Genomic DNA, 41,335 nt, shown 5'->3' with positions numbered 1-41,335 from the left:
CCGGCCCGGCACGGCGGCCCGGCACGGCGGCCCGGCACGGCGGCCCGGCACGGCGGCCCGGCACGGCGGCCCGGCACGGCGGCCCGGCACGGCGGCCCGGCACGGCGGCACCCTCGGCTCCGCCGGGGCACCGCCTCCCCCGGGATCCGGTCCAAGGCCGGCCGGGGCAGGGAAGGAAGGAGGAAGGAAGGGAGGAGAGGAAAGCAGAGGGCAGAGAAGCAGGAATGCAAGTGAGCGGGCAGCAGGAGATGAGACGTACGGGAAGTGAACCGGGCCGGGGGGTGGGGCCGCCGGCAGATCGGGACACATACCTGTACCGATATGCAGGCTGGCCCGGTCCGCGCTGGCAGACCGGGCCGTGACCTGGGGCGATACGGGTGCGGGGGTGCTCCTATCCAAGCAGGACCCCGGAACGGGCCCCCGTGACAGGACGCCAGGCAGGACGGGGGGGTGGGACAAGACATTTTTGGATCTTCGCCAGACCCCATCACTTTCACCTGCGGAGTGGCCAGCAGCCGTTTCACCTGCACCGGAGCACTCAGCGGCGGCCAGTTCCTCCCCGTGAAGGAGCAGGTTTCGCGGGCGCTGGGGTCTGGAGCAGGGCGAGAGTGACGGGGTCGGGGCTGGCGTCGATGTCGGCGAGGCGGGTGGTGAGGAGGCGCAGGGTGCGGTGAGCTGCGTCGTCGCGGCCGAGGGTGAGCTGGAGCTGGATGATGCGCTGGTAGAGGTGTTCGTTGGTGGGGTCGAGGTCGGCGGCCCGGTTGAGGAGGGCGAGGGCGGGTTCGGGGTCGGCGGAGTGCTGGGCGGTGTGGTCGGCGAGGAGAGCCAGGGCGTCGACGGCACGGCGGTGCAGGGCTTCGCGCAGGTCGATGGCCCAGAGATAGTCGGCGCCGTCGCACAGCGGCCCGGTGTAGACGTCGGCCGCGCGCTGGAGGGCCTCGGCGCGCCCGTAGGGGGAGTCGGCGGCGACCGCCTGCTGGAGGGCCTCGGTGAACAGGGCGACGTCGGTCGTAAGGTGCTGCGGGTCGAGGCGGTGGCGCTGCCCGTGGGGGACCACGAAGGCGACTTCCTGCTGGCCGGTGGCGTCCCGAAGAATCCGGCGGGCATTGCGACGCAGGTTGGCCACCCGCCGGTGTACCTCCGTGGCACTGCCGGAGATCTGCATCTTTTCGGCGATTTCCTCGCCGCGCAGCCCGGCCGGGTGCGCGGCAAGGAGGGCGAGGAATTCCCGGGTTTCTTCTTTCCGGGTTTCGGTGAGCGCGCATTCTTCTTCCCGTACAGAAAGGGAGAATCCCGCGAAGAGCCGAAGGTGAACTGTGCGCGCGGAAGCATTTCCTCCCCGCTCTTGCGGGGGCTCGGAAACCGATGTCGTCACCGATGCCACCGCCGGTGAGGGTGCCAATGCGGGCTGCCGCCCAGTGCCGGTGCTGTGCCCAGGTGCTTGAGCCGCGTCCGGGGTCTCGTCACCGGGGTCCGTCTGCGCCGCGGTGCGGGGGGTGTGGTGGCCGCGTGCCCGGGTGAGGGTGGCCAGCAGGTCGGACGCAGGTTCGGCGGCGAGGAGGAACAGGGTCGCCTTGTTCAGCGGGTTAAGGTCGCCGCTGGCCGTGCCGTCCGCAGCGACAGCGAGGCGGTGGCACGAGGCCCCTGGGCTGGTGTTGCTGCAGGCGACGACGGCCAGTTGGCCGGGTGCGGCACGAGCGGCAAGGACGCCCAGGCGGCGAATGTCCGCGTCATCCGCACCGTCGAGCAGCAGCACGTGGAGCGCGGGCCCGGCGTCTTCCGTCGGCGCATCGTGGCGTTGTTGGTGGCGGGCGTGTTCCAGCAGGGAGTGCTCGGCAGCGTCGAGCGCGGCACCGACCGACGGGGCGACCTCCCACGCCGGGCCCACCTCACCTGTCCCGGGGAGTAGTTGAGCAAGCGCAGGCGCCGGAACGATCAGGCGTACGCGGGGACCTGCGGGCCGTACGCGTTCGGCCGCTGCCGCGATGGCGATCACCAAATGCCGCAGAGCGTCCCGAGCACCGTCCCCGCAGAGGTGCACTCCCCCGGGGATCGCGAGGACGTCCACAAGGACTTCTTGCCCTCCGAGCTCGGCGAGAGTGACGGTGCCGGGCGGCTGGGGTTCGGCGGGGGCAGTGCGGCGGGGCAGGCCGTCGGGGGTGTAGTGGCGGGCGGCCCGGGAGGCGAGGTAGGCCCGGTTGCTCACCTTCACCGACTCGGCCAGCAGCGGCCCTTCGTCCATCACCGGCTCGGCGAGGGCGGTGAGGCTGGGGGTGCGGCGGCGTGCGGTATGCCGCCGCGCGTACCCGAGTGCGGCGGCAATGCCCGCTGCAGTGGTGATGCCGATCAGGGAGGCGGCGCCGAGTCCAATGGTCACCGGTCGGCGCGTCTCCTCCCCTGCAGTGGCGGGCGGCGCCGCCTTGTGCGCACCGCCCTGCCCCGCAGGCGAAGGGGATGGTGCGGGTGGAGGCGCCGCCGGAGCAGGTGCGGGGTTCGGGTCGCCTGTCCGGGGCGGCTGACCGGAGGGGGCCGGTGGGCGGCTGGGTGCCGGGAGGGGTGGTGCGGTCTGGATGGGCAGGTGGAGTTGCCAGCCGGGCAGGATCAGGTCGGGGTCGGAGAGGAGCTGCCCGCCGGGTTGGCGGATGGTGCAGCTGAGTTGATAGATCCTCGGCCATTTCAGGGGGTCGCCGAGGTGGCGTGCGGCGAGGTCCCAGAGGGTGTCGCCGGGCAGCACGGTGTACGAGGTGTACGCAGGCTGCGCGGCCCGCACGGCGGGGGCGGCCGAAACCTCCTGGGGCGCAGTGACCGCCACGGGCTGAGCCAGGGAGGCCACGACGTACGGTTCGACAGGCGCGGCCGACAGACGTCCGATGCCGCACAGTCCGAGCAGGACCGAGCCGACCAGCAGCGCGGCGGCGGCTCGGTGGGCGGGAAGGGTCGCGGTGTGCCGGCGCAGCAGGGTGGCGTCGCGCAGCAGGGCGGGCAACTTCACGACCACCCAGCACAGTTCGCGCACCAGGGTGACCAGGAAGTAGGCCCAGCAGGCCCATCCGACCAGGGCAAGCGTCTTCATGACGAACGGGTCGCTGGCCGGCTGTCCGAGCCGGGTGAGCAGGTCCTCTATCGAGGCGATCTGCTCGGGCCACGGCACACCGACCGCGACCACCAGGACATAGGGGATGCCCCCGACCGCCGCCACGAGGGCTCCGGCCGCTCCCAGGAACCGTACGAAACCCCGCACCCGCCGAAGGACCGTCACGGGCCGCCCTCCCCCGCTTCGCCCCACGGAGTGCTGGTGCCCCGCTGGATATGTGCGGTGGCCGAGGCGGTGGTGGTGAGCGAGCCGAGGCCGACCAGGGACAGCACCTGGGTGGGCTGGACATGAGTGACCGTCACCTCGGCTTCCGCATCCCGTACCGCCACCCGCGCACTGTCCCCGGCCGCAGCGACCCGGGCATGCGCGGCGGCACTCGCGGGGCCGGGTTCAAGGCGCATGCGGCGGGCGGCCCGTAGGTACTCCAGGTCGACCTTCTGGCAGGCGGCGCGGGCGGCTTCCTGCGCGGTGTCGGCGGCTCGTACTTTCCCGGCGAGGGCGAGGCCTCCGTCGATGACGAGTCCGGCGAAGAGGAACAGCCCGGCCACCGACACCACGACTACGGCGGTCACCTGTCCCGAGTCCTCGTGCCGCCGTACCCGCTCTCGCCGCGAGCGCAGCGGGGCGGTGCGTGTCATGTCTCCACTCCTGTCGGAAAAGTCGCAGGTTCGTGTGAGGCCGTTGCGGCAGGCCGTACCTAACTCCTGGTCAGGGGGTTCACTCAATGGAGTGAGGAACATGACGAACCTCCATGAATCATGAAGCGATTCCGATAATCCTGAAACATGGACTCAACTGGTGAACTGGAGCGGTCATGACCTTGGCGGTCGTGCGGAACCTCGCCTCGCCACGGGTCCTGCAATCGGCCGTCGACTTCGAGGATTTCGAGCAGGAGATCGTCGACCAGTACGCGCTGGCTCTCGCGGCGACGGGAGCGGGAGATCGCACGGTTGAGTTCAACTGCCGTGCGGTTGTGGACTTCGTACGGTTTGGTGATCGTCGGCTGTGGGCTCTCGGGGTGGAGGACGCCGACCGCTATCTGGTGTTCCTGCGTCGTGAACGGCACTTGAGGCCCGCCACCGTCCAGTGCTACGCCGGGGCGATGGTCCGGTTCTACGACTTCGCGATCAGCCGCTACCAGGGCGATGTTCACGCGCTGACGGGCTGCGTGATGACGCAGCCGATTGACGAGTTCAACCGTCCGGCGCGGGCCAACCTTTCCCGTGTCCGCGTCCCGCCCAGCAGCACGGACGTGGAGACGCTGTTCACGCAGTGGGCTGGCGCTCTTCCGCAGGCACGGAAGTACCTTCCGGCGGCGCGCGACTACATGGCGGCTTCGCTGTGGCGCCGCGGCGGACTGGGGATTCGTGAGACGGCGATGCTTGACATCCGTAACTGGCGTCCGGACCTCGGGAACTGGGGCAAGCTGCACATCCGTTTCGCTAAGGGAAGTCGCGGGCGCGGGCCGAAGACCCGTCTCATCCCTGCCATCGACGGCATTGACGCGCTGATGAGTTGGTGGCTCTCCGATGTGCGCCACCAGTTCGACGACGACTGGACGAACCCGGACGCTCCGCTGTTTCCCAGCGAGCGGCGCGACGATCTCACCGGAGCGTGCTCCCGGATCGGCACCGATGCCCTGCGCTCGGGTCTGGCTGGCGCGGTGCGTCAGTGGCTGCCCGACTGGAACGGCCTGCTGACCCCGCACGGCCTGCGGCACTACTGCGCCTCGGCGCTGTACGAGCGCGGCGTTGATCTCAAGGCCATCCAGGACCTGCTCGGGCACAACTGGCTGTCGACGACGTCGCACTACATCCATGTGCCGGTTCAGCACATCGAGAACCAGTGGGCACAGGCCAATGACCGGACCGCGCAGCGGTTGCAGGTGTGACCGGGAGGAGTACGCGGTGCAGTGGAATTTGCGGATGACGGCTGCGGAGGCAGGCATCTGGCAGGCGAGCCAGATGCGCCGCCGACTGGCCGAGGCCGGAATGGAGATCAGTGCGGGCAAGATGTCGATGCTCTGGTCCAGGACTCCCACTACCATCCGGCTGGATGATCTTGAGGTGCTATGTGCGGTCTTGGACTGCACGCCGAGCGACCTGCTGGTGCGGACCGGAATCGTGGCCGCTCGTGACGAAGAGCCGTCCGTGCGTGCCGCAGGTGATGGCCCGGACCGTTCGGCAAACGTGGTGCCGGCCCCGGGCAGGCCCCGCTCCAGGCCCCCGCTGTGAGCCGGTCCTTCACCCGTCTGTGCATGGTCTGCCGTGCGGTTCCGGAGTCCATCCTCAACACCGGCTACTGTTTCGGCTGCTGGCCTGGCGGACCGGTCACCCCGCCGCCCTGCCTGGTCTGCGGGTCGCTGGACTACTTCAATACGGGCAAGTGCCGACGCTGCCATCTCTACGGAGATCCGACGGTGGAATCCTGCCCGCACTGCCTGGCCTGGGGCACCACCCGTAAGTGGCAGTGGCTCTGCCAAGCCTGTCACGCCTGGCGCGAGGCGAACCCGGAACGGGCAGCCTGCCAGACCTGCGGCACCGTCGCTCACCTCCACCGGCAACACCGCATCTGCCGACTGTGTTTCGCCCACGCCCGCAGTATGAGTTCCGTACTCGGGCGCTTTGATCCCGTAGAAGCCAACCGCTACGGCCAGCAGCTGTTTCTCGCCGGAATCACCTGGCAGAAGGGTTCCTCGCGCACGGCCCGACAGGCCGAGCAGCGCACCCGCGCCGCGCCCCCGCTGGTCCCCCCGCGCATGACGAAGCAGCACAAGGCGCTGCTCGATCAGCCGCTGCTGTTCCCCCAAACCCTCGACGACTACACCATCTCCTCCCGCTACGAACGGCCGACCCTGTTCCACGCTGAACGGGACTACACCAAGCTGCGGCAGAAGGACTTTCCCTGGCCCGCAGACAGCGCACTGCTGCTGCGGCTGTGGAATCTCGCCGATCAGCGAACCGCACGACTGGGCTGGAGCCCAGCGGTCAGGATGCGCTGCCGCGCAGGCCTCCGCATCGTGCTGGGCATGCAGGACTCTCCAGGCACTCCCATCCCGCTGACCAGCCTGGAGTTCCTCGCTGACATCAATCTGACATCGAAGCACGTCGCTGCCGTCCTGGACGAGGCGGGTTTGCTCATCGACGACCGCGAAAACACACTGGAACGCTGGTTTCAGACACGTCTGTCCGGACTCCCCGAGCAGATGACAAACGAAGTCCGCATCTGGTACGACGTCATGGCCAACGGCCGCAGCAAACCCCCCAGAAGGCGACCTCGCAGCACAGTCACCATCCGACTGCACTTCTCCTGGGCCCTGCCGACCCTCAAGACCTGGGCAGCCGATGGGCACATCACCTTGCGGACCGTCACCCGAGACCTCGTCGCCGCTGCCCTGGCTGCCAGCGACCATCCCTCCCGCACCGGGCAGGGGCTCCGCTCGATGTTCCAACTGCTCAAGCAGGACCACGTACTGTTCGCCGACCCCACCTATCGGATGCACCTGCCATACCACCCCGCGCGCGAGCCTCTCCCGTTGGAGACCGCCGCCATCAGAGCCCTGCTCGATCTGTCCAACCCCGCCCGCGCCGCGGTCACCGCCCTCGTCGCCTTCCACGGACTGCACACAGGCCAGGTGCGCGACCTCAAACTCATCGGCGTCAGCGCCGGGTGGCTCCACATCGACGGCCGCAACATCCCACTGGCCGACCCGGTCCGTGAGCGCATCACGGCTTACCTGGACTACCGCAACACCAGCTGGCCGACCACTGCCAACCCGCATTTGTTCGTCAACCGGCGCAGCGCCATGGAACTGCGCAGCGTCGGGATCCGCTGGATCAAGCTGCTCCTCGGGCCTGGCGTTAGCTGCCGTTCCATCCGCGAAGACCGAATCCTCGCCGAGGCATTGGCAAGCCGCGGCGACGCGCGGCGCCTGCACGACATGTTCGGCCTGTCCATCAGCGCCAGCCTCCGCTACACCAACGTCGTCGACCACCCCGGATTCACCGACCCCACCCCGCCCCCATGACCAAGACCCCTCCCGCCGAACACCAGGCCAGCCCCGTCCCTTAGCCTCACGGCCATGCCCACCGACCACACCGCCTGCCACTGCGTCGTCTGCCAGAACATTGGCGCACTGGACTCCCGCACCCAGGCCACCATCGGCACCGTCGCGCAGTCCGGCTGGCAGATCGTGATGATCCCCGCGGACGAGCAGGGGCCGGGCTGGGCCTTCACCATCGGCCTGTGGCACCGCCACCGGATACCCGAACTGGCGATGTTCGGCCTGGACATCCATCTCATGCAGACGCTCCTCAACGGCCTCGCCCAGAAGGCCGTCGAAGGACAGCCCCTGGAAACCGACCAGGAACGACACGACATCGCCAGCGTCCCGATCGTGCTCAAAACAGTCGACTACCGCTGGTACAGAGCGTTCTTTGGCACCGCGATCGACTTCTACCGCAAGCCCCCGTTCCCGTTCCTCCAGGTCCTGTGGCCCAACCGCGACGGAGCCTTCCCCTGGCAGGACGGCGGAGACGACCTGGCCACCCGCCAGCCCCAGCTGTCCCTTCACCCCGACGAACACCCCGCAGGAGCCTGGACCCAGGACCTGTGAGCCCGTGACCACCTCTACGTCGCGGACAATGACGCCATGACACGCTGGTTCCGCAGATACTGGGCCGAGGAAGACGTCTGGTTCTACTTCGAGGCCAGCGCCGACGGCTGGGTCACCCGTCAGGTCGAATTCCAAGGGCCGTCCGCGAAGGCGATCACCGCAGCCTCGCTGGCCGAGTGGGAAGTTGCCCAGCGGGCCGGAACCAGCGGCGACTACGAGGCAACCTTCGGCACCACCGCAGAGGTCCCCGTCCACGAGTGGGACGACCACGAGCCGCAGGAACTCACCGCCGACGAGTTCGAGACCGTCTGGAACACAGCCCGGGCCGCCCGCCAAGGACGCGACGGAACGTGAACCCAAGCACCCCCACACGCTCATTGCTCACCTCCCGCACTTCGGTTCGCGCTCCAGGGCACTTCAGAATTCGCGAACCCAAGAGCTCTTGCCTGTAGGGCCGTGGGTTCGTTCCTGGCCTCGCGGGATAGCTGGCAAGGGTTCCCAGCTCCTTTGGGGGTCCTGATGGCGGGCACGAGTTTTGAAGTTCCATCATCCACAGTGAAGTTCAGTCGGTAGTATCGACAGGACGTCGCTCTTGGTGAAGGGAGTGGTCGATGAGTCTGGCCGTGGTCCGCAACCTCTCCTCCGCGCGTGCGCTGCGGACGCCGCGTGATGTCGAGGACTTCGAGCAGGAGATCGTCGACCAGTACGCCATCGCCATGGCCGCCGCGAATCTCTCGGACAGCCACATCGGCAATGCACGGGCCGTGATCTTCGAATTCGCGCGGTTCCTCAACGGGCCCATATGGACTGCGTCTTGCGACGATGCGGATCGGTTCCTCGCTCAGCAGCGCCTCGCCGGGTATGCGCACAGCACCCGCGCCGGCAAGGCTGGGCTGCTGGCCTGCTTCTACGACTTCTTGATCAGGCGCTACCAGGGCGATGTCCACGCATTGACGGGCTGCGTCGTCGAGCAACCGATCGACGAGTACAACCGGCCGCGGAGCCCGCTGTACGCGGATGTGCGAGTGCCGCCCTCCGAGACGGAGATGGATCTGCTCTTCGGCCATTGGCGTACGTCGATCACGGAGGCTCGCAAGTATCTGCCCGCGGCCCGTGACTACTTCGCGGCATCCCTGTGGCGACGGCTCGGCCTGAGGATCAACGAGTCGGTCATGCTCGACATCCGGGACTGGCGTCCGGATCTGGGTGCCTTCGGGAAACTGCATGTGCGACACGGCAAGGGCAGCCGCGGCCGCGGCCCCAAACCTCGCCTGATCCCTGCGATCAATGGCGCGGACCACCTGATCGACTGGTGGCTCGGCGATGTACGGCACCAGTTCGGCAGCGACTGGTCCAACCCGGACGCACCCCTGCTGCCCAGTGAGCGACGTGACCCGGACTTCGGCGGTTGCCTGCGTGTCACCGCCGACCCGCTGCGCAAGAGCCTGGCCGCGGTGACGAACACGTGGCTGCCCGGCTGGGCCGGCCGTCTGACTCCGCACGTGCTGCGGCACTACTGCGCCTCGTCGCTGTACGCCGAGGGAATGGACCTCAAGGCCCTGCAGGAGCTGCTCGGTCACGAATGGCTCTCGACTACGACCCGCTACATCCACGTCCACAGCGAGCACATTGAACGGGCGTGGACCGAGGCCAACCAGCGGCTGGAAACCCGCTTCGAGGAGATGTGACAACGTGCGGTGGAACCTGCGCATGAAGGCTGCCGAGCGCGGCATCTGGAAGTCGACCGAGATGCGGCGCCTGCTCGCGGAGGCCGGCGTCGAGATCAGCGCGGGCAAGATGTCCCAACTCTGGACAGGCACCCCCAACATCGTCCGCCTGGACGAACTGGACGTGATCTGCGCCATCTTGGACTGCGAGCCGTCAGAGCTGCTGATCCGCGAACCGAACAAAGTGGCCGAGCGTCGGCCGGACCGGCAGCAAGCCGCCTCCGCCTCCTCCGCGCCACCGGTCGTCGCGCCGCGCTTTGGCAACAGGCGATCGGAGCCACCGCTATGAGCGTCACACCGCCGCCACCCAAGTGCCCGTCCTGCAAGGTCCATCGAGCCGCCTGGACGAATCCGCGCGTCGACTTCTGCTACGCATGCCTTCCCGGCGGGCCTTTCACCCCGCCGCCCTGCCGAACCTGCGGAGCTCGCGAGTCCTACTTCAGCCAGGGCCGATGCGAGCGCTGCCACCCCGGAGCCCCGCTCTACCTGGGTGCCTGCCACGGCTGCCTGGCCTGGGGTGTCTACCGTCGCCACAGTTGGCTTTGCTGGACCTGCCGCTGGTGGCGCGGTCACTACCCGGTGGGCGCCTGTGCCTTCTGCGCACGCGTCACCTACGTCAACGGCTCCGGAGCCTGCCGCCTGTGCTGGGAAAACGCCCGACGCCTCCAGGAGCCTGACCGCGCCATCAACCTCCCCGTGACCAACCAGCATGGGCAGCAACTGTTCTTCGCCAACCTGCAGTACGACACCACCGGTGCTCACCGGCGACGCATCGCCCGCGAGCGCCACCGCCGCAGACTGCCGCCGTCCTCCGAACCTCTGACCCTTGTCAGTCACCGCCAGCTGCTGCTGTTCCGCATGCCGCCAGGCAAAGGAGCGATCAAGAAGCGGGCCCTGGCTCAGGATTCGCCGCTGCTGCGGCACTGTGATGAGATGCTGCGCGATCACGCTCGGCAGCACGGCTGGAGCAAGCGGCTGGTCAACGGCGTCGCCCACACCCTCAAGCTCCTCGACGCCCTCCACGACACCCCGAGCACCAAGATTCGTAGCAGCGACGTCCTGGCCGCCATCCGCTACGGCGCCACCGTACTCTCGACCCTGGAGGTCCTGGACGTTGTCGGCCTGCTTGAGGACGACCGCACCCTGGCGGTCGAGCGCTACTTCGCCCAGCACACCGAAGATCTGCCCGACGCCATGACCGACCAGCTTCAACTGTGGTTCGACACCATGCTTCGAGGCAGCAGCACGGCCCCCAGGCGCCGGGCCCGGAACGTGGAAACCATCCACATCCACATCGCTGGCATGTCGCCGATCTGGCGAGCCTGGGCCGAGCAAGGCCACGAATCGTTCGCCGAGATCACTGCCGAAGACGTCATCAGAGCCCTGCCGGCCAGGGGCTCGAACCGGATCTTCGCCGAACTGGGCCTGCGCTCGCTGTTCACCGTGCTCAAGGCACACCGGCGGGTCTTCACGAACCCGCTGCGCGGGATGAAGGCCACCCGGCCCAACGTAACCGTCCCGCTGCCGCTCGACACCCAGAAGATCCGTGACGCGCTCAACTCCCCGGACCCTGCGTGCGCTCTCGCGGTCGCCCTGGTGGCCTTCCACGCTCTGAACGGGCGGGAGCTGCAGGAGCTGGCACTGACCGACATTGTCGACGGCCGTCTTCGGCTCGGACCGCGCGTCATTCCGCTTGCCGCCCCGGTCAAGACCCGGCTGGCCGCATACCTCGACCACCGCGCGCGCAAGTGGCCACAGACGAACAACCCGCATCTGTTCGTGAGCAACAAGACCCAAGCCCGGACCAAGCCGGTCAGCAAGCAGTTCCCCTGGCGCATGCTGAACATCACCGCGCAGTCCCTGCGCGACGACCGCATTCTCCAGGAGATCTACGCCACTGGTGGCGACGTACGGCGTCTCTGCGACTTCTTCGGCATCGGCATCGATTCCGCACTGCGATACCGCAGCATCCTCGATCAAACCAAACCGGACGACGGGCTGGTCGGCGGAACTCAAGATGCCGAAGAAGGCGGAGTCTGAGGGCATCGTCTCCGAGACCGGCATCGCAACATCGATTTCGGGCAGACCTTCCTCGTGGCGAGCGACTCGGGACGGGATGCGCCGAATGAGCGGGTGAACGATACGTCCGAGTACGTCTGTGAGCTGTTGCGGACAGCTCGTGAATTGATCGCGGAGAGCCAACGGCTCCTTGACGAGAACAGGCGGCTCAGGAACCAACTTGTCAGCACCCGCAAGGCACACGGAACTGGCCCAGGGCGGGGAACCCGCGACTCCACGTAGAGTCATCGCTGCACCTCCCTGCGTTGCATCGGGATTGAGAAAGCGTCAGTTGGGCTGAACTCACTGGGTTTCCCTCGGTACAGGTCCACCACGGAGGTGGATGTCGAAGTGACGTCCATGCTCCGCATGCCGGGTACGTCGAGGTCGGCCCGGCAGGTCACCGTGACCCGCACCGTTCCGCCGGGTTCCAGGCCGCCCAGCGCGGAGGCGATCCGCAGGCCGGTGCAGGAGGCTCCGGCGCCGGCCAGGCTGGCCCGGGCGGCACGCAGCGCATCGCCGCGCGCCTGGTCGGCGGTGCGGGCCAGAGAGGCGGCGCGGGCCGCCTGGTGGGCGGCTTCGTCGGCATCAAGGCGGGCTCCGGCGAGGCGGCCGAAGGCGACGGCCACCAGCGCCAGCAGGATCAACAACGGTGCCATCACGACGAGTTCCGTGGTGGCCGACCCTCGTTCCCGCCATTTCCCGCGCTCACGTGCAAAACGGTTCATGGGGCCACGCTCCACTTCTCAACCGGCCCTGCGGCATGTCCCGTGACCCGCAGATGAAGCCCCGGGACCACCACAGTCACGTCGCCCTCCACCGCCGCCGTCACGCTCTCCGCACTGCGGGTGACCTTGACCGACGGGGCGCGAAGCACCCGGCCGCCGAGCAGGCGCAGCGCCGCCGCCGCGTCGGCGTTTCCGGCGGCCGAGGAGGCTCCCTGGGCACGGGCTGCGGCCAGCGCCCGGGAGGCGGCCGTCTGGGCGATGTGCTGGGCATGCAGCGCGAGGGCGAACTGCACGACCAAGAGCAGCAGCACCATCAGCACGGGCACGGTGAGCACGGCTTCCGTGCTGACGTTTCCCCTGTCACGCATGCGCCGCTTCGTGCGCGTGCGGCGGGTGTCAGCCAAGATCGATGCCGTTCGCCTTGGCCATCACCTTGGCGACGATGACGCCGATCACGGCGATACCGAGGAACGCCAGCAGCGCGGTGACGATGACCGCCTCGGTGGAGTACCCGGCGTCATCGGCCATCCGCGCGCGGGCCTTGCGTGCCCAGATACGGGTGCGGGCAGCAAGAGTGCGGTAAGTCATGTCCAACTCCAGTTTCGTGAGATGGGGGTTCAGAGTCCGGTGAGCACGTTCTGCATCGCCGGGTAGCCGATGAAGACGAGGAAGCCGCCGAAGAGGACGACCACGGGAAGCGACATCCGCTCGGTCGCGGACTGGGCGGCCCCGTCGGCCTCGGTGAGGGCACGGGTGCGCATGGCAGAGGCCTTGGCCTCCAGCGAGATACGGACCTTGGCGCCCTCGCTGCCGGCGAGGGAGATCGTCGCGGCCAGCTCGACGAGTTCGCGCACCCCGGTGCGGGAGCCGAGTTCGCCCAGTTCCTGCCACACGTTCGTGCGGCCGACTTCCGAGGCGGTCAGTGCCCGGCGCAATTGGGCGGCGGCCCAGCCCTGGGGGTTGGCTCCAGCGTCGGCGAGGGCCTGGTGGACTCCGGCACCGCCTGCCAGGGCGATCACGACGAGGTTGAGGAAGACCGACAGGGTATGCCGTAGCTCCTTGCGCCGCCGCGTGGCAGTGGCCCGTACCGAAAAGTCCGGGACGAGGAAGAGCACCGCCCCCAAGACCAGCGAACCAACCCCCGACAGCTGCCAGTCCAACCCGCTCCCCGCCAGCGCCCACACCACCAGCGAGAACACGCTCGGCACGAGGAAGCCGACCACCCCGGCCGCAGCCTTCTCCGCCAGGAACTGCTCGACCGGCACCTCGGCGACGAGCAGGTCCCTGCGCAGTTTCGCGGTCGGCAGCCCACACGCCCGCAGCGCGGGCACGCCCCTACGCCCCCAGCGGCGCGCCCACCCCTCCCCGCCCAAAGCAGCCGAAGGCGGCGGTACGACCGACGGTCGGCCGAGCCGGGCAAGTGATTCGGCGAGGGAGGGACGTGGCGGGTTGAGTCCGTACGCCACCAGCACGAGGAAGCCGCCGAGTCCGAGGCCGAGCAGCAGGGCTGTCATCGGGCCACCACCTCCGTGCCGGCAGCGGACCGAACACCCTTGAGGATGCGGGGATCTTCCTCCAGGGTGGCGATCTTCATCAGCCACCAGAACGCCACCGCGAACAATCCGCCCACCCCGGCCAGTACGATCTGCCCCGTCACCGTGGAGTACGGGTCGAGATAGGCGCGGTTGAGAACGGCCAGGCCGCCCGCCATGCCCAGCGTGGTCACTGTGATCACGCGTACCGAGGTCCGCACCCGAGACCGTCCGGCTTCGGTTCGCAGCCGCATCGTCACCTGCTCTCGCGTCGCCGCCGCCAACTGCCCTAGCAGTGGGGCCAGCTGACGGGCCTGGCGCTCGGCGGCCATCACCAGGGCAGCGGTCACCATGTCGCAGGTCGCGTCGTCGACCTCTGCGGCAAAGGTACGGAGCGCCTCACCGAGCGGCTGCCCGTCCTCGATCCGGGCGGCCAGCCGAGCAGTCTCTTCCTGCACCGCCTGCGGGGCGACAGGGGCGGTGGCCAGGATGGCCTGCTCCAGGCCAGCCGCAGCCGACAGGGTGTCGCGGAGCATCTCCGCCCACAGTGCGAGGGCTTCCAGTTTCTCGGTTTGGGCCGCCGCCTGCCGGTCCCCGACCAGCAGGTTCGGCAGCGTCAGCACGCCGACGAAGGTAAGGATGCCAGCCACCGGCCACCCGGTGGCCGCCCCGACCAGCAGACCCACCACCGCAGCCACAGCCCACTGCCGCCCGCTCGCCCGGAAGGGCAACTGCCGCCTCCGTGCGACCCGTTCCCCACTCGCTCGTGGCTGTACGCCGAGGACGACAAGTCCCACGGAGAGCGCGAGTCCCGCTCCGAGCAGCAGCCCGCTCAGCATGTTCTGGGTCATGAGGTACTCCCCCAGCGTTCGCCGCGCAACAGTGCGACATCAAGCCCGGCGTCCACCAGGTCGTCGAAGGTTTCCGTGCGCAGCGGCGCTGCGGGCACGGCGCGTCCGTCGGGGCCTGGCCGGTAGACCTCGTTGGAGATGATCTGCGTGCCGTCCGCGTCCACGACCTCCCGTACGGAGTCGATGGCACGTCGACCCTCGGCATCCCAGCCGAGGTGGACGACGAAGTGCACGGCAGAGGCGACGAGCAGATTCGTGGCCTCCAGGGACAGCCGCTCCGGGGACTGGGCGGCGTACGCGGCAAGCTTGGTGAACACCCCGCGTGAGGTCGAGGCATGGATCGTGGAGAGCGAGCCGTCGTTGCCCTGGCTCATGGCGTTGCACATCGGCACCACCTCCGGACCCCGGATCTCCCCGACGATCACCCGGTCCGGCGACATCCGCAGCCCCCACCGCACCAACTCCGCCTGATCGACAGCCCCTTCACCCTCCAGATTCGCTTCCCGCGCCTGGAGCGCCATGACGTTCGGATGGGCGACGGTGTCCTCGTGCAGCCCGAGCTCGAAGGTGTCCTCGATGGTCACCAAACGCTCCTGCGCGGGGATGACGGAGGCGAGGCCGCGAGCAAGAGTCGTCTTGCCGACGTTCGTACCGCCACCGACGATGATGTTCCTCCGCGCCAGCACCAAAGCAGTCAAGAACGTCCCCAGCCGCTCGTCGCAGATCTGAAGCCGGTTGACAAGGTCGTCCATGGTGACCCGCTTGAAGCGGTGGCGGCGGATCGTCAGCCCCACCCGGTGCGAAAGCGCCATCACCGCGAACAACCGTGAGCCGTCCGGCAGGCAGATGTTCAGGCTCGGCGACCCGCGGTCGAAGCGCCGCTCCTCCAGCCCCGACCGCGCCGCGATCTGCCGTACGAGATCAATCAGCTCGCCGTCGGAGGCGGCCACCGGGGCCCGCTGCTCCTCCGTGCCGTCCGCGTACCGGACGAAGACCTGGTCGGCCCCGTTGATCTGGATGTTCTCGATCCGGTCGTCCTCCAGCAGCTCCTGCAAGGACCCCAGCCCGAACAGGCCCTCCATCACCTGCCGTTCCAGATCCGCCCGCTCCTCGCCGGTGAGGGTGAGCTGGCCGGCCCGCAGCCGCTGCTGGTTGTACGAGGACAGCTCGTCGGCCAGCAGTTTCCGCGCCAGCGACCTACGCTCACCGGCGTTCTGCACCGGCTGCCCGGCCTCACTGCGGGTGTGGGCGAACCCTGTCAGCGTGGCGGCGATGTTCTCCCGGAAGGCTTCTACGGTGTGTGCGATACCAAGGGCGATCTCGACCGTCACTGTGCCCCTCCCGTGCTGCTCAGTTCCTGCAGCGCACCCGCTCCTGAACCCGTCCTCTCGGGCAGCACCTTGGCCCGGAGCTGAGCCAGCTCTCCGCCCAGTCCCCGCGAGAACGACCTGCTCCCCGTGCCGTCGAGGTGGTGGGCCAAGGCCGAGGCCGCCTGCGTCAGCGACGAACGCACCCACCGTCGCCGCCCAAGCTGCCCGTCTCCACCGAGCGCGGCGGCAGCCCGTACGTCCCACGGCACCTTGTGCACCTGCTCCGGCGACACCTCCAGCGCAGCCGCGATGTCCGCCTCGCTGAACCGGCACGGCCCGACCAGCACCAGCTCGTACGAGGCACCCTCCAGCCACTCACCCCGCGCCGCCACGTGCGCCAGCGCCTCCACGCTGCCCCGACTCACCAGCACCAGCCGGTCCGCACCGCGCGCCAACCCGCGCGACGGACGACCTCCCAGCCGCCCCAGATCCAGCAGCACGGTGCCCTCGTCGTCGACCCCGCCCCGCAGTACGGACGGACGCGCAACCACCTCACCGACGCTGGCCAGCGCCTGGTCCCCGCCGGTCGGCGCGACCACGACCCGCAGCCCGCCGGCCACCTCCTGCACACAACCCCCGAGCTCGTCCTCCTGACCGCCCTGGTGGGCACCCGCGGCCAGGGCGAGCAACCCCTCCATGTCGGAGAGCCCAAACTGGGCCGCGAGATCGCCACCCGCCACGTCTGCCTCAACCACCACCGGCCGCACCTCGCTCTCGGAGGGCCAAGACGCCGCCAGTGCCATGGCGAGCGTGGTCACCCCCGGGGCTCCCTTGAACGCCCCCAACGCCACGACCTTCCGCATCACGACACCTCCTTCACACCGCCACCGAGCACCGCGACTCGCGGCTCGGCCATCTGGGCCGCCCGCCGCACGGCCCCGGCATCCACCAGCACGGTCACCGCGCCCTTCCCCGAGCTCGTCTCGGGCCGGCTCACCGCGTGCACCACTCCCAGCACCGGATCGGGCACCTTCGCCGCCTCCTCCGACGTGGCCTCGCCCGCCCCCGGTGCCGCCCCGGGCACCACCGCAACCCGCTGCCCGGCCGCCAGCCCCGCAGGCAACATCCCCGGCTCGGCCCCGATCACCACCAACGCCTGCCCTGCCCCCGGAAACTCGGCCGCATCCCCGACCTGCCCGGACGCCAGCAACTGCCCAGCCACCAACGGCACCACCGCCCGCCGCCCCACCACCGCACCGCGCTCACCGGCCCGGACCACCTGCGTCGCGTCATCCACCCCGAGCCGTACGACACCCACATCGGTGGCTTCGATCACCGCCCCCGCCGCTACCGGCCGCACCACCGTCAAAACGGGCTGCCGCTCCCCGGCACTGCTCACGACCCACGCCACTCCACCCGCGCAAGCAATCGCCCCGGCCAGTCCGAGCGCGATCAGTCCCGGCCGCCACCTCCGCCGCTCCCCCACCGGCCCACCGGCCGTGCCCGAAAGGCCGCCGCCCGCCGCTCGTGGCGGCCCCAGCACAGCTCTCGCGCCGCCCGCGCTCCCGTTCATGGAAGCCGACTTCGCCCTGGAAGAAGGCATAGAGATACCCACGCTCCACCTCGCTTGTTTAATAGGAATCAGACGGACGCCACCCCACAGGGGCGTCCCACACCCGCCCCTACCAGGGCGGTCAGAAAGCTAGGAAGTGACGAGCGCCTGCGCCTCGGCCACCCGCAACGGCATCTGAGCCTGCGTCTGCATCCCAGGCACCACACCCTGCTCGCCCCCGCCCTGCCACTCCACGTCCCACCCCACGGTCACCGAGACGACGTACGCCTCACCCCGCTTCCCCGCCGATGAGCGCCGATACGTATGCCCGCAATCCGGGGACTTCGCATCCGCCGCGAACTTCGCCGAGTACGGCGTCCCAGCCCCCTTGCACACCACGGTCGTGCCGTCCCCCATCACCCACGTCGCGGAACGCGGCGTCGCCTTCGCCGTAACCGACACCCCCGGTACCGCCACCGTCTCCGAAACCGGCTTCCATGCCCCCCGATCGAGCCACATCCACGTCGGCACCCGCACCAACTGCGCAAACTTCTCATCGGGGTTCATCCGAATCACCGGCTTCGGCAACACCAACTCCTGGACCGCCTGCTGCGCCACCACCGCAGGGTTCGGCGGAGCCGGCGCATCCTCCGCTTCGCGACCCGCCTCCCCAGCAGCGACCTCATCCGGTACCTGGCCCACAAGAGGCACGCCCCGAGGCCCGTACAACTGGCCCGGCTGACGACCCAAGTCCATCGCGCTGCCGGAAGCAGAAGCAGACCCCTTGCCCCCTTGCGTGTAGTCACGCCGGGCCGAAGAACTCGTCAGCGCCTTCACCGCAGGCGAGCGCCTTTTACTGCTCGCGCTCAATCCGCACTTGGCCCGCTGACACTTCATGCTGGCCCGGTACTCCATGAAAGACCCGCCAGAGCTGTCGGCCCAACTGGGCACAGCGGTAGTCAGCACCAGCAGGGCGCCGACTACTGCCACCACTCCGCCGCTCGACCCAGCGCACCGCCTCACTCCGTGCACGTCCCGGCCTCCCCCCAGTAGAGCTTGGAGACCTTCCATGGGCCGGAGCCCCGAGCAACAGTGGCCTCCGTACGGTAGTGAGCTCCCGCCAGGGCATCGGCGACTCCGTCCGCCTTGACCTGTTCCCACTTGGTGCCGTCCACACAGTCCAGCAACTGAACCTCGGCAGGCTGCGACTTCACGACCGACGGCGCGACAAGGACACCGCCGCGGCTCGTGGCCCCGTCCGCCTTGGCCTCATCCATCATGTTCCGCAGCATGTCCAACGCGTCGCCCTGCGCATGATCATCAAGCTGGGGATGCTTGGCATCCGATGTGCGAGACGCCTCCGCGGCATCGGCCCACATCGCTCGGTACGCCGCGATGGCAGCCTGCTCGGTCCCACTGGGCGGGGCCGACGGTTTGCCCGTCGCACTCTTCTCTTCCTTTGAGGAGCTCACGCCCTCCACGCGGGGCGCGCTTTCGCTACACGCGCCCACCCCGAGCCCCAACACCACAGCGGCTGACACAGCAGCCGCTGCCTGGCGCACTCCAGTCCTGCTCATGAAACCCCCGCCTCACCAGCCACTCATCACCGAGAGTGGCTAAACCGTCACTGGTGAACCCGTCATGCCCCAGGCTCGCAGCGACGCAAACGAAATCTGGAACGATCACCTCCTTTTCACTCTTAAGGTGTGAATATCGCCAAGAACAACCGAGAGCTGTCACTCCAAATCACCCGTACGGGCGTGGAGTTCGCGGTTCAGCGAACCCACGCCCCGGGTATCGAAGCCCCCTCACGCCGCTCTCACACACCGTCGTCGCGACGCACCCCTCCCCGCGCACCGCCAGGCCGGACGGGCCCACAAGCCGCACCGCCCGGCGGCAACGGGAGCGCCACCCAGGCCGCCTTCGTACGACGGGCCTTGGTGAACCCCCAGGCCCCCTTGGTGAGTTCCTGCACGATGTGCAGCCCCCGCCCGCGCTCGGACAGCAAGGCGCACAGCGCATCCAATCCGCCCCCGCGGTCTTCTTCCACCGGCCCGAACGGAGCGGCGACCGGGAACCCCGGAAGCTCCGGAATGCGAGGATCCCCGTCCTCAACTTCGCAGATGACTTCGGCCGCCGTACGCCGCAGCCGCATCTCGTACGGGCCCACCGAATGCTCCGTCGCGTTCGCGACCAGCTCGGACACGGCCAACACCGCATCACTGATCGCCTCGCCGTCATAGCCGAGTTGATCCAGAGCGCACCGCAGCGCGGCCCGCGCCTGCGCGGGGGCGCCGGAGCTACAACTCCCCCAGCGGAGAAGTACCCTCGGGGCTACACCCGAAGACCGCCGAACGCTCATCGCTGGCCTCCCCGGGCCGGAGCCGCATGCCGCCCCCGCACGACAAGCCGGTGACGCCCCCGCCCGGGACGCACGCACTCGCGCGCCTCACACAGCGCGAACGGACCGGCGGCCGTCACGAACGGCAGCAACAGCACAGCGGTAGAAAGAATCGGTGCCACAGCAAGGACCTCCCGATGATCGCGGTGGGAATCGCGACCACCACACCTCAGCTCCGCGAAGAGCGGAACCCCACTCTCACCAGCACTTATAAAGACTTTCCGGGCTCGCTTTCGGGCATGCCGAAGCAGCTCCGCTCTGCATGAAGAGGGAGATTCGGAGTAGTCAGGTCACGACTCCTCGGTGCCTTCGAGAGCACCCCGCTCCCTGCGAGCCCGGCCAATCGCCCGGCGCAGCGTCGCGGGGTGCGTCAGTAAGCGCGGCCCTGCGGGGAGAACGAGCCAATGAAGCCCAGGGGGCTCGACGGCCGCCACCGGCGGGACGACAAGGTGGCTCCTCATTCCAAGAGGTACGGTGCCGGGCACCTGCCAGGCGGAGGCCGTGCCGACCGGCATCAGGAAGTACATGCGCAGAGACGTGCCCTCGTCGCCAAGGACGACCGGACCGACGGCCTCTCCGTCCGTCCGGAGGAGCGCGATCGCACGATGACCGATGCCCTCGGCCACTCGCACCACGTCCCACCACTCTCCGATGCGACAGACTTCCGGGTCGTCGCCGATCGGTATCCAGCGCGGGGGAATCGCGGGCGAGCGGGGGCTGTCCTCGGACATGGAAGTGTCTCCTCACCATCGTCGGTAAGGAGACACTTCCACGTGGTCACCACCACGTACGGACAGACTGTCCGGGGTGCTTTTCGCCGAACTCCCTTACGTCCGCTTTAGGTTGTGGTAACGCCAGCCCATCGCCCGAAGGACGCCAGCTCGTTGGACGGGTGGGTATCCATGCGCAGGAGCGCGGCCGACGTCTCACGTACGGACGGGTGGAAGCGGGTGTGATTCGGGGCGGCCTTGCGTGCCCTGCGCAGGTCGGTGAAGGCGCCGGCGCGATCGCCGACAGCGAGCTTCGCCGAGGCCACGTCGATGAAGTGGTGGCTGGAGCGCTCGCCGACCGTGGAGGCCGGGGGCGCCCATTCCTGCCCTGGCGCCGTGGACCACTGCGCGAGTCGCGCCAGGGCCTGACCGGCGTCGCCCACGTCGATCAGCGTGTGTACTTCGTGGATGCGGATGTTGGTCGGCCCGAAGGACATCTCGTAGGCAAGGGAGTCGCGGTTCCCGGCAAGCCGGGCAACGCTCTCGGCCTCCCGCAGGTACTCGTCGACGCCGTCCGGGTTGTTCTCCCGGGATTCAAGAACTGCCAGCTTGAGCAGCAGCGCGCCGTCCACAGCGAGCGCGTCGTCCGTGTAGGACCGCTCGGGCTGAAGTCGCTCCAACTCGGCGCGCAGGGCGAGGAGTTTGCGGCGTGCCGATATGTACGCGCCTTGCCGGAGCATCGCGCCGACGACGAGGTAGCCGGCGGTGAACTGCATCAACGGGTCCCCGGAGCGGTCCGCCGCCCAGCGGACGCGTTCGAGTGCGGTGCCTGACAGGTCGTGGTGCCCCATCTTGTGGGCGAGGGAGTTCACGGCCCGGTACGCGCGGGCGAGATGACCGAATGCCTGCTCCCGCTCGCCGTTCCGGCCGCTCAGCGCGATGTGCGACAGCTCGGTGATGACAGCCGGGAGGAGCGGCCCCATGGGGGCGTAGCGGCCGTCCCTGCGCAGGGTGGCCACCTGATCGACCTCGGAGGCGAGGACAGGCAGGGGCCGCGGTGCGATGTCCAGGTCGTCCGGGGTGTCGTAGCAGAGCAGGATTCGGCGCAGTTCGGGGATGACGGCATGCACCCCGTCCTCGGCCTCGGGCTCGCCGTAGTACGGCTGTCCGGTCAGGACTTCGGGGCCGAAGTGGAGCGCCTTCGCCAGCGCCAGTACGAGCGAGGGCGGCGCTTTGCGTGCGCCGGACTCGAGCTTCTGGACGTAGCTGGGGGAGATCGCGGCTTTCTGTGCCAGTTGGGCGGCAGACAGATTCCGTGTCTTACGAGCGATACGGAGACGGTCTCCCAGCGTCAGGTTTTCACTCATCGGTGGAACAGTCCCTTCGCGACGGAGCACTTCGGTCAGCGTACTTTCGCTGTCCAGCACAGGGCGGAACCTCGACCAGAGCCGCCTTCCCGGACGGCACGAAAAGGAACTCCGTCGACCGGTCCGAATGATGCTTCGAACCGACTGAAATCCCTCATACCACCGCACGACAGCCCGCCACATGCGCCTGCGCGCATTACGTGCTGATCGGTTCACCTGTCAAGAGTTCCACGGAAAAGCACTCCGGACAGTTTGTCCGCTGTCGATCCCCTCGCCGGTGGAATCGTCTGTATACAGCGCGCACCGATCGCATCCCGCTCCTCAACAGGAACCCGGTCCTCCAGCGCGCTCGTTTCCGCCGCACGAGTCCACTCCACAGGTGAGGGAGTCTCGAAATGCGCCACCTGCACGCCCCCATTTCGCACGGAACGGCACCGCCCCGCCTCTGGCCGAACGCTTCCGGCAGTCCCCTCGCCACACAGCTTCTCCGGCGGGGGCCGGGGACACTGCCGAAGGCTGTGGTACTTGATCTTTTCGGGACGCTCGTCCCGGCCCCTCTACCTGCGGAACGCGCCTCAGCTGCGGTCGAGTTGGCTGTCGTCATGGGCGTCGCAACCAAGGCCGCTGAGGCTTCCCTGATCAGCAGTTGGCGGTCCCGGCACGACGGCACGCTCCGCTCCACCAAAGCCGTCGCCGCGCACCTCGTCGAACGGTGCGATGCACCCTCCGACCGTACGGATGCCGTGGAGACGGCATTGCACCGCCTCGCTTCCTCACGGCTACGGATTGATGCCTCGGTCCTTCAAGCGTTGGTGGAACTCCGAGGCAGCGGAGTGAAGTTGGCGCTGCTGAGTGACGCCTCGCCCGATGTCGCCGAGCAGTGGGATGTGACGGCTGCCGTCTCGTCCCACTTTGAGGCGGCGGTGTTCAGCTGCCGAGAGGGCGCATTGAAGCCTCATCCTAAGCTCTACTCCCGCGCGTTGAGCCTTCTCGGCGTCGAATCGCGCGAGGTCGTGTACTGCGGCGACGGGGGCGGAAACGAGCTCGCCGGTGCGCAGCGCTTTGGGATGCGGCCCGTGAAGGTTGCGCGACGGGGCGGGACCCAGAGTCTCGTATTCGGCGAGAAGCCGTGGACCGGGATGTTGCTCACGTCCGTGGAAGACTTGCCTTCTGCCCTGGCCGACGGGTGGGGCCAATGAGCACAGCGCGCGCCTGGACGGTGCGCGAAGGACTTCCTCGGCTCACCTCAGCCCCAACCGCGCCCGTGGAGAACGCCCTTGATGGCGATACCCGTCTGATCCACGTTCGGTACGCCGGCCTGTGCGGCAGCGACCTCCCCAAGCTTCACCCGACGTGGAACGCCCCGGTTCCCGACCCCTGGTTCCCCGGACACGAGATCGTCGGACTCGACGCCCTGACCGGTGACTGGGTCACCGTCGATCCGCTGGTCTCCTGTCGTACGTGTCCCGACTGCGAGCACGGGCGTACGCACCTCTGCCGCCGCCTCCAGCGCATCGGCTGGGACCTCCCCGGCGGTCTCGCCGAAGCGGTCCGCGTGCCCAGCTCCAACGTGGTGAGACTCCCGGCCCTGCGTGACCACGCGCACGGGGTACTCGCCGATCCCATGGCGGTGGCCGTGCACGGGGTGCGCTGCGGGCTCCGGGCCCGTTCCGGCCGCCTGGGGGTCATCGGCTCCGGGGCCCTGGGCGTATGCACCGCCGTGCGGGCGGCACACGCGGGCTGGGACGTCCACCTGGCCGCCCGCTCCCCTGCTCGCATCAGTCAACTCCGAGACGCGCTGGCCAGCTTGAACATCGACGTTCATCACCGCACGCTCCCGAACTGCGACGCAGTCGTCGACGCCGCCTCCGGACACGACGACTCCCCGCTACGCCAGGCCGTGGCCGCAGTCCGCGACGGCGGCGTCGTCCTCGTCCAGAACGCCTACGCCCCTCGCGTCACTCTCTCCCTCCCACTCCGCAAGCTCTTCTCCCGCTCCATCACGGTGCGCGGTTCCTTCTCGTACTGCCGCGCCGACGGCCACGACGACTTCCGCGACGCGCTCGTTCTTCTCGCCCGCGGCGGAGCCTGGGCCGACCTGCTCACCCACGACCGCTACCCGCTTCTCGAACTCCCCAGCGCCCTGGCAGCGATGCGCCGCGACTCCCCGAACCGCCCGGCCAAAGTCCTGCTCACCTCCAACATCTGACCCCAGGAGCACCCCGTGACCTCCCAAGTCCCCCTGCTTATACACCGCATAAATTCCCCCTCCGACATCGCTCCCGAGGACGTGCATGACGGCATCCTTCGCATCCTCGGCCTCCCCGCCGGCCACACCCGCGACGTCATGCTGGGAAGTGTCCTGACCGGCCTGTTGTTACGCGGGCCGAGGATCGCGGAAGTCGAGGCCGCCATACTCGCCGCCACGCACCTGGACCGGAACGGCTGGGACTTCCACCAGCCGCCCACGGGAGTTCGGCTCGTCGGCTACACCGGCAGTGGCAAGAAGACCTTCAAAACGATCAACCTCAGCTCTGCCAGCGCGCTCGTCGCGGCCACCGGCGGAGCGCACATCGCCAAGCTCGGCTCCCGCAGCGCTTCCTCGAAGACCGGCTCCCGGGACTTCATCGATCTGGTCGGCGGGAAGGGCGAGGCCGTGCCGCACCACGACATGGTCGCCATAGCGGCCGAGTGCGGGTTCGGGTTCTTCTCCATCGAGCACCGGGTGCCGGAGTTCGACCGGTGCTACGGCGGAAGGTTCCAGGCAGTGCACGCCCTCAGCCTGGCCTTCCCCGCCCTGCTGAGCCCCGTCGTCTGCTCCGCCTTCGTCTACGGGCTGTCGCATCCCGCAACCCGTATATCCGCCCAGATACTCTCCCGGCTCGGGCTCCCGGACGTCACCGTCGTCAACTCCTCCACCAACGCCTCGCTCCAAGTGGACGAACTCCTCCCCGGTACCACTGTCCGCGCCTGCCGCATCAACAACGGCGACGAGGACCCGGCTCTGGCCGACGACGTCACCCGCTCCGCAGCCGCCCTGCCCCGCAATCTGCGCGCGATCGCGCAGCACACCGACCCGCGCGAGAACGTCGCCGCCGTAGTCCGCCTCCTGGCCGGCCACGAAGCCTCCCCCGCCCGGGACGCGGTCGCCCTCAACGCGGCCATGCTCCTGCTGGCCGCCCGCACGGTCCCGACCTTCCAGACCGGACTCGACACCGCGCTTGCCATCCTCCGTACCGGCGCGGCCCTGGACACCCTCATCCGCTTCGTCCGCCTCACCGGCGGAACTCCCCACATGGTCGGCGCACTCCTGCGTCCGCCACTCGCCGCTCCCGTACCGCACAGGGAGAAGGCGCCGTGCTGAACCGCGACGAGCTGGGCATCGTTCACCTGGTCCTCAACACCGACTGCAACGCCTGGGATTTGGCCCCGACCACCGCCTCCCCGGGCGTCTGCCGCTTCTGTTACCGCGAACGCAACCGCGTCGCCACCGACGCCGCCACCGTCGAGAAGGTCATCGACCGCATCCGGCACGAGTCACAGGCGTACCGCATCGTCTTCACCGGCGGCGATCCCGTCATGCCGTACGACAACCACCTGGAGCCCGCGCTCCAGCATGCGCGCGCCGCCGGGTTCGAGACGAACCTGCACACCAACGGCCTTCTCCTGCAGGACCGTTACCCGGGCCTGCGCGACCACGTCAGCACCTACTCCCTGGCCGTCGACGGCCCGGACGCCGAGACGGCGGACTGGTTCCGCGGCCAGGGCTACTTCGAACGCTTCCAGGCCAACACCGCCATGCTCGCCGCCGACCAACGCCACCTGGCCTTCAACACCTTCACCACCCAACACTCCATCGAGTCGCTCCCCCGCCTCGCCCAGCTCATCGCCGATCTGGCCGCCACAACGCCCGCCGAGTACTGGCTGATCTCCCAGTACCGACCCATCGGCCGCGCCAGCACCCGCAAAGCCGAGATCTACGGCTTCGGCCGCGAGGACTTCCTCCAGGCCGTGGACTCGGTACGCGCTCTGCTCCCAGGCCTCCCGGTCTACGCCCAGCCGACCCGCGCCCCCGACGACGCCTACCCGTTCCGCGTCTGGGTTCTGGCCGACGGAACGGTCACCGCCGATCTCGGCAGCGTCGCCGCACCGCGCAACGCCGTACTCGGCAACCTCCTGGCCGACGGCTTCGAACCCCTGGTCCGCGAAGCCTTCGCCCTTCGCGCCGACACCCCCACCACCACTGCTCAGGAGGTGACCCGATGAAGTTCGACACCGCGTACTACGAGAACGTCGTCGTCCAGCACTGCTACGAGCGCCTCGGCCTCGGCGCCATCGACTTCGGTCTCGCCGGAATGAGCCCGGACGACCTGCGTACGAAGTGGATGTGCCACACCGGAGCCCGCGGGTTCGCCGAGGCAGTCGCCGCCGGCCAGGCCGCCACAATCACCACCGGCGTCGGCCTCGGCGGCCCGCCCCACGCCGGGACCCTGTTCCAGCTTCTGCGCGCGATCAAGCTCCAGCAGCAGGGGCTGGACGTCCAGATCGTCCTGGGCGACCTGGACTCCTACAACGCCCGCCGCACCCCGCTGGAAAAGGTGCGCCGCACCGCCGAGCAGTACGAGGAGTTCATCCGCCTCCTCGGCTTCGACGAGTGCCTCGGAGTGCTGCGCCGCCAGGAAGGCCGCACCGACGTTCTCGCCACCGCGTTCCTCCTCTCCCGACACCTGGAGGACGAGGACTTCCAGTGGGCGGAGGAGGACCTCTCCGGGCTCTACCGCAACCACGGCGTCTTCGACCACCTCAACTACGGCATGAAGCAGGCCACCCTCCTCATGGCTGCCGACTTCGTCCACCTGCTGTCCGAAGGCCGGCACGTCCTGGTCTCGCTCGGCGTCGACGAGCACAAGTACGTGGCCCTGGCCCGCCGCGGTGCCGAACGCTGGGGCCTGCCCGCCGACCGCCTCTCCGGCATCTACACCAAGATGATCCCCGGTCTGAGCGGCCTGCCGAAGATGAGCAAGAGCATCCCCGGCTCCGGTATCGACGCCTCGATGCCCGCCGACGACATCCGCGCTCTGCTCACCACGGACACCGACTCCGCCCACGAGGACGACGGCTCGGCCCTCCTCCAGATGTACGCCTGTCTGCCCGATGTCGACGGCCTGGCCTACGACCGGGCCGCCACCGCCCGTCGCTCCGGCGACCCCGAGTGGAACGAACTGCGCGAGTCGCTCGTCGACCGCGTGATCGCCATGTTCTCGCTCTGGCCGAAGTAGCCAAGGTCATCGCCCCATCCCTCCTCCACCGCAGGAGCCCGCCCATGCACATAACCCCCGCCCCCTCCAGCACCCCCATCGGCGACCCCACCACGCACTTCATCCGGTACGGCTACCGCAGCCGCGACACCGTCGAGTACTTCGCCGACGCCACGGACGACACCACCGTCTGGCAGCCCGACGTCTACCCGTACACGGCCGCCCGCATGGAGGAGTACGGCCGTGACGTCCTGATCGACATCGGCTGCGGCCGTGCAGGCAAGCTCGCTTCGCTGGCCGCCGTCCACCCCAACTGGTCTTACCTCGGCGTCGACTTCGGCGCCAACCTCAACTGGTGCCGCGACCACCACACCTTCGGTCAGTGGATCGAAGCCGACCTGGAATCCGCTCGCAGCCTCCCGCTCGACCCCGCCCTGATCAGCCGCTCCGTGGTCGTCTGCTCCGACGTCCTGGAACACCTCCTTGACCCGCGCCCGGCCCTCGCCCTCCTCCACCGCCTCCTTGAACAGGGCTGCGCCGCCGCGGTCCTGTCCACTCCCGCCCGCGAGTTCCGCAGCGGGTACGACGCCCCCGGCCCACCCCGTAACCCCAGCCACGTCCGCGAATGGGCCAGCGACGAGTTCCAGGCACTGCTGCGCGCCTCGGGCTTCGCCATCCTGTCCGCCGAACGCACCCGCAGCGACGACGTCTCCCACGGCATGTCCACCCAGCTGGTACTCGTCGGCCTGGCCCAGGAGGCGAAGACTCCATGACCACCGATCCCACGCACCCTCAAGGCTTACGGGTGGTCCACGTCCCGGCCCGCACCCCGTACGCCCGCAAGCTGCACGGCCCGGACTTCCACATCCTCAACGACACCCCGCTCCCCACCGGCGAAACGATCCCTGCCGCCGTCAACGCCACCTGGCTCCTCGACCACACCCCACTCACCTGGCTCGACGTCCTGCACCTGCACCACATAGACGCCGAAGACCCCGCCACCCTGGAACGCCTACTCGACGCCTGCACCACCGCCGACGTCCGCGTGGTCTTCACCGCCCACGACACCACCCCTATGTACGGGACCCCCGCAGACTTCACCGCCCGTCTGCGCCTGCTCCTCGCGGCCGGCGTGCACTGGGTCTGCCTCACCGGCACATCCCGCTCCGCACTGACCGACCTCCTCGGCACTCCGCCGCCTGCGGCAGTCATCCCGCACGGCTACGTCGCGCCCCCGGAAGAGCTCCTGCGCCGCGAGCGGGAACGGGGCTCGGGCTCCGCCCGCTTCCTGATGTACGGAGCCGCTCGCCACAGCCGTGACCAGATATCCCCCGTCATCAACTGGAGCCTCGGCACCCCGGACCCCGGTGCCACCCTCCAGCTCCTGCTCCGCGCCTTCAGCCCCGCCGACTTCACCACCGAAAGCCGCACGCCGCTCCTGCTGGAGACAGCCCGCCAAGACCCACGCATCCGCCTGACAATGCGCCCGTACCCCACCGACGACGACGTCATCAACGCGGGCCTGGCCTCCGACGTTCTCCTGCTCCCCTACCTCTGGGGCAGCCACTCCGGCCAACTGGAGCTCGCCTTCGACCTGAACCTCCTCCCCGTCTGCTCCCGCACCGGCCATCTCCCCGAACAACACCGCCAGCACCAGGGCTTGATCCCCGAGCCCGAATGGTTCGACTGGTCCACGGGCCACCCCAACCTCTACGGCGAACGCTTCCTCACCGCCGTAGAGAACGCCACCGCCCGCCTGGCCGACACCCCACGCCACCTCGACCCGGCCTTCCTCGACTACCGCATCCAGGAACACAAGACGATCCTCACCGCGTACGCCCAGGTCTACGGAGGAGACCGATGACCGACACCGCCCCGCCCCGCATCTCCTGCGTGATCCTCTGCCACAACTACGGCCGCTACCTCGACCGCGCCATCACCAGCTGCCTGCAACAGGAACCCGGCAACTACGTCCTGCACGAGATCCTGGTCATCGACGACGGCTCCACCGACGAGACCCCGGACATCTGCGACCGCCACCGGGGCCACATCCGCGTGATCCGTCGCGACCAGCAGGGCTTCGGCCCCACCCTCACCGACGCCTTCCACCTCGCCACCGGCGACTGGGTCGCCCCGCTCGACGCCGACGACTTCTTCCACCCTGCCAAGCTCCGTACCTGCGCCGAGGCCATGACGGACGACCGCCTCTACCTCGAACACTGGGAGTACGTCGTCGACGCGAACGGCCACCCGTTCCTCCCCGACCCCCACCCCGGCGGCAACACCAGCACGCTCCTCGTCCAACGCGAAGCGGCCCTCACCCTGCTCCCCGCCACCAACGAGATCTTCTTCCACGCCCTCAAAGAGGCAGGCCGCGGCTACATCCTCCCCACCCCGCTCACGTACTACCGCCTCCACCCGCTGAGCATGACCGACCGCCGCAACCACGGGATCTCCCAGCAGTACCGGGCCAAGACATGCACCGCCCTCGCTGACCGCCTCCACGCCATGCGCCAACTCCCACCACCCTGGGCCGGCCCCCGAACCGTCCTCCGCATCGAGAATCACTTCCGCGCCCTCGCCACCAGCCATCGCGTCGAGGCCTACCTCCAGCTCGGCACCCGCCCGCGCAGCCTCCTCCCCCTCGCATCGATGCTGATCCACACCCTCCGCGCCAGAGATCCACTCTCCGGCTGGCTCCGCGCGCTCCGCAGCGCCCTGACCAACCACCCCCTGGCACCGCTCCCACACCCGCCACACACCGAGACGGAAAGTGATCAAGCAAATACGGCGGCATAACGCGCGATGCTAAAATCACGGCTTCCCATTCTTGCTGGTCAGCCCAGCACCCCACTTCAGGAGCGATTAGGCACCATGAGCCGCCTCAGCGAGTCCGTAACCCGCGCCATGCAGATCCTCGACGGATCGGACCTGGCCGCGGACTATACGGTCGCCCGGCTCCTGGAAGAGACATATAGCCGCCGCTCCCTGGACCTGACCGACCTCTCCCCGGAGGAGCAGGCCGCACTGGTCGAGGGCCGCGCGATCAATGTGATTCCCTCGGCCTCGAAGCTCACCGAGAAGATCACCGCCGCGCAGGCCGAGGGCCGGAAACTCGTCGTGAAGTACGGCATCGACCCCACCTCGCCGGACGTTCACCTCGGCCACTCGGTCCCGATCATCATCGCGAACCGCTTCCAGCGGATGGGGCACCACGTCGTCTTCATCATCGGTGACGTCACGGCCAAGATCGGCGACCCCTCCGGCCGCACCTCGGACCGTCCGCCGCTCACCGACGCCGACATCGCGGCCAACCTCTCCGGCTACCAGAAGCAGGTCACCCCGTTCATCGACTTCGAACGCGCCGACCTCCGCTTCAACGGCGAGTGGCTCAACAAGGTCAGCCTCCCCGAGCTGGTGGAGATCCTGGCCCGCGTCCCGGTCTCGATGACCCTCCAGCGCGAGGACTTCCGCAACCGCCTGGCCGCCGGTGACGGTCTCTCGGTCGCCGAGTTCGTCTACTCCGTCGTCATGGCCCTCGACTCGGTCGCCATCACCGCCGACGTCGAACTCGGCGGCGTCGACCAGCTCCTCAACCTCCAGATGTGCCGCAAGGTCATGGAGATCCGCGAGCAGACCCCCGAGGTCGTCATCACCACCCCTCTCATCGAGGGCACCGACGGCAACGGCTCCAAGATGAGCAAGTCCAAGGGCAACTACGTCGGCCTCTCCTCCACCCCGGACGAGATCTACGGCCGCCTGATGTCCATCCCCGACCACCTCATCGAGCCCTACCTCAAGCAGCTCACCGAGTGGACCGACGAAGAAATCTCCAAGGTCACGGCCCGCATCGCCGACGGCACCGCGCACCCCATGGCCATCAAGCGCATCCTCGCCGGCGAGGTCACCGCCACCCTCCACGGCCTCAAGGCCGCCGAGGAGGCCCGCGCCGAGTTCACCGCCCGCTTCTCCAAGCGATCCTTCGCCGACACCCAGAACCTCCCGACGATCTCCCTCCAGGAGCACGCCGAGACCCCCCTGGCCACCCTCATCAGCCAGGTCCTGGGCTTCGCCACCAGCAACTCGGCGGTCCGCCGCATCGCCCAACAGAACGGCCTCCGCCTGATCGCCGAAGCCGACGGCGAGCAGCACACCACCCAGCTCACCGAGACCGCCGTCCAGCAGCCCCTTGGCGAGATCCTCACCGAGGCCGACTCCGCCAAGGACGCCGACCTGTACCTCAAGATCGGCCGTAAGATCGCCCGCATCGACGCCTGACAACACCAGCTACCAGCCCCGTCCAGACCGGGCGGGGCACCGCTGTTTCTACATCCCTGACAAGTCGCGGAGTGGCCGCCATCACTCCACCTCACAAGCCATTCAAAACGTTGTGTATCTACATACGCGTGAGAGGGGGTGCGACTAGGGGTTGTGCTACCGTACTCATACACGCAAACGTTCGAGCCGTGGCACATGGTTCGCATGAAGCGGGCATCCCGGGCACAGCTATGCCCCGGGGCGCTTGCGAGCAGAGGCACACACCGGGGCTTACGTATTCCACCGTAATCCCCGGACCCTAGATACGCAACACGGACCCTCGGGGGGATTCCCATGCAGTGTGCCACGGCCGACGAGAAGCACCTGATCCGGATGATCGACGCCAACAGGTATGCCGCCCCGGACGCGATCTGCTCCGTCTCCTGTAAACAGTCCCTGGCGTGGTCGGACTGGGAGACGGACATCTCCAAGGCCATGTACGAGGTACTCCGGAACCTGGAGAACGCTCTGCGTTGCACCGTCGCCGCCCGGCTGGTTCTGCACTACGGGCAGGAAGACTGGTGGGAGGCCCCTACTCTGCGCCTCACCTATGAGACCAAGAAGAAGATCGAGGAAGCCAAGAGCAAATTGCGCCGCGCGAACGCGCCGCTGACGCCCACAGCGATCCAGCGCGAGGTGTCTCTCGGCTTCTGGGTCACGCTCATGGGCCGTGGCACTGACTACGAGACCCAGTTGTGGCGCCCGATGAAGGCCGGCTTCCCGGGCTACCAGGGACGTCGCGCGCAGCTCTACGTACGCATGAATCACCTTCGCATCCTGCGCAACAAAATCGCACACCAGGAACGCATCGGCGGACGGGACCTCACCGCCGACCGTAGTTCCGCACTTACCGCTATCGGATACGTCTCCGAGGCGGTCGCGCGGCGGGTATCCGCTGCGGACGTCGCGATACCGACCCTGCTGGCCGCTCGCCCCGAGGTCTGTCCACAGCGCCGAGGTGAGGAGTCATGATGCAGGAACTCGTACTGTTGGGTGACTGTTGCGAAGTCACGGCCAGTCCGTCCAGCGACCTCTTCGCCGACCTTGCGTCCGACGCCACCGGCACACCCGTGGTGACTCCGGCCGATGTCGGAGTCACCGGGCGAATCGAGGCGTCAACGCTTCGACGACTCCCGGAAACCCCCGTCGGACTGAACCGCTACCGGCTGTCCCCCGGCGACCTGATGCTGGTCCGCCTCGGGGCAGTCGGCCGGGTTGCCCTGGTCGAGGAGCCCGCTCGCGATCAGGGCTGGGCCTACCACTCCTCGTGCATGCGAATTCGTCCGGATATCGAGCAGGTGGATCCGTCCTATCTCTCGGCCTACCTGACTCACCCCCCCGTGGCGGACCAGCTGCTCTCATTTGCCCAGGTGGGGACGGTGCCCAGCCTCACGATGTCCGCTCTGAAAGGGCTCCCGGTGGCTCTGCCCGACTTGCGTACCCAACGCCTGCTGGCCGGTGCGCTCGGCGAAGTGGCCCATCAAGCCGATATCCAGCGCCGCATGCTCGCACGCCTCGACGCGGTCCGACAGGGGCTGTTCACGCAACTGCTGGGCGAGGATTTCCCGGATACGGGAGCCTCCCGCCCCAAGGGGCCGCTGCCCGAGCGGCGAGCGCCAAGGACGCGAAGGACGAACCGAATGTCATAGCCCGGTCCTACGCTGGACCGGTATGCCACAGGACACGCGCCCTGTGGGAAACATGAACAAGGAGAAACCCGAGTGGCACAGCTCACGCTGCCCCAACTGGAGCGGCACCTGTACGCGGCCGCGGACATCCTCCGCGGCAAGATGGACGCCGCGCAGTACCAGGACTACATCTTCGGAATGCTGTTCCTGAAGCGGGCTTCGGACCAGTTCGACGTCGCACGCGCCAAGGTGGTCAAAAAGTTCGTCGCTGAAGGCAAAAGCCATCAGCAGGCCCAACTGATCTCCGAGTCGCGTGGCGCCTACCGGGCGCACGAGTTCTACGTTCCGCAGGAGTCCCGCTGGTCCACCATCGCCAGGGATTCCCGCACCGAACCGGGCAAGGCGCTGGACATCGCACTGGCGGAACTGGAGAACCACAACCACCAGGCGCTCGACGGCGTGCTCTCCTACATCAGCTTCACGGAGAGCCGTGGCGGTAACACCAAGCTGACCAAACCGGTCATCCAGCAGCTCATCGACCACTTCAGCGAGTACCAGCTCAGCAACGACGACTTCGAGTTCCCGGACCTTCTGGGGCACGCCTACGAGTACCTGATCGGCGAGTTCGCCGATGAAGGCGGCAAGAAGGGCGGCCAGTTCTACACCCCGCGCTCGGTCATCCGCATGATGAACCAGCTGGTCAAACCCCAGCCGGGCATGTCCGTCTACGACCCGTGCTGCGGCTCTGCCGGCATGCTGATCCTCGCCAAGGAACACGTACAGGACCACGGCGGCGACGAGTCCCACCTGGCGGTGTACGGACAGGAGGACAATGGCAGCGCTTGGGCCATGGCCCGCATGAACCTCCTCATGCACGGCGTCGCCGACGGCGTCATTCACCACGGTGACACCCTCGCTGAACCCAAGCACATCCAAGACGGTCGGCTTCAGCGCTTCGACCGGATCCTCACCAACCCGCCGTTCGCACAGAACTACCGCCGAGAAGGCATGAAGTTCGCCGAGCGGATGGCGTACGGCTGGACGCCGGAGTCGGGCAAGAAGGCCGACCTCATGTTCATCCAACACGTGCTGGCCGTGCTGGAGGCGGACGGCATCGCCGCCTCCGTCATGCCGCACGGAGTGCTCTTCCGCGGTGGAGAAGAACAGAAGATCCGCAAGCAGATGATCGAGGAAGGCCGCCTGGAGGCCGTCATCGGCATCGGCCCCAACGTCTTCTACGGCACCGGTATCCCCGCGTGCATCCTCGTCTTGCGTGGCCGTGACGGCGCCCCCGCAGACCGGCGAGACGGCGTCCTGTTCATCAACGCCGACCGGGAGATCACGGCAGGACGCACCCAGAACCTGCTGGAGGCGCAGCACGCCGAGAAGATCGTCTCGGCTTACGAGAACTGGGCGGAGATCCCCGGCTTCGCACGGGTTGTGGAGATCGAGGAACTCGAGAAAAACGACTACAACCTCAACATTCGCCGTTACGTGGACAACACCCCCGCCCCCGAACCGCAGGATGTGCGGGCGCACCTGTACGGGGGCGTGCCCAGGAGCGAGATCGCGGCACACAAGACACAGTTCGAGGCCTTCGGTATCGACCCGGAAGGCGCGCTCTTCCAACTGCGAGACGGCGACCCGGATTATGTCGACTTCCTGAACGAGGGACATAAGGCGACGGCCGCCCGCATCCCCGGGCTGGCGCAAGAACGAGAGGTCGTCCTCGGGCGGGCCTTCCACGCGTGGTGGGGTGAGCATGCAGAGCGCCTGGCGAAGCTACCCGTCCACCAGCAGATGGCGCAGGCCCAGGATGAGCTGCTCACCACGTTTACCGAGGCTCTGGAACCCGTTGGGGTTCTGGACAAGTACCAGCTGGCCGGCACCGTCGCCGCGTGGTGGTTCGACACGAAGAACGACCTCAAGGTGCTGATGGCCAAGGATTTCAAGGGTCTCATCGACGGATGGGTACGCAGCATCGCCTCGGCCTTCGAAGAGCCTTCGGCCAAGGCAGACGCCAAAGCCAAAGCCCGCTATCGCGCCGCGATGCGCAAGGCCCGCGAGCACCGCCTCGTCCCGGAACTGCTCCCGGCGTACGTGGAGCAGTTGGAGACAGTGGAGGCACTCGTCGCCAAGCTGGACGCGGAAGTGAAGGCTGGATTCTCGCCGAAGCAAACCTCCAAGGCAGGCGACGCGGACGGGGATGACGACGAGGAAGAGGACGAGCTCGACCTGTCCCAGGTACTGCCCCCCAAGGAACTGACCGCTCTAAAGAAGCAGCAGCGCACCGCAAAGCTTGAACTAGCCTCTCTCAAGGCATCATTCGTTACCGAGTTGGAGGGCGCTGCGGAGAAGCTAACCGCCGCCCAGGCCCAGGAAGTCGTCCTCGGCTTCCTGAACGCCGACCTCTACGCCCGCATGACCCGGTTCGTCACCGCCGACCGGCGCGCTCTGGTGGACGTATTCCGTAACTGGGGCGAGAAATACGCGATCACCCTGACCGACTTGGAAGCAGAACGCGATGCCTCGGCCAAGCGACTGCGGGGCTACCTGAAGGAACTGGGTTATGCGTAATATCAATCAGGTGAAACTCCGCGATGTAGCTTCGCGCGTATCCGTCCGTAACTCTGGCGGCAATACCAACGTGCTGACCATTTCCGCTACGCACGGACTGGTGAGCCAGGAAGAGTATTTCAATCGCCGCGTAGCAAGTGCCGACCTCTCTCAGTACTACCTACTGAGGGAAGGCGACTTCGCTTACAACAAGAGCTACTCGGCCGGCTGGCCTGTCGGGGTAGTGCGGCCACTGGAGCGCTATAGGGAGGGAGTCGTATCTCCCCTCTACATCTGCTTTCGCCCAGATCCACAGCATGTGAATCCTTCGTACCTGCAGCATTACTTCGACTCCGGCGCACTGGACGAAGTCATTCTATTGATCGCGAAGGAGGGAGCACGCAACCACGGCCTACTGAATGTGGGAATTGAAGATTTCTTCGATCTGCCGCTCAAGCTACCCTCTCTGCAGGAACAGCAGCGAATTGCAGAAGTGCTCAACGAAATCGGTCACAACAAGCGACACCACCAGAGAGTCACGAGCAAGTTGACTTCGCTTCGTTCAGACCTAATTCGACATGCCACGTCTAATAATGGGGATCGTCAACAATCGACACTCGACGAACTCACCACCGTCATCGTTGACGGCGTACACCACACCCCAACTTACCGCGAATCGGGTGTCCCCTTCGTCACGGTAGAGAATTTGACACGTGGCACCGGCATCTCCATGGATCCAGTTCGATACATCTCCGAGGAAGACCATGCAGAGTTCTCCCGGCGAACAGAGCCTTCTGCGGGAGATATTCTCGTTTCCAAAGATGGCACACTAGGTGTAGCACGCGTCGTTCCAGAACACTTGAAGAAATTCAGCATCTTCGTCTCTGTGGCGCTAATTAGAACGGATCCACACCTACTGGACCCTCGATATGGATGCATGTTCTTCGAGTCGCCCCAGTTCTTCACTCAACTCCGGAAGCTTTCATCAGGTACTGGGCTTAATCACATCCATCTACAGGATTTCCGAAAATTTTTGTTGTCCGTGCCGGATATCCCTACCCAAAAAGCATGGTCCGTGAAGTTGGCGGCGGCCAATGAAGCGATCAACAAAGAGCAAGAAGCGTTGCGTAAAGTCGACAAAATTGGTCGCAGCCTAATGCGTGACCTTTTTTCTGAGCACACACACATTCCTACAACGCCGAAGCCAATCATCGTTTGATGAGGCACCCCAGTATTTGACGGCAAGTCCCTACGAGGCGGGGGCAGGCACCACAACTCATTTCGGACCCCCTCCAATACGTACCACTCACCCAAAGGAGACCGCTCCGCAATGTCCGGCCCTGAGTACAAGTACGTCGAAGCACCGCTGATTGCTCAGCTCACGCACACCAGCATGGGCTGGCGGCACGTGGTGGGCGTTCAGGGGGCGGAGTTGGCAGCGCCCGGCGAGGAGAGTGACGTTCGAGAGGGGACGACCGGCGCGCTGCTGACCGGGATTCTGCGGCGCAGGCTGGACCGGCTCAACCGGCGGCCGGACGGGACCTCCTGGGTTGACGACACCCGCGCGGCGATGGCGATCGCCGCGCTCAGTAAGGGCGGCGCGCCCGGCGGGGGCCTCGTCGCCGCCAATGAGGCGGCGACCGAAGCGCTGATCGAGGGAGTCGCTGTCCCCGGCGTAGAGGGGTGGGACGGCGGGCGGGCGCAGAAGGTGCGGTTCGTGGACTGGGCGGTGCCGGAGAACAACGACTTCCTCGTTGTCTCCCAGTTCCCGATGACGATCCCGGGTGCGCGGGACGATCACGGTAAGCCGCGCAGGCTGATCGCCGACCTGGTGCTGTTCGTTAACGGCATTCCGTTGGTCGTCGTCGAGTGCAAGAAGCTCAAGGCCGGGCACGGTGACGCGCACAAGGCAATCCAGCAGTTGCGTCGGTACGCCAACCAGAAGCAGGAGTCGGCTACTCCCGAGGGGAGCGAACAGCTCTTCCGAACAGTGCAGTTGACGGTCGCGACCACCGGGGATGCCGCCCTGCTCGGCACCTTCACCGCCCGACCCAAGGACTATGCGGTCTGGCGGGACGCGTACCCGCTGGACACCAAGCAGGTCAGCAAGACCACGTTCCATAAGGACGATGCCTTCGCCAGCGCCCAGAAGGTACTCGCGGCCGGGGTGTTGCATCCGCACCGGCTGCTCGACATCGTGCGGAACTTCGTCGTCTTCAAGGACGTCGAGGTCGCCGAAGGCCGTACCGCTCGCGTGAAAATCGCCCCGCGCTACCAGCAGTACCGGGCGGTCCACAAGGCGATTGAGCGACTACAGAAGGGCGAGACGAAGCACGTTCACGGCAAGGAGGACAAGCGCGGCGGCATCGTCTGGCACACCCAGGGGTCAGGTAAGTCGCTGACCATGGTGTTCTTGGTGCGCAAGCTGCGCTCGACACCGGGTCTGGGCCACTTCAAAGTCGTCGTAGTCACCGACCGCAAGCAGCTCCAGGAACAACTTTCCGAGACCGCCGCTCTCGCGGGCGAGAAACCGGACGTCATCACCCGCGCCTCCCAGGTGCCGAAGATCCTCGGCCTGGAGAACGCCGGCCTGATCTTCGTCATGATCCAGAAGCAGCAGGACGCGGAAAAGGCCCGGCAGAACGCCGCCGACTCCCTCGCTCACGAAGGCACCCCGGGGTGGGGCCCGGTCAACGACCGCGACGGCGTCCTCATCATGATCGATGAGGCGCACCGTTCGCACGGCTCCGCACTCCACCAGAACCTCATGGAGTCCCTACCCAACGCGGCCCGGATCGGCTTCACCGGAACCCCAATCATCATGAACCGCCGCAAGCTCACCACCACGACCTTCGGGGAGTTCATCGACACATACCGGCTCAAGGATGCCGAGAACGACGGAGCGATCGTGCCCATCTACTACGAGGGCCACATCGCCAAGGGCGCTGTCGTCGAGGGCGAGGCCTTGGATGAGGCGTTCCAGGAGGAGTTCGAAGAGCTCACCGACGAACAGTACGACGAACTCCAGAAGCGCTACGCCAAGTCATCCGCTGTCCTTGGTGCCGACGACATGATCCGGCGCAAGGCCCGGCACATGTTGCGCCACTACGTCGAGGGGGCCATGAAGGAGGGCTTCAAGGCCCAGGTCGTCGCCCACTCCCGCGGTATCGCTGTCCGCTACCGCGAAGCTCTCGTCCAGGCGCGCAACGAACTGGTCGCTGAGGTGGAGAAAGCGGCCCGGCCTCCGGCCCGCACCCTCTCCAAGGCCCAGGAGACGCCATCACAAGACCGTACGCCCAAGCAACGACTGCTGGTCTCCGCCCACCGGAATCTCGCCCTGCTCAAGGCCATCGACTTCGTTCCCGTGATCTCCCCCGACACTGAGGACGATCCGGCCTGGGCCTCCTGGTCGGACGGCACCGCGCAGGAAAGGGCGATCGAGGCTTTCCGTAGTCCCTTCCCGGAGCCGGAAACCCTCACCCTTCAATCGCGGCCGGTCGCCGTGCTCATCGTTCGCACCATGCTGCTCACCGGCTTCGACGCCCCCATCGAGCAGGTCATGTACCTGGATCGGCGGATGCGTGAGGCCGAACTCCTTCAGGCCGTCGCCCGCGTGAACCGTACCTACGGGGACAAGAAGCAGGCCGGATTCGTCGTCGACTACGCGGGGGTCTCCAAGGCCCTCAACGAAGCGATGCAGGCGTACGCCGCCGATGAGGCCGAGGGCCTGCCCATCGACTTCGCCGTCGAGGAGAACAAGCTTGAGCACCAGTGCGACGCGCTGCGCCACCACCTCGGCCTCACCCGCGCTCTCGTCGACCCAGCCGACACAGTCGCCGTGCACAAGCTCGTGGACACCCTGGAGGGCGAAGAACGGCGCATCAAATACCGCAAGTTGCTTCGGGAGTTCCTGAACACCCTCGATCTCCTCCTCCCTCGCGAGTCCACCCGCCCCTACCAGCAGCCGGCCAAGCTCTTCGGCTTCATCGCCCAGGTCGCCAAGCAGCGCTTCAGTGAGGAAGAGGACGGCTTCGACCCCGCTGCCTACGGTGAGAAGGTCGCCGAGCTGATCGACGAGCATGTCAGGGCCCTCGGTGTGGAGCGCGCGATAGAGCCCACCCGGCTCACTTCCGACGACTTCCGTACCAAGGTCGAGCAAATGCCCAGTTCGCGGGCCAAGGCTTCGATGATGGCGCACGCCGTGCGTAGCCACATCGAGCTCCACTTCAATGAGAATCCCGTCGCCTACGACAAACTCCGCGAGCGCCTGGAGGAGATCCTCAAGAAGTACGCGGAGTCCTGGGCCCAGCAGCTTGAAGCCTTCGAATCGCTCTCCCAGGACGCCCACGATGTGGCTGCTGGGCGGGATGCGGGGCTACCGGAGGACGTACGCAGCCTCAGCAAGCTGGAGCAGGCCGTCTACCAGCAGCTGACCACTGTTGTCACGGACGGGGTCATCGCCGACGCAGTACGTGTGGACCTGATCGGCTTGGCACGCGAAGTGCGGATCATCGGCGTACGGCACTCCGCTCGGAAGGATCTCTTCCACAACACGGCCGCACTGCACGACCTGCAGAGCGACATCTGGATGCTCCTCGCCGTCAACGACCGCACCCAGCCTTCCGTCGACAGTCTCGCGCCTGCGGTGCGGGAGATCATCCAGCACAACAAGAAGGATCTGTAAGGCTTTATGCCCGACACCCTGGCCGAACCGCTGCTCGTAGGAGGGCTGGTCATCGAAATCCACCCCGTACCCGGACGCAAAAGCGTCCGGGTCACGGTGGAACGCGACGCACGGATCCTCGCGGTCGTACCTCCCGGCGCGGACCGCGAGGCTCTCGAAAATCTCATCCGCACCCGGCTGCCCTGGCTCTACGACAAAGTCCGCGACCGGGAAGCAGACACGGAGCTGCGCCCTCACCGCCGCTTCACTGACGGTGAGGGCTTCTACTACCTGGGCCGCAGCTACCGACTGAAGATCGTCGCCGAGGCGACCAGCCCAGTTTCCCTGACCAACGGCAGGCTCAGGCTGCACCGGGACCACAGAGAGTCAGCCCGTGAAGCCCTAGTGGCCTGGTACGTGGAGCGGGGAAGGCTATGGCTTCCCCGGCGAATCGGGCCATGGTCGACGTGCCTCGAAGCACCGCCCTCCGATCTATTGGTACGGCCCCTCGGCTACCGCTGGGGTTCCTGCTCCGCCCGGGGCACCCTCAACATTCACTGGGCGGTTATGCAACTCCCCACGGTGCTTGTGGACTATGTACTGGTCCACGAGTTGGCGCACATGCACCACCCGAACCACTCACCTGACTTCTGGCGGATGGTCGCCCGTGCCCTCCCCGACTACGAATCTCGGCGCGCGAGGTTGGAGGAGTGGGGAGCCGGCATCTGGTTGCCCGACGGGAACTGACCGAGGTCTCTCTGCCGGGGCCGAGCCACTCCCCCAGCCCGCCCTGGCTGATGTCGTGGAAGCTCCCGGACAACACCGTCGAACTCCACCACAACGACACCCAGCTTCGCTGGACCTCCGCCAGTCCTGGATGGTGTCCCGCCGAGTGGTGTAGCAGCGATCAGTGCATAGCCCCTGGTCATGAGGCGGCCATCGCGCAACTCTCCGAGTAGAGAAGCTCG

General features: G+C 67.5%; 38 protein-coding genes. 23 read left to right on the top strand and 15 right to left on the bottom strand.

Features of this window, described 5'->3' with window-relative positions; genetic code table 11:
• Positions 1-538 precede the first annotated feature (538 nt).
• Together ACIA73_RS37965 and ACIA73_RS37960 are read right to left on the bottom strand one after the other, a co-directional pair.
• The gene (locus tag ACIA73_RS37965; RefSeq protein ID WP_399443547.1) at positions 539-3,259 is read right to left on the bottom strand and encodes a BTAD domain-containing putative transcriptional regulator; all 2,721 of its coding nucleotides are present in this window, start codon (positions 3,257-3,259) and stop codon (positions 539-541) included.
• Complete coding sequence (locus ACIA73_RS37960) at positions 3,256-3,732, bottom strand: pilus assembly protein TadG-related protein (RefSeq protein WP_399443546.1); 477 nt, start codon at positions 3,730-3,732, stop codon at positions 3,256-3,258. Before ACIA73_RS37960 ends, ACIA73_RS37965 begins: the two co-directional genes overlap by 4 nt.
• Positions 3,733-3,908: 176 nt before the next feature.
• Between ACIA73_RS37960 and ACIA73_RS37955 the strand changes: the two genes are divergently transcribed.
• The 8 genes from ACIA73_RS37955 (at position 3,909) to ACIA73_RS37920 (ending at position 11,476) form a co-directional block, all read left to right on the top strand.
• Positions 3,909-4,985 carry a tyrosine-type recombinase/integrase gene (locus ACIA73_RS37955; protein ID WP_399443545.1) on the top strand — a complete coding sequence of 359 codons (1,077 nt, stop codon included), beginning with the start codon at positions 3,909-3,911 and terminating at the stop codon, positions 4,983-4,985.
• A 16-nt stretch (positions 4,986-5,001) separates the two neighbouring features.
• On the top strand, positions 5,002-5,328 hold the full coding sequence (locus ACIA73_RS37950) for a helix-turn-helix domain-containing protein (protein ID WP_399443544.1): 327 nt from the start codon (positions 5,002-5,004) through the stop codon (positions 5,326-5,328).
• A 368-nt stretch (positions 5,329-5,696) separates the two neighbouring features.
• Positions 5,697-7,121: a hypothetical protein gene (locus ACIA73_RS37945; protein WP_399443543.1), complete on the top strand. Its 1,425-nt coding sequence runs from the start codon at positions 5,697-5,699 to the stop codon at positions 7,119-7,121.
• A gap of 54 nt (positions 7,122-7,175) precedes the next feature.
• Positions 7,176-7,709, top strand: coding sequence for a DUF4262 domain-containing protein (locus tag ACIA73_RS37940; protein ID WP_399443542.1), 534 nt, complete (start codon positions 7,176-7,178; stop codon positions 7,707-7,709).
• Positions 7,710-7,745: 36 nt separating this feature from the next.
• Positions 7,746-8,063: a hypothetical protein gene (locus ACIA73_RS37935; protein ID WP_399443541.1), complete on the top strand. Its 318-nt coding sequence runs from the start codon at positions 7,746-7,748 to the stop codon at positions 8,061-8,063.
• Between the two features lie 257 nt (positions 8,064-8,320).
• Positions 8,321-9,397 (top strand): tyrosine-type recombinase/integrase, encoded by a 1,077-nt coding sequence (locus tag ACIA73_RS37930; protein ID WP_399443540.1) that lies wholly within the window; start codon positions 8,321-8,323, stop codon positions 9,395-9,397.
• 4 nt (positions 9,398-9,401) lie between these two features.
• Positions 9,402-9,725, top strand: coding sequence for a helix-turn-helix domain-containing protein (locus ACIA73_RS37925; RefSeq protein ID WP_399443539.1), 324 nt, complete (start codon positions 9,402-9,404; stop codon positions 9,723-9,725).
• 407 nt (positions 9,726-10,132) lie between these two features.
• Positions 10,133-11,476 carry a hypothetical protein gene (locus tag ACIA73_RS37920; RefSeq protein ID WP_399443538.1) on the top strand — a complete coding sequence of 448 codons (1,344 nt, stop codon included), beginning with the start codon at positions 10,133-10,135 and terminating at the stop codon, positions 11,474-11,476.
• Positions 11,477-11,739: 263 nt separating this feature from the next.
• Here the strand turns inward: ACIA73_RS37920 and ACIA73_RS37915 are convergent, their stop codons facing one another.
• The 13 genes from ACIA73_RS37915 to ACIA73_RS37855 all read right to left on the bottom strand — a co-directional run bounded on the left by ACIA73_RS37915 (position 11,740) and on the right by ACIA73_RS37855 (position 21,945).
• Entirely contained in the window at positions 11,740-12,222 is a 483-nt protein-coding gene (locus ACIA73_RS37915; RefSeq protein WP_399443537.1) for a TadE/TadG family type IV pilus assembly protein, read from the bottom strand.
• Positions 12,219-12,590 carry a TadE/TadG family type IV pilus assembly protein gene (locus tag ACIA73_RS37910; protein ID WP_399443536.1) on the bottom strand — a complete coding sequence of 124 codons (372 nt, stop codon included), beginning with the start codon at positions 12,588-12,590 and terminating at the stop codon, positions 12,219-12,221. Before ACIA73_RS37910 ends, ACIA73_RS37915 begins: the two co-directional genes overlap by 4 nt.
• Positions 12,591-12,618: 28 nt before the next feature.
• Complete coding sequence (locus ACIA73_RS37905) at positions 12,619-12,810, bottom strand: hypothetical protein (protein ID WP_399443535.1); 192 nt, start codon at positions 12,808-12,810, stop codon at positions 12,619-12,621.
• A gap of 29 nt (positions 12,811-12,839) precedes the next feature.
• Entirely contained in the window at positions 12,840-13,736 is an 897-nt protein-coding gene (locus tag ACIA73_RS37900; RefSeq protein ID WP_399443534.1) for a type II secretion system F family protein, read from the bottom strand.
• On the bottom strand, positions 13,733-14,605 hold the full coding sequence (locus ACIA73_RS37895; RefSeq protein ID WP_399443533.1) for a type II secretion system F family protein: 873 nt from the start codon (positions 14,603-14,605) through the stop codon (positions 13,733-13,735). Before ACIA73_RS37895 ends, ACIA73_RS37900 begins: the two co-directional genes overlap by 4 nt.
• Complete coding sequence (locus ACIA73_RS37890) at positions 14,602-15,936, bottom strand: CpaF family protein (protein WP_399443532.1); 1,335 nt, start codon at positions 15,934-15,936, stop codon at positions 14,602-14,604. Before ACIA73_RS37890 ends, ACIA73_RS37895 begins: the two co-directional genes overlap by 4 nt.
• A complete protein-coding gene (locus tag ACIA73_RS37885; protein ID WP_399443531.1) occupies positions 15,933-16,778 on the bottom strand; it encodes a hypothetical protein in 846 nt (281 codons plus the stop codon). The genes ACIA73_RS37890 and ACIA73_RS37885 overlap by 4 nt, the downstream gene beginning before the upstream one ends.
• A complete protein-coding gene (locus ACIA73_RS37880) occupies positions 16,778-17,314 on the bottom strand; it encodes an SAF domain-containing protein (protein WP_399443530.1) in 537 nt (178 codons plus the stop codon). The genes ACIA73_RS37885 and ACIA73_RS37880 overlap by 1 nt, the downstream gene beginning before the upstream one ends.
• 303 nt (positions 17,315-17,617) lie before the next feature.
• Positions 17,618-18,085: a hypothetical protein gene (locus ACIA73_RS37875; protein ID WP_399443529.1), complete on the bottom strand. Its 468-nt coding sequence runs from the start codon at positions 18,083-18,085 to the stop codon at positions 17,618-17,620.
• Between the two features lie 401 nt (positions 18,086-18,486).
• Positions 18,487-18,747 carry a hypothetical protein gene (locus tag ACIA73_RS37870; protein ID WP_399443528.1) on the bottom strand — a complete coding sequence of 87 codons (261 nt, stop codon included), beginning with the start codon at positions 18,745-18,747 and terminating at the stop codon, positions 18,487-18,489.
• Positions 18,748-19,286: 539 nt separating this feature from the next.
• Positions 19,287-19,829: an ATP-binding protein gene (locus ACIA73_RS37865; protein ID WP_399443527.1), complete on the bottom strand. Its 543-nt coding sequence runs from the start codon at positions 19,827-19,829 to the stop codon at positions 19,287-19,289.
• 329 nt (positions 19,830-20,158) lie between these two features.
• Complete coding sequence (locus tag ACIA73_RS37860) at positions 20,159-20,599, bottom strand: hypothetical protein (protein ID WP_399443526.1); 441 nt, start codon at positions 20,597-20,599, stop codon at positions 20,159-20,161.
• A gap of 107 nt (positions 20,600-20,706) precedes the next feature.
• Positions 20,707-21,945, bottom strand: coding sequence for a helix-turn-helix domain-containing protein (locus ACIA73_RS37855; RefSeq protein ID WP_399443525.1), 1,239 nt, complete (start codon positions 21,943-21,945; stop codon positions 20,707-20,709).
• A gap of 395 nt (positions 21,946-22,340) precedes the next feature.
• Between ACIA73_RS37855 and ACIA73_RS37850 the strand changes: the two genes are divergently transcribed.
• From ACIA73_RS37850 to ACIA73_RS37780, 15 genes are all read left to right on the top strand, one after another.
• Positions 22,341-23,144: an HAD family hydrolase gene (locus ACIA73_RS37850; protein WP_399443524.1), complete on the top strand. Its 804-nt coding sequence runs from the start codon at positions 22,341-22,343 to the stop codon at positions 23,142-23,144.
• The gene (locus tag ACIA73_RS37845) at positions 23,141-24,154 is read left to right on the top strand and encodes an alcohol dehydrogenase catalytic domain-containing protein (protein ID WP_399443523.1); all 1,014 of its coding nucleotides are present in this window, start codon (positions 23,141-23,143) and stop codon (positions 24,152-24,154) included. Before ACIA73_RS37850 ends, ACIA73_RS37845 begins: the two co-directional genes overlap by 4 nt.
• Before the next feature lie 81 nt (positions 24,155-24,235).
• A complete protein-coding gene (locus ACIA73_RS37840; RefSeq protein WP_399443522.1) occupies positions 24,236-25,309 on the top strand; it encodes a hypothetical protein in 1,074 nt (357 codons plus the stop codon).
• The gene (locus tag ACIA73_RS37835; protein ID WP_399443521.1) at positions 25,303-26,211 is read left to right on the top strand and encodes a radical SAM protein; all 909 of its coding nucleotides are present in this window, start codon (positions 25,303-25,305) and stop codon (positions 26,209-26,211) included. Before ACIA73_RS37840 ends, ACIA73_RS37835 begins: the two co-directional genes overlap by 7 nt.
• A complete protein-coding gene (locus ACIA73_RS37830) occupies positions 26,208-27,224 on the top strand; it encodes a hypothetical protein (protein WP_399443520.1) in 1,017 nt (338 codons plus the stop codon). Before ACIA73_RS37835 ends, ACIA73_RS37830 begins: the two co-directional genes overlap by 4 nt.
• A gap of 44 nt (positions 27,225-27,268) precedes the next feature.
• A complete protein-coding gene (locus ACIA73_RS37825) occupies positions 27,269-27,976 on the top strand; it encodes a class I SAM-dependent methyltransferase (protein ID WP_399443519.1) in 708 nt (235 codons plus the stop codon).
• Positions 27,973-29,067 carry a hypothetical protein gene (locus ACIA73_RS37820; RefSeq protein ID WP_399443518.1) on the top strand — a complete coding sequence of 365 codons (1,095 nt, stop codon included), beginning with the start codon at positions 27,973-27,975 and terminating at the stop codon, positions 29,065-29,067. The genes ACIA73_RS37825 and ACIA73_RS37820 overlap by 4 nt, the downstream gene beginning before the upstream one ends.
• Positions 29,064-30,002 carry a glycosyltransferase family 2 protein gene (locus ACIA73_RS37815; RefSeq protein WP_399443517.1) on the top strand — a complete coding sequence of 313 codons (939 nt, stop codon included), beginning with the start codon at positions 29,064-29,066 and terminating at the stop codon, positions 30,000-30,002. Before ACIA73_RS37820 ends, ACIA73_RS37815 begins: the two co-directional genes overlap by 4 nt.
• A gap of 75 nt (positions 30,003-30,077) precedes the next feature.
• A complete protein-coding gene (gene tyrS, locus ACIA73_RS37810; RefSeq protein ID WP_399443516.1) occupies positions 30,078-31,481 on the top strand; it encodes a tyrosine--tRNA ligase in 1,404 nt (467 codons plus the stop codon).
• A 333-nt stretch (positions 31,482-31,814) separates the two neighbouring features.
• A complete protein-coding gene (locus tag ACIA73_RS37805; protein WP_399443515.1) occupies positions 31,815-32,492 on the top strand; it encodes a hypothetical protein in 678 nt (225 codons plus the stop codon).
• Entirely contained in the window at positions 32,489-33,169 is a 681-nt protein-coding gene (locus ACIA73_RS37800; protein ID WP_399443514.1) for a restriction endonuclease subunit S, read from the top strand. The genes ACIA73_RS37805 and ACIA73_RS37800 overlap by 4 nt, the downstream gene beginning before the upstream one ends.
• A gap of 72 nt (positions 33,170-33,241) precedes the next feature.
• Positions 33,242-35,725 (top strand): N-6 DNA methylase, encoded by a 2,484-nt coding sequence (locus tag ACIA73_RS37795; RefSeq protein ID WP_399443513.1) that lies wholly within the window; start codon positions 33,242-33,244, stop codon positions 35,723-35,725.
• Positions 35,718-36,923, top strand: a complete 1,206-nt coding sequence (locus tag ACIA73_RS37790; protein WP_399443512.1) for a restriction endonuclease subunit S — start codon at positions 35,718-35,720, stop codon at positions 36,921-36,923. The genes ACIA73_RS37795 and ACIA73_RS37790 overlap by 8 nt, the downstream gene beginning before the upstream one ends.
• A 111-nt stretch (positions 36,924-37,034) precedes the next feature.
• On the top strand, positions 37,035-40,388 hold the full coding sequence (locus ACIA73_RS37785; protein WP_399443511.1) for a type I restriction endonuclease subunit R: 3,354 nt from the start codon (positions 37,035-37,037) through the stop codon (positions 40,386-40,388).
• A 6-nt stretch (positions 40,389-40,394) separates the two neighbouring features.
• On the top strand, positions 40,395-41,114 hold the full coding sequence (locus ACIA73_RS37780; RefSeq protein WP_399443510.1) for a M48 family metallopeptidase: 720 nt from the start codon (positions 40,395-40,397) through the stop codon (positions 41,112-41,114).
• Positions 41,115-41,335 lie beyond the last annotated feature (221 nt).

Source organism: Streptomyces sp. NPDC051561, assembly GCF_044454195.1.
Taxonomy (GTDB): Bacteria; Actinomycetota; Actinomycetes; order Streptomycetales; family Streptomycetaceae; genus Streptomyces.
This window is presented reverse-complemented; position numbering and strand designations above follow the sequence as displayed.

Bases quoted from the DNA above. Each gene is read 5' to 3' on its own strand.
- ACIA73_RS37915 (WP_399443537.1), bottom strand. From the start codon at position 12,222: ATGAACCGTTTTGCACGTGAGCGCGGGAAATGGCGGGAACGAGGGTCG.
- ACIA73_RS37955 (WP_399443545.1), top strand. From the start codon at position 3,909: ATGACCTTGGCGGTCGTGCGGAACCTCGCCTCGCCACGGGTCCTGCAA.
- ACIA73_RS37790 (WP_399443512.1), top strand. From the start codon at position 35,718: ATGCGTAATATCAATCAGGTGAAACTCCGCGATGTAGCTTCGCGCGTA.
- ACIA73_RS37845 (WP_399443523.1), top strand. From the start codon at position 23,141: ATGAGCACAGCGCGCGCCTGGACGGTGCGCGAAGGACTTCCTCGGCTC.
- tyrS (WP_399443516.1), top strand. From the start codon at position 30,078: ATGAGCCGCCTCAGCGAGTCCGTAACCCGCGCCATGCAGATCCTCGAC.
- ACIA73_RS37910 (WP_399443536.1), bottom strand. From the start codon at position 12,590: ATGCGTGACAGGGGAAACGTCAGCACGGAAGCCGTGCTCACCGTGCCC.
- ACIA73_RS37960 (WP_399443546.1), bottom strand. From the start codon at position 3,732: ATGACACGCACCGCCCCGCTGCGCTCGCGGCGAGAGCGGGTACGGCGG.
- ACIA73_RS37905 (WP_399443535.1), bottom strand. From the start codon at position 12,810: ATGACTTACCGCACTCTTGCTGCCCGCACCCGTATCTGGGCACGCAAG.
- ACIA73_RS37940 (WP_399443542.1), top strand. From the start codon at position 7,176: ATGCCCACCGACCACACCGCCTGCCACTGCGTCGTCTGCCAGAACATT.
- ACIA73_RS37870 (WP_399443528.1), bottom strand. From the start codon at position 18,747: ATGATGGATGAGGCCAAGGCGGACGGGGCCACGAGCCGCGGCGGTGTC.
- ACIA73_RS37900 (WP_399443534.1), bottom strand. From the start codon at position 13,736: ATGACAGCCCTGCTGCTCGGCCTCGGACTCGGCGGCTTCCTCGTGCTG.
- ACIA73_RS37850 (WP_399443524.1), top strand. From the start codon at position 22,341: ATGCGCCACCTGCACGCCCCCATTTCGCACGGAACGGCACCGCCCCGC.
- ACIA73_RS37805 (WP_399443515.1), top strand. From the start codon at position 31,815: ATGCAGTGTGCCACGGCCGACGAGAAGCACCTGATCCGGATGATCGAC.
- ACIA73_RS37895 (WP_399443533.1), bottom strand. From the start codon at position 14,605: ATGACCCAGAACATGCTGAGCGGGCTGCTGCTCGGAGCGGGACTCGCG.
- ACIA73_RS37800 (WP_399443514.1), top strand. From the start codon at position 32,489: ATGATGCAGGAACTCGTACTGTTGGGTGACTGTTGCGAAGTCACGGCC.
- ACIA73_RS37820 (WP_399443518.1), top strand. From the start codon at position 27,973: ATGACCACCGATCCCACGCACCCTCAAGGCTTACGGGTGGTCCACGTC.
- ACIA73_RS37885 (WP_399443531.1), bottom strand. From the start codon at position 16,778: ATGCGGAAGGTCGTGGCGTTGGGGGCGTTCAAGGGAGCCCCGGGGGTG.
- ACIA73_RS37860 (WP_399443526.1), bottom strand. From the start codon at position 20,599: ATGTCCGAGGACAGCCCCCGCTCGCCCGCGATTCCCCCGCGCTGGATA.
- ACIA73_RS37815 (WP_399443517.1), top strand. From the start codon at position 29,064: ATGACCGACACCGCCCCGCCCCGCATCTCCTGCGTGATCCTCTGCCAC.
- ACIA73_RS37825 (WP_399443519.1), top strand. From the start codon at position 27,269: ATGCACATAACCCCCGCCCCCTCCAGCACCCCCATCGGCGACCCCACC.
- ACIA73_RS37865 (WP_399443527.1), bottom strand. From the start codon at position 19,829: ATGAGCGTTCGGCGGTCTTCGGGTGTAGCCCCGAGGGTACTTCTCCGC.
- ACIA73_RS37930 (WP_399443540.1), top strand. From the start codon at position 8,321: ATGAGTCTGGCCGTGGTCCGCAACCTCTCCTCCGCGCGTGCGCTGCGG.
- ACIA73_RS37945 (WP_399443543.1), top strand. From the start codon at position 5,697: ATGAGTTCCGTACTCGGGCGCTTTGATCCCGTAGAAGCCAACCGCTAC.
- ACIA73_RS37780 (WP_399443510.1), top strand. From the start codon at position 40,395: ATGCCCGACACCCTGGCCGAACCGCTGCTCGTAGGAGGGCTGGTCATC.
- ACIA73_RS37830 (WP_399443520.1), top strand. From the start codon at position 26,208: ATGAAGTTCGACACCGCGTACTACGAGAACGTCGTCGTCCAGCACTGC.
- ACIA73_RS37935 (WP_399443541.1), top strand. From the start codon at position 7,746: ATGACACGCTGGTTCCGCAGATACTGGGCCGAGGAAGACGTCTGGTTC.
- ACIA73_RS37785 (WP_399443511.1), top strand. From the start codon at position 37,035: ATGTCCGGCCCTGAGTACAAGTACGTCGAAGCACCGCTGATTGCTCAG.
- ACIA73_RS37855 (WP_399443525.1), bottom strand. From the start codon at position 21,945: ATGAGTGAAAACCTGACGCTGGGAGACCGTCTCCGTATCGCTCGTAAG.